The sequence below is a fragment of the Nocardioides sp. NPDC006303 genome (genome assembly GCF_040613175.1).
Classification (GTDB): Bacteria; Actinomycetota; Actinomycetes; order Propionibacteriales; family Nocardioidaceae; genus Nocardioides.
In genome coordinates, this window is the sequence record NZ_JBEXRR010000022.1 from 54,853 (window position 1) to 101,575 (window position 46,723).

Annotated in this window: 45 protein-coding genes and 2 pseudogenes (1 of these 47 cut by a window edge); 7 read left to right on the forward strand and 40 right to left on the reverse strand. The window is 70.2% G+C overall.

Annotated features, from left to right (window positions below):
* The 6 genes from ABZY89_RS17545 to rplS form a co-directional block, all read right to left on the reverse strand.
* Nucleotides 1–117 carry the 5' portion of a YifB family Mg chelatase-like AAA ATPase gene (locus ABZY89_RS17545; protein WP_355229215.1) on the reverse strand. Its footprint begins 1,467 nt before the window's first position, so only the first 117 of its 1,584 coding nucleotides appear in the window; the start codon lies at nt 115–117; its stop codon lies beyond the left edge, outside the window.
* The gene (locus tag ABZY89_RS17550; protein WP_160024477.1) at nt 117–482 is read right to left on the reverse strand and encodes a YraN family protein; all 366 of its coding nucleotides are present in this window, start codon (nt 480–482) and stop codon (nt 117–119) included. The genes ABZY89_RS17545 and ABZY89_RS17550 overlap by 1 nt, the downstream gene beginning before the upstream one ends.
* Nucleotides 483–621: 139 nt before the next feature.
* Nucleotides 622–930: a DUF2469 domain-containing protein gene (locus tag ABZY89_RS17555; protein WP_045550889.1), complete on the reverse strand. Its 309-nt coding sequence runs from the start codon at nt 928–930 to the stop codon at nt 622–624.
* A gap of 3 nt (nt 931–933) precedes the next feature.
* Nucleotides 934–1,626 (reverse strand): ribonuclease HII, encoded by a 693-nt coding sequence (locus ABZY89_RS17560; protein ID WP_355229217.1) that lies wholly within the window; start codon nt 1,624–1,626, stop codon nt 934–936.
* Nucleotides 1,623–2,525 carry a signal peptidase I gene (gene lepB / locus ABZY89_RS17565; protein ID WP_355229218.1) on the reverse strand — a complete coding sequence of 301 codons (903 nt, stop codon included), beginning with the start codon at nt 2,523–2,525 and terminating at the stop codon, nt 1,623–1,625. Before lepB ends, ABZY89_RS17560 begins: the two co-directional genes overlap by 4 nt.
* A 137-nt stretch (nt 2,526–2,662) precedes the next feature.
* Complete coding sequence (gene rplS / locus ABZY89_RS17570; RefSeq protein WP_355229220.1) at nt 2,663–3,013, reverse strand: 50S ribosomal protein L19; 351 nt, start codon at nt 3,011–3,013, stop codon at nt 2,663–2,665.
* Between the two features lie 249 nt (nt 3,014–3,262).
* Between rplS and ABZY89_RS17575 the strand changes: the two genes are divergently transcribed.
* Entirely contained in the window at nt 3,263–4,474 is a 1,212-nt protein-coding gene (locus ABZY89_RS17575; protein ID WP_355229222.1) for a Fic family protein, read from the forward strand.
* Nucleotides 4,475–4,533: 59 nt separating this feature from the next.
* Here the strand turns inward: ABZY89_RS17575 and ABZY89_RS17580 are convergent, their stop codons facing one another.
* From ABZY89_RS17580 to rpsP, 6 genes and pseudogenes are all read right to left on the reverse strand, one after another.
* Nucleotides 4,534–5,790: an ammonium transporter gene (locus ABZY89_RS17580; protein WP_355229224.1), complete on the reverse strand. Its 1,257-nt coding sequence runs from the start codon at nt 5,788–5,790 to the stop codon at nt 4,534–4,536.
* A 156-nt stretch (nt 5,791–5,946) separates the two neighbouring features.
* Nucleotides 5,947–6,333, reverse strand: coding sequence for a GNAT family N-acetyltransferase (locus ABZY89_RS17585; protein ID WP_355229285.1), 387 nt, complete (start codon nt 6,331–6,333; stop codon nt 5,947–5,949).
* A 102-nt stretch (nt 6,334–6,435) separates the two neighbouring features.
* Nucleotides 6,436–7,104: pseudogene (trmD, locus tag ABZY89_RS17590) on the reverse strand (tRNA (guanosine(37)-N1)-methyltransferase TrmD); the annotation flags it as partial.
* On the reverse strand, nt 7,101–7,661 hold the full coding sequence (gene rimM, locus ABZY89_RS17595; RefSeq protein WP_355229226.1) for a ribosome maturation factor RimM: 561 nt from the start codon (nt 7,659–7,661) through the stop codon (nt 7,101–7,103). The gene rimM and the pseudogene trmD, both read right to left, overlap by 4 nt.
* Nucleotides 7,662–7,838: 177 nt before the next feature.
* Entirely contained in the window at nt 7,839–8,081 is a 243-nt protein-coding gene (locus ABZY89_RS17600; protein ID WP_008363327.1) for an RNA-binding protein, read from the reverse strand.
* A gap of 5 nt (nt 8,082–8,086) precedes the next feature.
* Nucleotides 8,087–8,569, reverse strand: coding sequence for a 30S ribosomal protein S16 (rpsP, locus tag ABZY89_RS17605; protein WP_160024482.1), 483 nt, complete (start codon nt 8,567–8,569; stop codon nt 8,087–8,089).
* A 364-nt stretch (nt 8,570–8,933) separates the two neighbouring features.
* Here rpsP and ABZY89_RS17610 point away from each other — a divergent pair, with 364 nt between their 5' ends.
* A complete protein-coding gene (locus ABZY89_RS17610) occupies nt 8,934–9,569 on the forward strand; it encodes a hypothetical protein (RefSeq protein ID WP_355229229.1) in 636 nt (211 codons plus the stop codon).
* A complete protein-coding gene (locus ABZY89_RS17615) occupies nt 9,566–10,150 on the forward strand; it encodes a hypothetical protein (protein ID WP_355229231.1) in 585 nt (194 codons plus the stop codon). Before ABZY89_RS17610 ends, ABZY89_RS17615 begins: the two co-directional genes overlap by 4 nt.
* Here the strand turns inward: ABZY89_RS17615 and ABZY89_RS17620 are convergent.
* The 8 genes from ABZY89_RS17620 to ABZY89_RS17655 all read right to left on the reverse strand — a co-directional run bounded on the left by ABZY89_RS17620 (nt 10,144) and on the right by ABZY89_RS17655 (nt 20,143).
* Nucleotides 10,144–11,214 carry an amidohydrolase family protein gene (locus ABZY89_RS17620; RefSeq protein ID WP_355229233.1) on the reverse strand — a complete coding sequence of 357 codons (1,071 nt, stop codon included), beginning with the start codon at nt 11,212–11,214 and terminating at the stop codon, nt 10,144–10,146. The genes ABZY89_RS17615 and ABZY89_RS17620 overlap by 7 nt on opposite strands.
* Nucleotides 11,215–11,228: 14 nt before the next feature.
* On the reverse strand, nt 11,229–12,926 hold the full coding sequence (locus ABZY89_RS17625; RefSeq protein WP_355229235.1) for an FHA domain-containing protein: 1,698 nt from the start codon (nt 12,924–12,926) through the stop codon (nt 11,229–11,231).
* Nucleotides 12,927–13,004: 78 nt separating this feature from the next.
* Nucleotides 13,005–15,005: a glycoside hydrolase family 3 N-terminal domain-containing protein gene (locus ABZY89_RS17630; protein WP_355229237.1), complete on the reverse strand. Its 2,001-nt coding sequence runs from the start codon at nt 15,003–15,005 to the stop codon at nt 13,005–13,007.
* Nucleotides 15,006–15,135: 130 nt separating this feature from the next.
* A complete protein-coding gene (locus ABZY89_RS17635; protein ID WP_350719060.1) occupies nt 15,136–15,498 on the reverse strand; it encodes a hypothetical protein in 363 nt (120 codons plus the stop codon).
* Between the two features lie 13 nt (nt 15,499–15,511).
* Complete coding sequence (gene ffh / locus ABZY89_RS17640; protein ID WP_355229238.1) at nt 15,512–17,074, reverse strand: signal recognition particle protein; 1,563 nt, start codon at nt 17,072–17,074, stop codon at nt 15,512–15,514.
* Between the two features lie 109 nt (nt 17,075–17,183).
* Entirely contained in the window at nt 17,184–19,397 is a 2,214-nt protein-coding gene (locus tag ABZY89_RS17645; protein WP_355229239.1) for a [protein-PII] uridylyltransferase, read from the reverse strand.
* Nucleotides 19,398–19,415: 18 nt separating this feature from the next.
* The gene (locus ABZY89_RS17650; protein WP_008363338.1) at nt 19,416–19,754 is read right to left on the reverse strand and encodes a P-II family nitrogen regulator; all 339 of its coding nucleotides are present in this window, start codon (nt 19,752–19,754) and stop codon (nt 19,416–19,418) included.
* Nucleotides 19,755–19,804: 50 nt separating this feature from the next.
* Complete coding sequence (locus ABZY89_RS17655; RefSeq protein WP_141803747.1) at nt 19,805–20,143, reverse strand: P-II family nitrogen regulator; 339 nt, start codon at nt 20,141–20,143, stop codon at nt 19,805–19,807.
* A 196-nt stretch (nt 20,144–20,339) separates the two neighbouring features.
* Here ABZY89_RS17655 and ABZY89_RS17660 point away from each other — a divergent pair, with 196 nt between their 5' ends.
* Nucleotides 20,340–21,386: a class I SAM-dependent methyltransferase gene (locus tag ABZY89_RS17660; protein ID WP_355229241.1), complete on the forward strand. Its 1,047-nt coding sequence runs from the start codon at nt 20,340–20,342 to the stop codon at nt 21,384–21,386.
* Nucleotides 21,387–21,395: 9 nt separating this feature from the next.
* Here ABZY89_RS17660 and ABZY89_RS17665 read toward each other — a convergent pair whose 3' ends face one another.
* The 20 genes from ABZY89_RS17665 to ABZY89_RS17760 all read right to left on the reverse strand — a co-directional run bounded on the left by ABZY89_RS17665 (nt 21,396) and on the right by ABZY89_RS17760 (nt 44,355).
* Entirely contained in the window at nt 21,396–22,964 is a 1,569-nt protein-coding gene (locus ABZY89_RS17665; RefSeq protein ID WP_355229243.1) for a glycosyltransferase, read from the reverse strand.
* A gap of 202 nt (nt 22,965–23,166) precedes the next feature.
* Entirely contained in the window at nt 23,167–24,129 is a 963-nt protein-coding gene (locus ABZY89_RS17670; protein WP_355229244.1) for a sugar phosphate isomerase/epimerase, read from the reverse strand.
* Nucleotides 24,130–24,160: 31 nt separating this feature from the next.
* Entirely contained in the window at nt 24,161–25,168 is a 1,008-nt protein-coding gene (locus ABZY89_RS17675) for a sugar phosphate isomerase/epimerase family protein (protein ID WP_355229246.1), read from the reverse strand.
* Nucleotides 25,169–25,196: 28 nt separating this feature from the next.
* Nucleotides 25,197–26,570, reverse strand: coding sequence for a nucleotide pyrophosphatase/phosphodiesterase family protein (locus ABZY89_RS17680; protein ID WP_355229248.1), 1,374 nt, complete (start codon nt 26,568–26,570; stop codon nt 25,197–25,199).
* Complete coding sequence (eboE, locus tag ABZY89_RS17685; protein ID WP_355229250.1) at nt 26,567–27,751, reverse strand: metabolite traffic protein EboE; 1,185 nt, start codon at nt 27,749–27,751, stop codon at nt 26,567–26,569. Before eboE ends, ABZY89_RS17680 begins: the two co-directional genes overlap by 4 nt.
* A complete protein-coding gene (locus ABZY89_RS17690; protein WP_355229251.1) occupies nt 27,748–28,605 on the reverse strand; it encodes a TatD family hydrolase in 858 nt (285 codons plus the stop codon). The genes eboE and ABZY89_RS17690 overlap by 4 nt, the downstream gene beginning before the upstream one ends.
* Nucleotides 28,605–29,210, reverse strand: a complete 606-nt coding sequence (locus ABZY89_RS17695) for an EboA domain-containing protein (protein WP_355229253.1) — start codon at nt 29,208–29,210, stop codon at nt 28,605–28,607. Before ABZY89_RS17695 ends, ABZY89_RS17690 begins: the two co-directional genes overlap by 1 nt.
* Nucleotides 29,207–30,085 carry a sugar phosphate isomerase/epimerase family protein gene (locus ABZY89_RS17700; RefSeq protein ID WP_355229255.1) on the reverse strand — a complete coding sequence of 293 codons (879 nt, stop codon included), beginning with the start codon at nt 30,083–30,085 and terminating at the stop codon, nt 29,207–29,209. Before ABZY89_RS17700 ends, ABZY89_RS17695 begins: the two co-directional genes overlap by 4 nt.
* Nucleotides 30,082–30,930: an SCO3242 family prenyltransferase gene (locus ABZY89_RS17705; protein WP_355229257.1), complete on the reverse strand. Its 849-nt coding sequence runs from the start codon at nt 30,928–30,930 to the stop codon at nt 30,082–30,084. Before ABZY89_RS17705 ends, ABZY89_RS17700 begins: the two co-directional genes overlap by 4 nt.
* On the reverse strand, nt 30,927–32,078 hold the full coding sequence (locus ABZY89_RS17710) for an inositol-3-phosphate synthase (protein WP_355229259.1): 1,152 nt from the start codon (nt 32,076–32,078) through the stop codon (nt 30,927–30,929). The genes ABZY89_RS17705 and ABZY89_RS17710 overlap by 4 nt, the downstream gene beginning before the upstream one ends.
* Complete coding sequence (locus ABZY89_RS17715; protein ID WP_355229261.1) at nt 32,075–32,896, reverse strand: ThuA domain-containing protein; 822 nt, start codon at nt 32,894–32,896, stop codon at nt 32,075–32,077. The genes ABZY89_RS17710 and ABZY89_RS17715 overlap by 4 nt, the downstream gene beginning before the upstream one ends.
* 65 nt (nt 32,897–32,961) lie before the next feature.
* Nucleotides 32,962–34,137 (reverse strand): Gfo/Idh/MocA family oxidoreductase, encoded by a 1,176-nt coding sequence (locus ABZY89_RS17720; protein ID WP_355229262.1) that lies wholly within the window; start codon nt 34,135–34,137, stop codon nt 32,962–32,964.
* Between the two features lie 82 nt (nt 34,138–34,219).
* Complete coding sequence (locus ABZY89_RS17725; RefSeq protein ID WP_355229264.1) at nt 34,220–35,257, reverse strand: substrate-binding domain-containing protein; 1,038 nt, start codon at nt 35,255–35,257, stop codon at nt 34,220–34,222.
* An 80-nt stretch (nt 35,258–35,337) separates the two neighbouring features.
* Complete coding sequence (locus ABZY89_RS17730; protein WP_355229266.1) at nt 35,338–36,387, reverse strand: ABC transporter permease; 1,050 nt, start codon at nt 36,385–36,387, stop codon at nt 35,338–35,340.
* The gene (locus ABZY89_RS17735) at nt 36,384–37,943 is read right to left on the reverse strand and encodes a sugar ABC transporter ATP-binding protein (protein WP_355229268.1); all 1,560 of its coding nucleotides are present in this window, start codon (nt 37,941–37,943) and stop codon (nt 36,384–36,386) included. Before ABZY89_RS17735 ends, ABZY89_RS17730 begins: the two co-directional genes overlap by 4 nt.
* Nucleotides 37,940–39,202 carry an ROK family transcriptional regulator gene (locus tag ABZY89_RS17740; protein ID WP_355229270.1) on the reverse strand — a complete coding sequence of 421 codons (1,263 nt, stop codon included), beginning with the start codon at nt 39,200–39,202 and terminating at the stop codon, nt 37,940–37,942. The genes ABZY89_RS17735 and ABZY89_RS17740 overlap by 4 nt, the downstream gene beginning before the upstream one ends.
* A 227-nt stretch (nt 39,203–39,429) precedes the next feature.
* On the reverse strand, nt 39,430–41,562 hold the full coding sequence (locus ABZY89_RS17745) for a PQQ-dependent sugar dehydrogenase (RefSeq protein ID WP_355229271.1): 2,133 nt from the start codon (nt 41,560–41,562) through the stop codon (nt 39,430–39,432).
* A 156-nt stretch (nt 41,563–41,718) separates the two neighbouring features.
* Nucleotides 41,719–42,924, reverse strand: a complete 1,206-nt coding sequence (locus ABZY89_RS17750; protein WP_355229273.1) for an ROK family transcriptional regulator — start codon at nt 42,922–42,924, stop codon at nt 41,719–41,721.
* Between the two features lie 30 nt (nt 42,925–42,954).
* Nucleotides 42,955–44,082, reverse strand: a complete 1,128-nt coding sequence (gene ftsY, locus ABZY89_RS17755; protein WP_355229274.1) for a signal recognition particle-docking protein FtsY — start codon at nt 44,080–44,082, stop codon at nt 42,955–42,957.
* A gap of 18 nt (nt 44,083–44,100) precedes the next feature.
* Nucleotides 44,101–44,355 carry a hypothetical protein gene (locus tag ABZY89_RS17760; protein ID WP_355229276.1) on the reverse strand — a complete coding sequence of 85 codons (255 nt, stop codon included), beginning with the start codon at nt 44,353–44,355 and terminating at the stop codon, nt 44,101–44,103.
* Nucleotides 44,356–44,521: 166 nt separating this feature from the next.
* On the opposite strand from ABZY89_RS17760, the gene ABZY89_RS17765 reads away from it, so the two are divergent.
* The 3 genes and pseudogenes from ABZY89_RS17765 to pgk form a co-directional block, all read left to right on the forward strand.
* A complete protein-coding gene (locus ABZY89_RS17765; RefSeq protein WP_355229278.1) occupies nt 44,522–45,514 on the forward strand; it encodes a glycosyltransferase family 2 protein in 993 nt (330 codons plus the stop codon).
* Nucleotides 45,515–45,539: 25 nt separating this feature from the next.
* Nucleotides 45,540–46,583 (forward strand): methyltransferase domain-containing protein, encoded by a 1,044-nt coding sequence (locus ABZY89_RS17770; RefSeq protein ID WP_355229280.1) that lies wholly within the window; start codon nt 45,540–45,542, stop codon nt 46,581–46,583.
* Nucleotides 46,584–46,627: 44 nt separating this feature from the next.
* A pseudogene (gene pgk, locus ABZY89_RS17775) lies at nt 46,628–46,723 on the forward strand (phosphoglycerate kinase); the annotation flags it as partial.

Genomic DNA, 46,723 nt, shown 5'->3' on the forward strand with positions numbered 1-46,723 from the left:
GTCGGCACGGCCGACCAGCGTCACCCCGACCAGTCCGGGCGAGACGTCGGCCTGCACGTCGACCAGATGGCCGACCGCGCCACGAAGGGCGACGCCATGGGCTCGCGCGTATCCCATCACAGGCCCCTGACGTGCTCGACCAGCGCCGAGCCACGGGGCGCATGCATCACCGCGACGAGATCGATTCGGATCCCCGGAGCGCGCACGTCGTGCTGCTCCAGCCAGGCGATCGCCAACCGCTTCAGCCGGTCGAGCTTGGTCTTGTCGACCGCCTCGTGCGGCGTGCCGCACCCGTCATGGCTCCGGGTCTTCACCTCGCAGACGACGAGGGTGTCGCCCTCGCGCAGGACCAGGTCGATCTCCCCGTCAGCACATCTCCAGTTGCGGTCGAGCACGGTCATGCCCGCCTCGACCAGATGCCTCTCGGCGACCGATTCGCCGTAGTTTCCGAGCGCGATCCGCGCCGGCGCCGTTGAACTCATCATGGACCTCCTGCCCTTCGGCTTCGAGGTCCAGACTCATCGCGAGCACCGACAATCCGGGCTGGTTCCGGGGCGCCTGGGGATAACCCCGGATCGAGATCGCCCTGTGGACAGCAACTGGCCCGAGATCAGCCCGCCGTCAGTCCAGCGGCTGGTCGATGTCGGTCGGGTTGAGCGTCTCGACGTTGACGTCCTTGAAGGTGAGTACCTTGACCGCCTTCGCGAACCGCGCCGGCCGATACATGTCCCACACCCAGACGTCGTTCATCGACACCTCGAAGTAGACGTCCCCCGAGTCCGTACGCGCTCGCACGTCGACCTGGTTGCACAGATAGAAGCGGCGGTCGGTCTCGACGACGTACTTGAAGATTCCGACCACATCGCGATACTCGCGGTAGAGGGTCAGCTCCATCTCGGTCTCGTACTTCTCGAGATCCTCCGCGCTCATGTTCTAAGACTCTAGAGCCAACAAAGGCGAAGAGCCGGGAAGACTCCACGAACGGCGGTGATATGCCGACGGTCCCAGGCGCTCCAGCGCGGCGATGTGGGCGGGCGCGGAATAGCCCTTGTTGTCGGCCCACGCGTAGTCGGGATATTCGTCGTGGAGCGCGACCATCAGCGCGTCGCGTGAGGTCTTCGCCAGGATCGAGGCGGAGGCGACGGCGGCACACTTCATGTCGGCCTTGATCATCGTGGTCACCGGCGGCACCTCGACCTCCTCCACCATCTCGGAGACCTCACCGAAGAGCCCCTCCTGCACCGGCGGGGTCAGATAGTTGTGGTTGCCGTCGAGCAGCAGCGCGTCGGGACGTACGTCCAGGGCACTCAACGCTCGCTGACCGGCCAGCCGCATCGCGGCCATGATCCCGACCTCGTCGATCTCGGAGGCCAAGGCGTGCCCGACGGCGGAGTCGACGGCCCAGCGGCGCACCTTCGGCGCGAGCATCTCGCGAGCCTCGGGAGTGAGCAGCTTGGAGTCGCGTACGCCCTGGGGTGCTGTGCGGGTCGCCTCGGTGATCACCACGATCCCGATCGAGACCGGCCCGCAGAGCGCGCCGCGCCCCACCTCGTCGACCGCACCGAGATGCGTGACGCCGTCGCGCAGCATGGACCGCTCGACTCGCAGGGTAGGCGCACTGCTCACTGTGACGGCACGTCCTCGAAGCTCTCGGGGCGGTGGATCCACTTCGCCCGGTCCAGCGGCCAGCCCAGCGCGACGACCTTGCCGACCACGTTGTCCTCCGGCACCCAGGGCACCAGCGCGCAGTCGGTCTCGTTGGCCGTGCACATGTGCACGGTCGAGTCGGCCGAGTTGGCCCGGTTGTCGCCCATCACGAACAGCGAACCCTCGGGCACCGGACCGGCCTCCCAGTGGCGGTTGCCGGGCATCGGCCCGAAGCACTCGCCCTCCTTGTTGGGGCGGCCGCACTTGGTCTCGGAGGGCCGAGCGTACGGCTCGTCGATCGGGACGCCGTTGACGATCAGCCGACCCTGCTTGTCGCAGCACTCGATGACGTCACCGGGGACCCCGATGACACGCTTCACCAGGTGGCCACCCTCGGGATAGAGACCGATGACCGCGAGCGCCTTGCCGAAGAGATTGCTGGGGCCGGCCGAGTCATCGACACCGAGCCAGGAGCCCGGGTCGGAGAAGACCACGACATCGCCGCGCTGCGGCGTGCCGGCGAGCCAGTAGGACGGCTTCTCCACCAGCACCCGGTCGTCGGTCGCCACCGACGGGCCGCCCTGCAGGCCGGGCTCCATGGACTCCGAGGGGATGTAGAAGGCCTGCACGAAGAGAGCCTTCACGACGATCGCGACCAGCACGGCCAGCACGACCAGGACGATGCCCTCCTGCCAGGCCGAGAGGCGTGGCTTGTGCTCCTCCTCGCGGCGCGGGCCGTTGGCCGGGCCCGGCCGCTCAGAGGCCCAGCGTGGGGCCTGAGGCGAAGACGAGAACGACCGCGATCCCCCCATATCGGGCCCGTCCCAGCGGGCCTGGGGCCCGACGCCGACGGAAGGATCGCGGTCGTTCGAAGTCACGCGGTGAGTCTAGAGACTCCCTCCACAACGAGCCTCATCGACTCGCAATGCTCAGGAAACCCTCAGACCTCCGGCTCACGCCTCGGTCTGGGGCAGATCGGGCGTCGCTTCGCTCCGCCGATCAAGCCCCAGCCGGCTCACGCCTCGCGGCGCTCCTTGATCTTCGCCTTCTTGCCGCGCAGGTTGCGCAGGTAGTAGAGCTTCGCGCGACGGACGTCACCGCGGGTGACGACCTCGATCTGCTCGAAGATCGGGGAGTGCAGCGGGAAGGTGCGCTCGACACCCACGCCGAAGGAGACCTTGCGGACGGTGAAGGTGCGGCCGATGCCGGACCCGTGGACGCGGATCACGACGCCCTGGAAGACCTGGACGCGGGACCGGTTGCCCTCGACGACCTTGACGTGCACCTTGACGGTGTCACCGGCGCGGAACTGCGGCAGGTCGTCGCGCTTGGCGACGTTGCCGACCTCAGCAAGTACGTTGCTCATCATTTCTCCTCACGCTCGCCACAGGCCGATCGCGGTCATCCATGCCCTGGTCGGGGCGATCTTTGGCGGTGATCCAGCCACGCTGGCCGGCGGCGTACGGTTCCCCCTGTGGCAGGAGCCCGTCGCGACACCTCCGGGTGTCATCTTCGGAGCGTGCTTCGGCCGACTGGACCGGCCCACAAGTCTGCCACAGCGCCGTGGACCGCCGAGAATCGAGACGTACGTCGCGCCCCCTGCGAGGATTCCCCCGTGACCGACACCGACTGGCCACCGCACACCTACGTGACGCGCCCCTACAAGCAGCGGATCCCGCGCGGTCCGCGCGTGGACCGGCTGCTCCGTGAGGTCACGGTGGCGCTGCCGCCGCACATCGCCGACCTCGACCTCGCGCTGGAGCGGCCGGTGGCGGCGATGACGACCGCCAGTGCGGGCGCGCTCCGCCATCTCGACCTGGTCCACGGCCGGACGATGGACGGGCTCAACCACCTGCAGCTGCGCACCGAGGCGATCGACTCCTCCAAGATCGAGCACGTCGAGGCCAGCCTGGCCGACTACGGTCGGGCCCTGCTCGGCATCGGCGCCAACTCCTCGGCGACCTCGATGGCATCCGCGACCCAGGCGATGCAGCGGCTGATCAGCGAGGCCGACACGACCCGCAAGATCACCTCCGACGCGATCCTGCGCGCACACCGGGACCTGTTCGGACGCCATCCCGACGAGGCGGCCAACGCCGGCAGGTTCCGCGTCGTGCAGAACTGGGTCGGCGGCTCCGACTACGCACCCCGCGACACCCTCCACGTACCACCGCCACCGGAGACGGTCATCGACTACATCGAGGACCTGGTCGCCTTCGCCAACCGCGACGACCTCTCCCCCATCGCCCAGGCCGCGATCGTGCACGCGCAGTTCGAGTCGATCCACCCCTTCATCGACGGCAACGGCCGTATCGGGCGGGCCCTCATCCACGCCGTGCTCCGACGACGCCGCGCCTCGCGCCACCTGGCCGTCCCGATCGCCTCCGCGCTCGTCGCGCACCGCGACCGCTACTTCGCCGCCCTCAACGACTACCGGGCAGGCACCGCGTCCACGATCATCGCCATGCTCGCCGCCTCGACGACCATCGCGACCACGGAGTCGTGGAAGACGGCCGAGACGCTGGAGAGCATCCGGCGCAGCTGGGGCGAGGCGGCCGGTGACCCACGGCCCGGGTCGGCTGCGTACCGTCTTCTCGACCTGCTCACCGAGGAGCCCATCCTCAACGCCGAGCTGGTCACCAAGAGCCTCGGGATCGAGGACCCCACCGAGACGATCGACGGCCTGGAGCAGGCCGGCATCCTCAACCGCACCAAGCGCACCCGCCGCTCCCCCGTCTGGGTGGCGCCGGCGGTGCTGGCCGAGGTCGAGGACCTCAGCACCCGCATCCAGCACCAGGCCCGGCAGCTTCCCTACGGACCGCGCTGAGATACGCCGCGAGGCCCGCCCCGGCGAACCGGGACGGGCCTCGCGGTCGAAGCGATGACTCAGCCGAGCTCGGAGTAGCCCGGCTCGTGGAGAACGGTGTCGATACCAGCGACCTCGTCCTCCTCCTTGGCGCGGAAGCCGATGGTCTTCTCGATCGCGAAGCCGATGATGAAGGCCACCACGAACGAGAAGGCGATCACGGTGATCGAGGAGAGGAACTGTGCTCCGAGCAGCTTGAAGCTGCCACCGAAGACGAGGCTGCCACCGGTGAGCGACTCCATGCCGAAGATGCCGACCCACAGGCAGCCGATGAAACCGGCGACGAGGTGGATGCCGACGACGTCGAGCGTGTCGTCGAAGCCGAGCTTGAACTTGAGCTCGACGGCCAGGGCGCAGATGGCACCGGCGACGAGGCCGAGGACGAGGGCCCAGACCGGGCTCACGAACGCACAGGCGGGCGTGATGGCGACCAGGCCGGTGACGATGCCGGACGCGGCGCCGACGGCCGTGGGCTTGCCGTCCTTGAACTGCTCGACGACGATCCAGCCGATCAGGGCAGCGGCCGGGGCGATGATCGTGTTGATGAAGATCAGCGAGGTCTGACCCTCGTCGGCACCGAAGACACCGGTGTTGAAGCCGAACCAGCCGAACCACAGGATCGCAGCACCGATCAGCACGAGCGGTACGTTGTGAGCGACCGTCTCCTCCTTGGAGAAGCCGACCTTGCGTCGACCGAGCACGAGCGCCAGGGCGAGCGCCGCGGCGCCGGCCGACTGGTGGATCACGGTGCCGCCGGCCCAGTCGAGGGCACCGCCCAGGCCGTAGACGTTGTTGGCGAGCCAGCCGTAGAAGTTGCCCTCGCCGTCCACGCCCCAGATCCAGCGGAAGGTCGGGAACACCACGAAGGTGGCGAAGAAGACCGCGAAGATCATCCACGGCCAGAAGCGCGCACGGTCGGCGACCGCCCCCGAGACCAGGGCGACGGTGATGATGCAGAAGGCGACCAGGAACGCGTGCCCGCCGAACAGGTTGCCCGCGTCACCACTGCCCGCGGAGGTCACGAGGTCGGTCATACCGAAGTCCTCGAAGGGGTTACCGAACAGCTTGCTGCCACCGCTGGTGCCGTTGCCAGCGATGCCGGTGCCACCGTAGAGGACATAGAGGATCGTGACGACGGCGATCGAGCCGAAGCTCAGCATCATCATCGAGACGACGGACTTGGCCTTCACCAGACCGCCGTAGAAGAAGGCGAGGCCGGGGGTCATGAACATGACCAGGGCCGCGCACAGGAGTTGCCATGCAAGTTCGACAGACATTCAGTGCCTCATTGATTGAGTCTCGGGATGTGGCTGTGACGTCACGCGAGCCTCGTCGCTCGTCGTACGTATTGCCCGGCATCGTTGCGACGCAACGTTTCAGAGACAGATGCCTTGTGTTACAGAAAAGTAACAGAGTTCTGGGTTGCCGATCCGTTACCGCCGAGGTGCATGTGTCTTCGTCATGATGACGGCGCCTGGCGGAGCCTCGAGGTCGCGGCGCAACCGGAACCCCGCCTTCTTGTAGATCCTCTGGTTCCGCTCGCTCTTGGCTCCGGTGAAGAGCGAGTACCTCGCGGCGGTCGCCGGGGCCATGGCCTGGATGTGGTCCAGCAGCTGACGCCCGAGGCCCCGACCCTGCAGGTCTGGCGCGGTCATCAGCCGTCCGATCTCCCAGACGTCGCCGTCGAGCCGGGCACGGACCGAGCCGACCAGCCGCCCGGCGGAGCGGACGACGTAGACGTCGTGCGTCTCCAGCGCGTGCACGGTGTCTTCCAGCGACTCGTGCAGCGGCGGGATATCGACACCGGGGTTGTCGTGCATCTCCTGCACCCAGCAGGCGAGCTGCAGCGTGTGCAGCTCGGGGACATCCGCGCGTACGGCGGGCACGATCTCCCACTCCGTGGCTGCCTGGGATGCGTGGAGCAGGTCGGGGCGGCGTACGGAGGTCCGGGCCACCGCCTGGTCATGGCGCCACTGCGCGATGCGCTTGTGGTCGCCGCTGAGCAGCACCTTCGGGACCTCGAGGTCACGCCATGAGGCGGGCTTGGTGTAGACCGGGTACTCCAGCAGGCCGTCCTCGTGGGACTCCTCCACGAGCGACTCGGCGTTGCCCATGAACCCGGGGAGCAGACGTACGACGGCCTCGGTGATCGCCATGGCGGCCACCTCTCCCCCGTTGAGCACGTAGTCGCCCAGGGAGATCTCGCGGACCTCGGCGCGCGTCGCTGCATGGTCGAGCACGCGCTGGTCGATGCCCTCGTAGCGGCCGAGCAGGAAGACGAGCCTCTCCCGGGTCGACAGGTCGCGGGCCAGGGCCTGGGTGAACGGCTCACCGCTCGGCGTCGTCACGATCACGGTCGCCCCATCGATCGCCAGCTCGTCGAAGGCCTCGCCGAACGGCTCGGGCTTCATGACCATCCCGGCGCCACCGCCATAAGGCGTGTCGTCGACGGTGCGGTGGCGGTCGTGGGCCCAGTCGCGTACGTCGTGGACGTGCATCTCCAGCAGCCCCGACTCGATCGCCTTGCCCGGCAGGCTCAGCCGGAGCGGCGCGAGATAGTCGGGGAAGATGGTGAGGTAGTCGAGCCTCACGTGGCGTCGTCCTCGTCCTCGGCGAACGGCGTGACCAGGCCGGGGCGGTCGGCGATGACGACCTTCTTCTCGGCCAGATCGACGATCGGCACCAGGGCCTTCACGAACGGCACCAGCGCGTCGCGCCGGTCCGGCGTACGGATCGTCAGCAGGTCCTGGGCTCCCCCGTGGACCAGCGCCTTGACGGTGCCGAGCTCGCGGCCCTCCTCGTCGAAGGCGGTCAGGCCGACGAGCTGATGGTCGTAGTACTCGTCGGGGTCCTCGGGAGTCTCCTCGGCCGGGACGTCGGCAAAGAGCAGCGTCCCGCGAGCAGCCTCGGCCTCGTTGCGGTCGGTGATCTCCTCGAAGGCGACCTGGAGCACCTGCCCGTGCCAACGGGCGCCCTCCACGGTCAGCTGCTTGGCGGCGTACGCCGATCCCTTCGGCGGCTGCGCCCGCAGCACCGTGCCCTCGGCGAACCGCCGGTCGGGCTCGTCGGTCCGCACCTCGACCGTCACGAACCCCCGGATGCCATGCGGCTTGCCGATCCGTCCGACCAGCACCTCGATCAACTCCACAGGAGTGAGATTAGGGGCTGTGGGGTGCCGGGCAGGAATCACCGGTTAACCGGTGATTCCTGCACTTCTCAGGCGTTGCATTGCCAGAGAAGTGCAGGTTTACCCGGTTAACCGGGTAAACCAACGGGCGCCACCCCCGAAGGAGTGGCGCCCGTTGTGCGTTTGATGCAGCCGTGCTCAGCGACCGCCGTCGACATCGACGAAGTCGATCCGCGCGCCGCCCTTGCCGGCCAGCGCTGAGATGACCGTACGGAACGCGGTGGCGGTGCGGCCGCCGCGGCCGATCACCTTGCCGAGGTCGTCGGGGTGGACCCGGACCTCGAGGACGGAGCCGCGACGAAGCTGCTTGTCGCGCACGCTCACCTCGTCCGGGTTGTCGACGACTCCTCGGACGAGGTGCTCGAGAGCTTCGGCGAGCATGCTGCTCAGGCCTCGGCCTCGGCGGCCGGGGTCTCCTCGGCCTTGGGCTCCTCGGCCTTGGGCTCCTCAGCCTTCGGCTCCTCGGCCTTGGGCTCCTCAGCCTTCTTGGCGGACTTCTTCGTCACGGCCTCGGCGCCGGCGGAGGCGTGAGCCTCGGCGAGAGCCTTGTTGAAGAGCTCGAGCTTGTCGGGCTTCGGCGGGGCGACACGGAGGGTGCCCTCGGCGCCCGGGAGGCCCTTGAACTTCTGCCAGTCGCCGGTCACCTTGAGGATCGCCTCGAGAGCCGGGGTCGGCTGGGCGCCGACGCCGAGCCAGTACTGGGCGCGCTCGGAGTCGACCTGGATGAAGCTCGGCTCCTCCTTGGGACGGTAGAGACCGATCTCCTCGATGACAGCGCCGTCGCGCTTCTTGCGCGAGTCGACGATGACGATGCGGTACTGCGGAACCCGGATCTTGCCCAGGCGCTTCAAGCGGATCTTGACAGCCACTGTTGGTGGTATTCCTTTGGAATCGAATATGGGTGAAGAGGCCCGTGTCGGTGTGGGGACACCCGTCAGGCAACTTCGGCGGGCACTGTCGCGCTGGGTGAGAGGGTCCCTGCGCACAGGACACGTGCTCCAGTTTGCCAGACCTGCAGGTCGGGAAGAAATTCCCGTATGCAGCGAGCGGACGCCCACCCGATGGAGCATCTCATCAGTCAAGGCGATCACCGCACCCGCTCCCAGCCTGGCCGAGCACGACGTGCTCGCGATCGCTGCCCGGCGTACGCCACTGAGCAAGTGTTACCCCTGGTGAAGTACCTCCCGACGAAAACCTGATCCGTGACGTCGTCGGTCCTGGACAATCCGCTACGTGAGTCGACTGGATACCCCGACCCCGACGCCATCGAGGCCCCACAGGACACCGGAGCGGCCCTCCGTCGCGACCACGATCGGCGGCGTCGTCGGCGCAACGATGCTGGCGGGAGGGCTGGCGCTTCTCCTGATCTTCTTCGTCCCGTTGGTCACCGACGACCCGTACCGGGCGGAAGTGCCGATCGACGGCAATACCCACCACGTCGACGTCGTACCCGGTCTGGAGGCGCATCTCACCATGCCAAACGAACGAGAGATGCACGAGCGCTTCGTGTCGCTCGCGTCCTGTCAGGTCATCGACTCGTCCGCCGGCCCCATCGCCATCCCGGCGGAGCCGGCAGAGACGGGATGGGCCGAGGGCCGGGGCAACTACGGAGCCTTTCGGTTCAATACCGGGTCGGGCCGCCTCGATCTCACCTGCACGACGACATCCGCCGACGAGGAAACCGCTCGAATCGGACCGGCGATGCCCGGCGGCCGCCCGCAGTTCCGGCCGACCAATCTCCTTGCCATGGTCTGCGCGTTTCCGTTGGTGGCGGTGGGCTTCGCGCTGACGATCACGGCGGTCATACGCTGGCTCGCTCACCACAGCCGACAGCGCAGGCGGGTAATGTCTGGAGGCTCGGCGGAATGACCCAGCAGGACGCCCCGTTCTTCCCGTCCGCACGAGCAGATCTGCCACGACGTACGCCGCCTCGACTGATGCCGGTTCTGGCACTTGCCGCTATGGCCCTGGGGATCGGATTGACCGTCTTCGGCACGGTTCTCATCACCTCGAACTCGTCCGCGGGCGACGACATCTGGGCACAGGTTCCGGTCGACGGCGCCGAGCACCGGGCCGACGTACCGGCCGACTGGACGGCCATGATCTGGGCGCCGGACACGTCACAGGTGTCCTGCGAGATCACCGACGCGCACGGGGCGAAGGTCGGGTCGACGTCCGTGAGCGGGTTCGAGAACACGATGGACGGCGACTCCTACCGAGGTGTGTCCCGGTTCGTCACCACGACCGACGAGATGGTCTTCTCCTGCACCTCATCGGCCCAGGGGGCGGGGCCGGTGCTCGTCGGTCAACCGCCGTACGTCTGGGACACGCTGTATCGACTCGCAGGGTTCCTTCCCGGGATCGTCGTCTTCGCGTGCGGGATCGTCATCACCGGGTTCACCTTCGCAACCGGGGTTGCCTCGATCGCCGACCTCAGGCGACGTCAGTAGATCTTCCCCCGGAGTACGACGGCGGCCGGCCGGGCGAGGACGGTGAGGTCCTCGAGGGGGTTGGTGTCGTAGACGACGAAGTCGGCGGGGTCGCCCTCGGCGAGGCCGGGGTTGTGGCCGAGCCACTCCCGCGCGCGCCAGGAGGCGGCGCCGAGGACGACGTCGGCGGGGAGGCCCAGCCGGTGCATCGCGAGCACCTCCCGAGGGAGTACGCCGTGCAGCTGGTCCCCCGCACCGTCGGAGCCTGCGTAGAGAGCGACCCCTGCCTCGTACGCGCTCATGATCGTCTCGCGACGGCGGGCGTAGAGGTTCTCCATGGTGGCGGCGTACGTCGGGAACTTCGGTGCCGCCGCGGCGGCCAGGTCGGGGAAGATCTCCAGCTGGGCGACGGTGGGAACCAGCGCGGTGCCCTGCTCGGCCATGGCCTCGACGAGGTCCGGGGTCAGGCCCGTGCCGTGCTCGATGCAGTCGATCCCGGCCTCGATCAGGCCGGGCAGGACCTCGTGGCCGAAGCAGTGCGCCGTGACCCGCGCGTCGTTGTCGTGGGCCACCTTGATCGCCTCGGCGAACGACTCCGCCGGGAAGGACGGCTTCAGGTCTCCCTCGGCACGGTCGATCCAGTCGCCGACGAGCTTGACCCAGCCGTCACCGGAGCGCGCCTGCCGCTCGACGGCCTCGGCCAGGCCGTCTGGCTCGACCTCGTCGGCGTAGTTGCGCATGTAGCGCTTCGTACGTCCGATGTGGCGTCCTGCGCGGATCAGCCGGGGCAGGTCCTCGCGGGACTGGACCCAACGCGTGTCGGCCGCGGAGCCGGCATCTCGCAGGAGCAGCGCGCCGGCGTCGCGGTCGGCGATCGCCTGCGCCTCGGCGGTCTCCTGGTCGACGGCGCCGTCGGGCCCGAGCCCGATGTGGCAGTGGGCGTCGACGAGGCCGGGGACGATCCAGCCCGAGGCACCGGTCTCCGCCCCCGACGGCCGCTCGTAGGTGATGCGGCCGTCGAGGACGTAGAGGTCCCGCACCTCTCCATCGGGAAGAACCGGGCCGGAGAAGCGCAGAGCAGTCATGTGACGCAGGTTACCTAGTTGCCCGGCACCTTCACGCCGGCGGCCTCGAGGATCGGGAAGTGCTGAGCGAGGGGGATGACCTGGCCGGTGACGACGTTGCTCTCGTCCCACCCGATGGAGGTCGGTACGCCGACGAGCTCACCGTCGTCGTTGACCGCGGCACCACCGGAGTTGCCGCTGGAGATCCGGGCGGTGACGTCGAAGACGGCCCGCTCCTCGCCCTCGAAGGAGAGGATCGTCGCCACGTTGCCCTCGGCGACGGTCGGCGGCTGGAAGAGCACGCCCTCCTTGTCGGCGAAGCTCTCCTTCGGCAGCATCGGGAAGCCGATGGTGGCGATGAAGTCGCCGCGGTCGACGGCGTTGGAGTCGCCGAGCGAGATCGTCGGCAGGTCCAGCGAGGACGGGTTCACCGGGTTGCCCTCGCCGTCGGCGACGATCTGCACGACCGCGCTGTCGACCTCACCGTCGGACTGGATGACCTTGGCGATGTAGTCGGGCTCGCCGACCTTGTAGCCCTCAGCCGGGTCGGTCAGGTGGATGTTGACGACCTCGGGCGAGACCTCGCCCTTGGCGGCGTACTCCGGGATCTTCGCCGGGTCGGCGACATGGGCGTTGGTGAGGATCTTGCCGTCCTTGGTGACGATCGACCCGGATCCCATCGCGATGGTGTCCTCGGTCGGTGCGTACGTGATCCAGACGGCGGCCCGCTGCGCGCTGTTGAGCTCGTCCTTGGTCAGGCCGGTGTCCTGGGCGGCCGACTCGCCGCCGGGCACGACGAACATCGCGACCACCAGTCCAATGACCACGACCGCGGCCGCGGCGCCGATCCCGCCCCACAGCAGCAGCTTGTTGCGGCGCTTGGCGGCGGCACGGGCGACCTCGACCTCGGCGGCGTAGATCGGGATGACCTTGAGGATCTCGCCCGCGACGGGGTGGCCGAGGCGGATCTCGGTCTCCTCGTCGATCTCCTCCCTGACCAGCGGCTTCCCCTTGAGGAACGACCCGGTCTGCGAGCCGTTCTCGAAGGTCCAGCCGCCGGGAGTGGCCACCAGCCGGGCATGCTGGCGCGAGACGCCCTGGTCCTCCAGCACGACCGAGTTGTCGGCCGCACGACCGATGGTCACCGTGACCGGGTGGCGGAAGCGGTGCTCCTTGCCCTCGGCGACCAGCAGCAGGTCGGGTCCGGTCGGCGCGGTCGGCGGCTGACCGGGAGCGGCCGGCCGCGCCATCCCGGGCGCGATCGTCATCTCGGAGATGTCCTGGGTCGCCGAGGGCACCGGCGGCGCGGGCGGGACGTTGCCGGGCGGGGGCGGAGCCACCGGTGCCGCACCTGACGGCGGCGCCGCGGCGCCCGCCATCGCCGGCGGAGGCGGCGGAGCCGGCGCCTGGGCACGCGGGGCACCCGCCGCGACCGGCGCGTCGTCGAGGGTGACGGTGATCGTCGAGCCCGGTCCCGCCGGGCCGAGCTGGATCTCGGTCGCTCCGGTCAACGGCACCTCGGTGACGCGGCTGCCGGAGACGTACGTCCCTCCGGCGGAGCCGACATCGACCAGCTTCCACCCGGACGGGTCCGGGCGCAGCTCCGCATGAGCGCGGGAGACGGAGGATGACGAGAGCACCACGTCGGCATCGATCGAACGCCCTATTCGGACGATCTTGTCGGGCGGGAAGCTGAGCGCTCGTCCCGATACGTCTACGCGAAGCGTCTGCATGCACGAATCATGCACCGAAATGGCCCGATCCAAGCGTCGCGAATCGAAGATTCGCACAACTCGGACCGGGCCTTTTCGCTATCGGTGGGTCTTCAGACCGTGTCCGTACGCAAACAGCGGGTCATAGTCCGAATCGCCGATGTTGATCGGCTCCTGGTCGACAGAGCGGGGCCAGGTCACCGGGAGCTTCCCGGTGAACGGACGCTTGCCGAAGAGCACGTCGGCGACACCCTTGCCCTCGCTGCCCGGGAGCCAGGAGGCGACCAGGGCGTCGATCTGCCCGAGCAGCTCGGGCGGGATGATCATCGGACGCCCGGAGACGACGAGCACCGTGCAGGTCGCCGCGGCCGCGCAGACCGTCTCGATCGCCGCGGTGTCGGCATCGCTGAGGTGCATCGTCAGCGCAGGTCGCTGCACGCCGCCCTCGCCGGGGTCGTAGCCCCAGCGGGGGCCGCCGATGTCACCGAAGCCCTCGGCGTACGGGTGCTCGCCGACGACCACGACACCGTGTGAGCCGGCCGGGACCGGCGCGGAGGCGTCGGGCGAGTGGGTCACCTCGCCGCGGGCCGCGGACTCGATGCCGTCGAGGATCGTGTCGCCGGGGATCTGGTGGGTCGAGTTGCCCTGCCAGGTGATCGTCCAGCCGCCGGCCTGGTCGCCGATGCTGTCGGCCTTGCTGCCCGCGACGTAGACGTCGTCGCGGCCGGAGAGCGGCAACGTGTGCCTGTTCCGGAGCAGGACCTGCGACTTCGCCACCGCCTCACGCGCGACGCGACGGTGGGCGGCGCTGCCGATCTCGTCGATGTTGCGCCGGTCGGTGAACGGCTTCTCGAAGAGGCCGAGGTCGAACTTCGCGGTCAGGATCCGGGAGACCGCGTCGTCGATGCGGGCCATCGGGACGGCGCCGTCCTCGACGGCTGCGGTCAGCGTCTCGATGAACTGCGGATAGCCGACGGTGTCACCGGAGAACGGCTCCATGAACATGTCGACGCCGGCGTTGACCGAGATGGCCACCTGCTCCGCGTACGTCCCCGGGATCTGGTGGATCGCCCGCCAGTCGGAGATCACCAGGCCGTCGAAACCCTGCTTCTCCTTGAGCCAACCCGTGACGAGCTCCTCGTGGGCGTGCATCTTGAGCGGGTTGCCGAGACCGTCCTCGGTCCAGTCGACGCTGGAGAAGGACGGCATCACCGAGCCGACGTCGTGCTTCTTGATGGCGGTGACGTACGGCGAGAGCGCCAGCTTCTCGAACTCGGCGCGCGAGGCCTGGGTGATGCCCTGGTCGATCGTGTAGTCACCCTCGCCCGTGCCGAAGGTCGTGAACCCGTCGCCGGCGAAGTGCTTGGCCGTGGCCAGGACGCGGTCGGGATCGTCGAGCTCACCCTTGTCGCCCTGGAACCCCTCGATCATCTGCGCCATCTGGGCGGCGAGCTTCGGGTCCTCCCCGAAGGACTCGTACGTCCTCCCCCACCGGTCGTCGCGGGCGACGCAGATGCACGGGGCGAAGTTCCACTGCGGCCCGGAGGCGCGAGTCTCCTCCGCGGTGATGTGCCCGATCCGCTCGGCGAGCTTCGGGTCGCGGGTCGCGCCGAGGCCGATGTTGTGCGGGAACACGGTCGCGCCGTTGAGGTTCCCGTGACCGTGGACCGCGTCGACGCCGTAGAGCAGCGGGATCCCCAGCCGCGTCGAGAGCGCCTGCTCCTGGAAGGCGTCGACCGTGTCGGCCCAGGCCTCCGGGGTGTTCTCGGCAGGGGTCGAGCCGCCGCCGGAGAGTACGCTGCCGAGCCCGAGCTCGGCGATCTGGCCGGGGTTCGCGGCGACGTCCGCGCGCTCGGCCTGGGCCATCTGACCGACCTTCTCGGCCAGCGTCATCCGGGCCAGCAGATCGGCGACGCGGGTCTTGGTGGCGAGGCGTGGGTTCTTGTAGGGCAGCGCGTGGCCCGAGCGCGTGAGCGCATCGGTGGCGGACACGGTGGGTGACGCTGCGGTGGACGCTGGGGCTACGAGGAGCGTGGCGCAGAGCAGGCCGGCGAGAGCCGAGGCTCCGCCGATCGCGCCGCGCTGTCTGTGTGATCGCACGGGACAGGCCTCCTGAGAGTGATCTGTCGGCACCTCGGCGTTGGGGTGCCGCGGCTCGTGAGAGCGCTCCCAGCGTGACGGCGATCACAATCGCGGTCAATGGTTACGCGTGCGTAACCCGCCGATTTCCTCAGATCTGGTCAAGCAACCAGGACGGCCCCAGGGCCGTGGCGCCGCCGCAACGGGCCTGGAGAAGCCGGTCGGCGGTCACCAGCGTCACCCGGTCGCCCTTCTCCAGCGCCTCACGGACGACACCGACGATCGCGGCGTCGCCATCCTTGGGGGCGTGGACCGTGTGCACGTGGGCGTCCCTGCCCGGACGTACGCCGCCCTTGGCCTGTCCCTCCAGGACCAGGACGATCCGGTCCTGCGGGAGATCGGCGACCAGCAGCGCCTCGTGCAGCCGGCGCGCCGCGCCGGCACGGTCCTTCCACCAGCCGTCCGGGCGAGCGCCGACGACGTTGGCGCCGTCGACGACCAGGACCGTGCTCACCTGGAGGGGCCTCTTACTTGAGGAACTTGGAGAAGTCCGACGGCAGGTTGAGGTCGGCTGCGGCCTTCTCGTAGTCGATCTCCTCGCCACCCGGCATCCCGAACGGGTTGGCGGCAGCCGGCTTCTTCTCGGCGTCCGCCTTCGCCTGCTGGGCCGCCTTGGCGGGGTTGCCGGACTTGCGCGCGCCCTTGCCCTTCTTCTTCTGGGCCACCTGCTTGGCGCCGGCACGCTTGCCGAAGCTGGCACCGGGCGCGCCGGGCATCCCGGGCATGCCGCCACCGGAGGCGAGCTGCTTCATCATCTTCGACGCCTCGGTGAAGCGCTGGATGAGCTGGTTGACGTCGGAGACCTGGCGACCCGAGCCCTTCGCGATGCGGGCGCGGCGGGAGCCGTCGAGGATCTTCGGGTTGGCGCGCTCGGCCGGGGTCATCGACTGGATGATCGCCTGGATCCGGTCGATCTCGCGCTCGTCGAAGTTGTCGAGCTGCTCGCGGAACTGGCCCATGCCCGGCAGCATGCCCATCAGCTTCGACATCGAGCCGAGCTTGCGCAGCTGCTGCATCTGCTTGAGGAAGTCCTCGAGCGTGAACTCGCCGGTCGCAAGCTTGGCCGCGTCCTTCTCGGCCTGCCCCTGGTCGAAGGTCTTCTCGGCCTGCTCGATCAGGGTGAGCATGTCGCCCATGTCGAGGATGCGACCGGCCATCCGGTCGGGGTGGAACAGGTCGAAGTCGGTCATCTTCTCGCCGTTGGAGGCGAACATGACCGGCTTGCCGGTGATCTGGACGATGGAGAGCGCCGCACCACCGCGGGCGTCACCGTCGAGCTTGGTGAGGACCACGCCGTCGTAGCCGACGCCGTCGAGGAAGGCCTGCGCGGTGTTGACCGCGTCCTGACCGATCATCGCGTCGACGACGAAGAGGACCTCGTCGGGGTTGACCGCCGCCTTGATGTCGGCGGCCTGCTTCATCAGCTCCTCGTCGATGCCGAGGCGGCCGGCGGTGTCGACGATGACCACGTCGTGGAGCTTGCGCTTGGCCTCCTCGACGGCGTCACGAGCGACGTCGACGGGGTTACCGACGCCGTTGCCGGGCTGGGGCGCGTAGACCGGGACGCTGACGCGCTCACCGTTGACCTGGAGCTGGTTGACCGCATTGGGGCGCTGCAGGTCGGCCGCCACCAGCAGCGGGGCCTTGCCCTGCTCCTTCAGCCACAGCGCGAGCTTCGCGGCCAGGGTGGTCTTACCGGCACCCTGCAGACCCGCGAGCATGATCACCGTCGGGCCGGTCTTGGCGTAACGGAGCCGGCGGGTCTCGCCGCCGAGGATCGTGACCAGCTCGTCGTTGACGATCTTGACGATCTGCTGGGCGGGGTTCAGCGCCTGGCTGACCTCCTCGCCGCGTGCCCGCTCCTTGACCCGGGCGACGAACTCGCGCACCACCGGCAGCGCGACGTCGGCCTCGAGCAGCGCGATGCGGATCTCGCGAGCGGTGGCGTCGATGTCGGCATCGGTGAGGCGGCCCTTGCCCCGAATGTTCTTGAACGTCGTGGCGAGCCGGTCGGAGAGCGTGGCGAACAAAGCGGTCCTTCAGCAGAGTGGTTGTCCTGCCAAGACTAACGAACTGTTGTGTGTGGGGTGCTATTCGGCAGGCGCGATCGGGGGTCCGACGCTCACCGAGCTACCTCGGTCAGCACTCGAGCGCCGCGCGGACCGCATGGGCGGCCTCCGCCGCCCGATGCTCGGCGAGGACTCCGGCCGAGGCCTCCTGGAGGTAGAAGACGTCGACGGCCTGGGGACCGAGGGTGGAGATGTGGGCGGAACGGACCGCGATCTCCATCCGCGCCAGCGCGACGGCGACGGTGTAGACGACCCCAGGACGGTCGATGGTGCGCACCTCGAGGACGGTGGCCTTGCTGGATGCCTCGGGACGTACGACGACCGAGGGCTCGCTCCTTCGGGCGGCGGCGCTCGGCGCCAGCCGGGTCGCCGGGTCGAGGCGGCCCTCGGTGATGGCGGAGAAGCGCGTGCGGAGCACCGCTGCGTCGACATAGGAGTCGTCGAGGTCCCACACGCTGACCCCGAAACCGCCCTGCTGCCAGGCACGGCACGCTCTGACCGGCAGCCGTGCGACCGCGAAGGTCGCGGCCAGGTCGGCGAGCAGGCCGAGCCGGTCGGGCGCGATCACCCACACCCGGGCGCCGTCGGCGAGCGGCTCGGCACGGAAGGAGGTCGAGCCCGAACGTACGCTCTCGGGGATCTCCACCGCAGCCTGCGGCCGCTCCCCCGCGGCGACGCCGGTGTCGAGCACCCGCGCGGCCCGGCGGGCGAGGTCGAGGATCAGCCGGGCCCGCCAGGTGCTCCAGGCCTGGGCGCTGGTCGCCCGGGCGTCGGCCTCGGTGAGCGCGGTGAGCAGGGCGAGCGCCTCGGCATCGCCCATCGTGTCCACCACCAGGTCGACGGTCGCCGGGTCGTCGGGGTCACGGGTGGTCGCGGTCGTGGAGAGCAGCAGGTGCCAGCGCACCAGCTGCGAGATCAGGTCGACCTCGTCCTCCGGGAAGCCCATCCGGGAGGCGATCCGGCGGGCGATCGGCTCCCCCGCGACGCTGTGCTCGGTCAGCGATCCCTTGCCGATGTCGTGGAGCATCGCCGCGACGAGCAGCACATCGGGTCGGGCCACGCGCGGCAGCAGCGCGACCGCCTCGATGCAGGTCTCGATGGTGTGCCGGTCGACGGTGAAGCGGTGGATGATCGAGGCGTGCGGGAGCAGCCGGATCCGCTCCCACTCGGGCAGGATCCGGGAGACCGCGCCGGTCTCCTCCAGCGTCTCCCAGACCGCGAGCAGCCCGCGCCCGGCGCCCAGGAGCCGTACGAAGAGATGCCGCGCCTCCTCCGGCCACGGCTCGGCCAGCGCCGGGGTGTCCCGGGCCAGTCGCGCGGCGGTCGGCGGCGCCAGCGCGACCCCGTGCTCGGCGGCGAGCGCCGAGGCACGCAGCAGCATCAGCGGATCCCGCGACGGGCGGGCGCCCGGAACCAGCACCACCTCACCCGAGGCGAGCGCCAGACCGTTGCCCAGCGGCGCGAGCCGCGGGCGGCGCGGCGCTCCGGGCCGCGAGCGTTCGAGGACCCCGTCCACCCGTCGCCACGCCAGGCGGGAGAGATGGGCGAGGCGGCGGCCGATGGTGCGTACGTGGGCCTGTGCCGTGCGGGCGTCGGCCAGCTCGAGCCGCTCGGCGAGCTGGTCCCACATCTCCGGCACGACCCGGTCGGTGGCCCGGCCGCCGATCTCCTGCACGAGATCACGTACGTCGAGCAGGGCGCGGCGCGACTTCTCCAGGTCGACCGCGGGGACGTCGACCAGCCAGGTCGCCACGATCGCCTTGATCACCACCGCGTCCCGCAGCCCGCCGTACATCTCCTTCAGATCCGGCACCGAGGCGTGCGCGAGCTCGCCAGCACGCCGGTGTCGCTCCACGCTCATCGTCCGCAGTTCGGGCAGCAGGGCCCGGGCGTGCTTGCGCCAGTGCGCCAGCATCGTCGTACGCAGCCGCAGCACCAACCCGCGATCGCCGGCCAAGTGCCGGATGTCGAGCAGCCCCAGGGCGACCCGGAGGTCACCGGTCGAGGACGAGAGCATCTCGGAGAAGGACCGGACCGAGTGGTCGAGCTTGGGCGCGGTGTCCCAGAGCGGATACCAGACCTGCTCGGCCACCGACCCCGGCGAGACGGCGTCGTCGTGCACCAGGACCACGTCCCAGTCGGAGAAGGGCGCGAGCTCTCCGCGCCCGTATCCCCCGACCGCGACGAGGGCGACCCCGACCTCGGGGCCGCCCGCCGCGGCGTACGCCTTGGCGCACTGCTCGTCTGCCTCGGCTGTGCGCTCCGCCCGGCCCTCAGCGGTCACGCGCCAGCCTCATTCACGTCAGATCGCGGCGTCGTCGCGGTCGCCCGTGCGGACCCGCACGATGGTCTCCAGCGGGGAGACCCAGACCTTGCCGTCACCGATGCGCTCGGTCTTCGCCGAGGTCTCGATGGCGCTGACCACAGACTCGACCTCCTCGTCGGGCACGGCGATCTCGATGCGGATCTTCGGCACCAGGGCGACGTCGTACTCAGCGCCGCGGTAGACCTCGGTGTGACCCTTCTGCCGGCCGTAGCCGGAGACCTCGGAGACGGTCATGCCGGTGACACCGACAGCTTCGAGGGCGACGCGGACGTCTTCCCACTTGTGGGGTTTGATCACTGCGGTGACGAGCTTCATTTCTCTCCTCCGGTGGGATTCGATGGACCGGCACTCGGACTGAAGCCTAGTCAGAGCGCTTCGGCGTCGCGCGCACCGGTCCGAACACGGACGACGGACTCGATCGGGCTGAGCCAGACCTTCCCGTCGCCGATCCGTCCGGTCTGTGCGGTCTTCACGACGATGCCGACGACGTCCGCGGCATCCTCGTCCTCCACGACGATCTCGATGCGGATCTTCGGCACCAGGGCGATGTCGTACTCCGCACCGCGGTAGACCTCGGTGTGACCCTTCTGCCGGCCGTAGCCGGAGACCTCGGAGACGGTCATGCCGGTCACGCCGAAGGCCTCGAGGGCCTCGCGCACGTCCTCCCACTTATGGGGCTTGATCACTGCGGTCACGAGCTTCACGAGAGGGCGCCTCCAGAGGTCCTTGATCCTGTCATCTTCGCCGCCACCTTCACCCGGGGACGTTTCGACACCCCGAAGCGTCTGTTTCCACTGTGTAACAGACCATTTCCCCGTACGTCGCCGAAGCATCGAAACAGCCTGTAAATCACCCGTGCCGAAGCCGCGCGGCGCCACCAAAGGTCGCTACCCTCGTCGCATGTCGCACTACGCCGTCGAGATCGACCTCGATCACCCCAACACCAGCCATGTGCAGGTCATCGACCTGGCTGAGTCCGCCGCCTCGGCGGGCGATGGGAAGCGGGTCCTCGACGTCGGCTGCTGGACCGGTGAGATCGGCCGGATCCTCACCGAGCGCGGCTGCACCGTCACCGGCATCGAGATCGACCCCGAGGCGGCGAGCCTGGCCGAGAAGGTCCTCGAGCGGGTGATCGTCGCCGACCTGGATGTGACCCCGCTGACCGAGATCGTCGAGCCCGGCTCCTTCGACGTGGTGATCTTCGCCGACGTCCTCGAGCACCTCGTCGACCCGCGGGCTGCGCTCGAGCAGGCCCGTGACCTGCTCGCTCCCGGCGGCCAGGTGGTCATCTCGATCCCCAACGTCACCCACGGCTCGGTCCGCCTCGCTCTGCTCCAGGGCCGCTGGCAGACCACCGACACCGGTCTCCTGGACCGCACCCACATCAAGTTCTACTCACGCGAGGGGCTGCTGCAGCTCTTCACCGAGGCGGGCTACGCGGTCGAGGACCTGCGCGGCACCACGGCCGACCCGCTCAACGTCGAGGTCTCGGTCGACCCCGGCCTGCTCCCCGATGTAGCCGTGGAGTGGGTACGCCAGCAGCCCGACGCGCTGGTCTACCAGTTCCAACTGGCCGCCCGGCCGCTCGCCGACGGTGAGTCGGCGCCGGTCGCGCCCGAGCTCGTCCAGGCCGCTCCGGCCGACGAGGTCCGGCTCCGCGACGCCCACACCCGGAAGTTCGAGGAGGTCACCCGCTCCCGGCTGGCCACCCGCGACCACATCCTCGGCATCCAGGCCTCCGCCAACTCCGCCCAGGCCCGGGTCGGCACCCTGTCCAAGCAGCTACGGGATGCCCGCGAGGTCAACCGGCGCCGCCGCGAGCGCATCGAGCGGCTGCGCGGCAAGGTCGCCGGCCTCGAGGCCGACCTGACCTACGCCACCCGCCACCCGGTGCGGAACTTCGGCCGACGAGTCGTACGCCGCCTCCGCCGCGCAGCCCAGGGCTGACCTCCGGGGTCAGCGGACGCCGTTGGAGTACGCCTCGCGTACGTGCTCGTAGTTGCCCCAGCGGTTGTTGATGAAGTCCTTCTCCCAGTCGTGGACCGCGTTGTCGCGGCTGATCGACTCGAAGTGGAAGAGGGTGACGTCGTGGAGCCAGACCAGGCGCAGGCCCAGTGAGCGACGGACCTTGAGACACAGGTCGACGTCGTTGTAGTTGACCGGCAGCCGCTCGCTGAAGCCACCCGCGTCGAAGAAGACCTCGCGCCGCATCGCGACGCAGGCGCCGGTCAGCGCGGAGGTCTCCCGGTTGATGTGCAGCTCGCCGTGGTTGCCCCGCTCCTCGGGGCGCGCGCGGTAGTAGGCGTGGGTGATGGTGCCGCTGCCGTAGACCAGGCCGGCGTGCTGGATGCGGTAGTCCTCGAAGAGGAGCTTGGGACCGGTCATGCCGACGTCCGGCTCGCGCAGCGGCGCGATCAGGTTCTCGATGACGCCCTCGGAGTAGGCCTCCATGTCGTCGTTGAGGAAGATCAGGACGTCACCGGTCGCATGGGCGGCGCCGACGTTGCACTTGGCGCTGAAGCTGAACTTCTCGGTGAACTCGACGAGCTTGATGTCGGCGCCCTCGATCGCCCGCAGCGCCTCCAGCACCGGGGCCGGCGTCGGGGTGTCGTAGACGATCACGAACTCGACGTTGTGGTGCTTGGTGGAGGCGACCACGGAGCGTACGGTCTCGACGACCATTGCGCGCTTCTCGCCCCACACGATCGCGCTGGTGCCGATGGTCGGGATGATCACGCTGACCGGGGTGTCCAGGTCGGGCTCCCGCTCGACGCGGTAGAGCCCGGGTGAGACGCCGTGCGAGGCCGTGGCCCGGATCCCGAGCCGGTCGAGGTGGGCCTGGACGGCGCGTACGCCGGCGTCCCAGGCGTACGGCTTGGCCTGGTTGTCCGCGGCGGCAGAGCCCGGCACCTGGCGCCAGTGGTAGAGCGCGCCGGGGACGTGGACGATGCGCCGGGCGCGCTCGCTGACCCGCAGTACGAGGTCATGGTCCTGGGAGCCGTCGAAGCCCTCCTGGAAGCCGCCGACCTCCTCCACGACGGAGCGGCGGAAGACCGAGAAGTGGGTGCAGTAGTTGTGGTGGCGCAGCCGCTCCGGGGACCAGTCGGGCTTGTAGTAGGCGTCGCGGAGCTCGCCGGCGTCGCTCATCAGGTCCTGGTCGCTGTAGGCGTAGTCGAGGTCCTCGAACCGGTCGTAGGCGCGGACCATCTTCTCCAGCGCGTTCGGCTCGAGTACGTCGTCGTGGTCGAGCAGCGCGATCAGCTCGCCGGTCGCCTCGGCCAGCGACGAGTTCGAGGCGGCCACGATGCCACCATTCGCCGCACGCTCCACGATTCGTACCCGTGGCTCCGCCGCGGCCAGCTCCCGCAGCCGCGGCAGCACCCAGGGCGCGGGCGAGCAGTCGTCGCTGAGGACCCACTCCCAGTCGTCATGGGTCTGACCGAGAACCGACGCGATCGTGTCCTCGAAGGCATCGGCGGGCGGGTTGTAGACAGCGGTGATCAGCGATACCCGGGGCGATGGCATGGTCTTCAGCCTATGACCCTCACCGAGGGTTCGCGGAACCCGACACGGGGCACTCGCCCGTTTGGGGGACGGTCGTCATCCCGACTTCTCGGAGGGTTCACCGCGCGTCTGGAAGGAGACGGCAGCCGCCCCGCAGGGAGGGTCGGGGGCGGCTGCCGAGTCTTGTTTGACGTACTTCAGAGGCGTACTTCAGAGGCGTACGTCAGTAGCGCAGGGCGCGCAGGTAGGAGTAGCCCACCTCCGCGGTCTGGATCGGGGTGACGTCAGGGCTGTCGTTCTCCACGATGTAGTCCTCGACCTGGTGGGCGCGGAAGATCTTGGCGAAGTCGATGAACCCCGTGCCGAGGTCGACGTGGTCGCCGGTGGCCTCGTTGCGGTCCTTGACGTGGTACTGGCGGACCTGGAGCGGAGACCGGTCGACGACGTCGATCGCGAAGTCGATGGCCTCGTCGCTGGACATGCCGAGATTCACACCGCCGGTGACGGCCCAGTAGAGGTCCACCTCGAGGTGGACGTAGGCCGGGTCGAGCTCCCGCATGAACACGTCCCAGGGCGTGACCCCGCCACCGAGATCAGTGGTGAACTCGTGGGCGTGGTTGTGGTAGCCGTAGCGGAAGCCACGCCGCTTCGCGGCCGCCGCCTCGTTGTTCATCTGGTCCGCCCAGGCCTGCCAGTCCGAGAGTGAGCTGGAGGCCAGGTAGGGCACGTTGAGGTAGCGGACTCCCAGCGTCTCGGAGTTGTCGAACTTCGTCTCGAGCGCGGCGAAGCTGCTGCTCAGACCGTCGTGGCTGGAGTTGGAGCGGATCCCGAGCCCGTCGAGGACGCCTCGGATGTCCTCGGCGGTGCGCCCGTAGAGACCGGCCAGCTCGACGCGGTCGTAGCCGATCTGCGCCAGCTTCGCCAGCGTCGCGTCGACACCTGCTCCGGTCATGATCGACCGCAGCGTGTAGAGCTGGATGCTGATCTTGTCGGCCGGGACCCGGCGGCCGCCACCGTGGCCACGACCGGAACGTACGCCGTCGGCGGCTGCGGGTGCGGCCAGAGCACCGCTGACCCCGAGTGCGGCAGCACCCGCGGCGGCGCCGCGGATGAGGGAGCGCCGGCTGAGGCCGCGCTTTTCGAGTGAGCGCTGCAGCGCACCGTCACCGTCGAATCCAAAACACATCTCGTAACTCCTTCTTCTTGGGTGTTGCGGGTCAGTCGGCGGACGAGAACGCCGCGTCGAAGGCCGCCTCGGGGGCGTCGAAGGCGAGCCGGCGGACGAACTCGAGCGCCTCGGGGGCCCCGACGAGGCGGTCCATGCCGGCGTCCTCCCACTCGACCGAGATGGGGCCGTCGTAGCCGATGGAGTTGAGCATCCGGAAGCACTGCTCCCACGGCACGTCGCCGTGGCCGGTGGAGACGAAGTCCCAGCCACGGCGCGGGTCGGCCCAGGCGAGGTGGGAGCCGAGCCGGGCGTTGCGGCCGTTGCCGGTCTGCATCTTCGTGTCCTTGCAGTCCACGTGGTAGATCCGGTCGCGGAAGTCCCACAGGAACCCGACCGGGTCGACCTGCTGCCACACCATGTGGCTGGGGTCCCAGTTGAGCCCGAAGGCCTCGCGGTGGCCGATCGCCTCCAGCGTCGCGACGGTGGACCAGTAGTCGTAGGCGATCTCGGAGGGGTGGACCTCGTGGGCGAACCGCACCCCGCACTCGTCGAAGACGTCGAGGATCGGGTTCCACCGGTCGGCGAAGTCCTGGTAGCCGGCCTCGACCATCGCCTGAGAGACGGGCGGGAACATCGCGACGTACTTCCAGATCGAGGAGCCGGTGAAGCCGACGACCGTCTTGACCCCGAGATTCTTGGCCGCCCGGGCGGTCATCTTCATCTCCTCGGCGGCCCGCTGACGTACGCCCTCGGGGTCGCCGTCGCCCCAGATCTTGGCGGGCAGGATGTCTTTGTGGCGCTGGTCGATCGGGTCGTCGCAGACCGCCTGGCCCTTGAGGTGGTTGGAGATCGTGAAGACTTTGAGGTTGTGCTTCTCCAGCAGGTCCAGCTTCGCCTGGACGTACGTCTCGTCCTCGGCGGCCTGCCAGACGTCGAGGTGGTCGCCCCAGCAGGCGATCTCGAGGCCGTCGTAGCCCCACTCGGACGCGAGGCGGCAGACCTCCTCGAACGGCAGGTCGGCCCACTGGCCGGTGAAGAGCGTGATCGGTCGGGTCATGGTGTTTGTCCTTCCTCAGGGGAGCGGTTCAGGGGAGCAGGGATGCAAGCAGGTCGCGGACCTCGGTGGCCTCGAACCGGTCGCGCTTGACGGAGGCGTCGGAGCAGACGAGCACCGGGCCGCGCTCGGGGTCGTCCGGCAGCCGGCCGTGGCTGCCGGAGACGGGGGCGGGGTCGAGCGGCACCACGCTCATGGCGTAGCGCAGCCCGGCCGTCTTGCGGGCCAGCGTGGTGGCCGCACGCAGCTTGACCCAGCGGTCCTCGGGGTCGAGGAACAGCTCAGCGGGGTCGTAGCCGGGCTTCTTGTGGATCTCGACGCCGCGGGCGAAGTCGGGCGCGTTCGCCTCGTCGAGCCAGTAGTAAAAGGTGAACCAGGCGTCCGGCTCGGCCACCACGACGAGCTCGCCGGCGCGTTCGTGGTCGAGTCCGTACGCCGCCTGGCCGGCGCGGTCGAGGACCTCGGCCACACCGTCCAGACCCTGCAGCAGGTCGCGCACCCGCTCCAGGTCCTCGGGGTCCTTGATGTAGACGTGGGCGATCTGGTGGTCGGCGACCGCGAAGGCCCGCGAGGTCCACGGGTCGAGCAGCTCGCCGGTGGCGTTGTGGTGGACGTGCAGGAGGCCCTCGCGGCGCAGCAGCCGGTTGACGTCGACCGGGCGGGTGGCTCGGGTGATGCCGTACTCGCTCAGCAGCACGACGCGTACGCCTGCGGCCTCGGCGTCGTCGAGCAGCGGCGCCAGGGTGGCGTCGACGTCGCGGGCGGCCTGGGCCGCCTGTGGGCTGTCCGGGCCGAAGCGCTGCAGGTCGTAGTCGAGATGCGGGACGTAGACGAGGGTGAGGTCGTGGTCGGGCATGACCTTGCGGGCGGCCGCGACGATCCAGGCCGAGCTCTTGATCGAGGCCGTGGGACCCCAGTAGGTGAACAGCGGGAACGGCCCCAGCTCCGAGGTGAGGGTGTCGTGGAGCTCGGGCGGCCACGTCCAGCAGTCCGGCGACTTCTTGCCGTCGGCGTGGTAGGCCGGGCGCGGGGTGACGGTGGTGTCGACGTCGGCACCCATGGCGTACCACCAGCAGATGTTGGCGACCTTCGCGCCGGGTCGCCGGCGGCGTACGACGTCCCACAGCTTCTCGCCCTGGACCAGCGCGTTGTGCTGGCGCCACAGGAGCACCTCGCCGAGGTCGCGGAAGTACCAGCCGTTGCCGACGATGCCGTGGTCGCGCGGCAGCGCGCCGGTCAGGAAGGTCGACTGGACCGAGCAGGTGACCGCGGGCAGCACCGTGCCCAGCTCGGCGGTGAACCCCGACTCCCCCACCTGCCGCACCCGCGGCATGTGCTGGAGCAGCTCGGGGGTCATCCCGACCACGTCGATGACCAGCAGCTTCTCACCCAGGTTGTCGCTCATGCCGATGCCTCCTGCAGCTGTTCGAGACCGGACTCGAGGAGCCGGTCACGGGTCCAGGCCAGCTCGGCCGCGATGCCCGCGACCAGGCCGGCGTCCCCGTCCGGGCGGACCTGCTCGGGCAGGACGCCCCAGGTGTAGGTCTCGACCTCGAGGTGGTCGGTGTGCGCCACCGGGCCACCGAGGAGCGCGTCGAGCGTGCCCGCGAGGTGGTCGCGGGTGCTGCGCAGCGGCGGGGCCGGGTCGGCGTGGAGAGGTACGTGGAAGTGCACCCGCCAGGGATGCTCGGCCGGCAGCGGACGATGGCCGGCGAGCGCCTCGGGCAGGTCGTCGCGGCTGTCCACCCGCGCCCCGCGCGGCTCGCGGGTCTGGTGGAGGAAGCGGTCCTCGGAGTAGGAGGCCAGGGCCTCCCGGGTGGCCGGGTCGCTCGGGTCGTCGGCGTGCAGGGCCGCGGAGACCTGGACCTTGACCACCGGCAGTCCGGCCACACGCAGCCGGTCGAGCGCCTCGGTGGCGTCCTCGAACTGGGTGGCGAGATGGCAGGTGTCGACGCAGATGCCGAGGTGGTCGGGGGCCAGCCCGGCGAGCCGGGTGACCGCGTCCCGGGTCGTCTCCACGACGCAGCCGGGCTCCGGCTCGAACCCGACCCGCACCAGCCGGCCGTGCTCGGCCTCGATCCCGGCCAGGCCGTCGGCGAGCTCGCCGATCAGCTCGCGCGCCGCCCGGTCGCGGTCGGTGAACCACGGGGTGCGCCAGCCCAGCGGGAGGGTCGAGATGCTGCCGCGTACGGCATCGTCGGGCAGCAGCGCCGACAGCACCCGGGCGCAGTCGAGCGTGTAGTCGAGGCGGCGCCGGGTCGACCAGTCCGGGGAGTAGACGTCGCGCTTCACCACCGGGGCATGGAACCCGGCGTACGGGAAGGCGTTGAGGGTGACGACTTCGAGCCCGTGGCGGTCCAGGCCGGTGCGCAACCGGTCGAGAGTGGCCGGGTCGCCGGCCAGCTCGTGGGCGGTCGCGGCGGGCAGCCACAGACCGAGGCCGAGCCGCTGCACGCCGAGCCGGGCGCGCACCTCGCCGGCGTAGCGGCGGAGCTGGTCGAGGATGCCGTCGACGTCCTCGGCGGGGTGCACGTTGCTGCAGTAGCCGAGGTGGACGACCGTGCCGTCGCGGTGCCGGAACCTCATGCCCGCTCACCTCGCAGCAGCGAGTTGCCGGCGAAGGTCGCGCCCTGGTCGGCCGCAGGTACGTCGAGCAGCAGCCGTCCGCTCTGACCGAAGAACTCCACCGGGTTGCGCCACAGCACCCGGTCGACGTCGTCCTCGGTGAAGCCTGCCGCCAGCATCGCCTCGCCGGTCGCCCGGGTGCGCAGCGGGTCGCTCTTCCCCCAGTCGGCGGCGGAGTTGACCAGCACCCGGTCGAGACCGCGGCGCTGGAGGATCGCGACCATCCGGTCCGGGTCCATCTTGGTGTCGGGATAGATCGAGAAGCCCATCCAGGCGCCCGCCTCGTCGACGACGTCGACGGTCACCTCGTTGAGGTGGTCGACGACGACCATCCGGGGCTCCATCCCGGCCGCCTCGACGAGGTCGAGGGTGCGGCGGGTCCCGGCCAGCTTGTCGCGGTGGGGCGTGTGCACCATCGCGGGCAGCGCGAACTCGCGGGCCAGCTCCAGCTGGCGGCTGAACGCCTTCTCCTCGTCCTCGGTCATCGAGTCGAAGCCGATCTCACCGACCGCGACGACGCCGTCCTTGGCGAGGTAGCGCGGCAGCAGGTCGAGCACCGGAGTGCAGCGCGGGTCGTTGGCCTCCTTCGGGTTGAGCGCGATCGTGCAGTGGTGGGCGATGCCGAACTGCGAGGCCCGGAACCGCTCCCAGCCGACCAGCGCGTCGAAGTAGTCGACGAACGAGTCGACGCTGGTCCGCGGCTGGCCGAGCCAGAAGGCCGGCTCCACCAGGGCTCGGACGCCGGCGGCGTACATCGCCTCGTAGTCGTCGGTCGTGCGCGAGGTCATGTGGATGTGCGGGTCGAAGATGCGCATCAGGACTCCCGAGCGGTCTGGGTGGGGGCGGGAAGGAAGGAGAGGGCGTCGGCGGGCACCTCGCGGCCGGCCGCGCGCCGCTCGTCGGCGTAGTCGGCGACCATCCGGCGCAGCTCGTCGTCGGATCCGTCGGGTCTGTCGAGGCCGGCCACCAGGCGAAGAGGTACGCCGACGAAGAGGCACTTGAGGACGGCTTGGCGCCACGCGGCGGGATCGAGACGACCGGCGTACGTCCCCAGCGCGGCCGCCACCAGGCGCGGGTCGTTGGTGCGCAGCGCGTCGTGGAGCAGGTCGACGGCGCGGTCGCCGATCGCGTCCTCGAGCTGCCCGAGGCCGAGCAGGACCGCGCGCCGCTCGTCGGCGTCACCGAAGCGGTAGAGGTCGTGCACCTCGGCGCTCAACGCGTCGGCGTCACCAGTCAGACCACGGCCGAGCGCCACCAGCAGCCGCACGCGTACGTCGTCCTCGACCCGCTCAGCGCCCGGCTCCGGCGAGTTGCCCGGCGTGCGGCCGATCTCCCTGGCCGCGGCCGGGAAGCGGGTCCTGATCCGGGTGGGGTCGGCCTCGATCTCGGCGCACCACTCCGCGAGCAGCTTCTCGTTCATGCGCTCACCTCCTCGGATCGGGGCAGGTCGTCGAGGGTCTCGCGCAGGAACGCGAGGGAGCGCTCGGCGACGACCGGGGCGGCGTGGGACTGGCGGGGCAGCTCGAGCGCGGCGAGCCCGGTGTAGCCGATCTCGACGAGGGTGCCGAGCGCGGCGGCGAAGTCGACCTCGCCGGTGCCCAGCTCCAGGTGCTCGTGGACGCCCTCGACCATGTCGTCGACCTGCACGTTGGCCAGCAGCGGCCCGGCGAGGCGGATGGTCTCGGCCATCCCCCGCGGCTCGTTGCACACCACATGGCCGAGATCGAGGGTGACCCGCAGCAGCTCCGGGTCGTCGAGGCGCCGCCGCAGCTCGATCACGGAGTCGAGGGTGTCGACGAAGTGCCCGGGCTCGGGCTCGACGGCGCACACGACGCCGCGGCGGGTCGCGACGTCGAGGACCCGCCACACTCCGTCGCACAGGCGTCCCCAGGCCCGGTCCTCGTCCACGCCGTCCGGCAGGGTGCCCGACCAGAACGAGACCGCCTCGGCGCCGAGGTCGGCGGCCACCTCGACCGCCCGGTGCAGGTAGTCGACCCGGCGGCTCGCGTCCGGGCCCGGATGAAGCAGGGTCGGGTAGTGCTTACGGAGCGGATCGAGGATGTAGCGAGCGCCGGTCTCGATCACGACCGACAGGCCGAGCTCGTCCAGCCGGCGGCCGACCTGGGCCACCCGGCCCGCCAGGTTCGGCCGGAAGGGGTCCAGGTGAAGGTGGTCGAGGGTCAGCGCGACCCCGTCATAGCCCAGTGCGGCCAGGAGGCTCAGCGCGTCCTCGAGCCGGTGGCTGTGCATGCCGTTGGTGCCGTAGCCGAACCGCAACGTGCTCGTCGTGCTCATGTCGGTGACACCACCTTCGAGGCGGCCTTGACGACCGGCCCGGCGGCCAGCAGCGCGACCGCGGCCAAGGGCGAGCGGCGGGCGATGAGCGCCGCCTGGAGCGGGATCATCCCGCGGATCCCGGCGCCGGTGGCGCGCCGGACCGTACCTGCATCCGGCGAGGAGACGGCGGCGAGCTGGGCGGAGCCGACGCTGCGTGCGTACGTAGCGGCGAGGGCGACAGGAAGCGCAGCCCGCCCGTGGCCGGCCGCCGCGGCCGCGGTCAGGGCCGTGACGCCGCCGGCCAGACTCGCGGTGCGCGGCTGAGTGCCATGGACCTCGCCCCGGCTGAGCAGGGTGACCCCGGCGGTGTGGGCGGCGAGGAGACCGGCCGGCACCAGCCCGGCCCGCGTACGTCCGCTCGCACTCGCCCCGAGGAGCACGTCGAGGCCTCGGGCGGCGGCCATCGCGACCGGTCCGGCCGAGGTGTCCTTGAGGACGGTGTCATAGGCCCACACCGTCCCGGCCAGGGCGGCCGCCGTCACCGCCGCCGGACGCCCGCCGGCGAGCCCGGCCAGCCCGACACCCGCCGCGGTCAGCCCGACGGCCACGCCCAGCGCCTGCCGCGGGCTGACCCGGCCCGACGGGATCGGCCGCTCGGGGCGCTCGACGGCGTCGAGATCCCGGTCGGCCCAGTCGTTGAGCGCCATCCCGGCCCAGTACAGCGCCACCGAGGCGGCCGGCATCGCGACCGCGCGGGCCCGCAGCGGACCGGCCGCGGCGGCACCGGCCAGGGTGTCACCCGGCACGGTGAGGGCCGCCGGTAGCCGGACGAGCTCGGCGAAGGCTCGGGCGCGAGACGTCATCCGCCCACCCGAGCGCACCACGCGACCAGCTCTTCCCACTGCGTGCCGAGCCGATGCTCGGTGGAGCCGGCCGGGTCCTTGAAGAAGAACCCGAAGGGAAGCGGTCCGCTCTCCCCCACCTCGTGCGCGCGCAGGACGAGCCGGGCGAGGTCGAGCACCAGGGGCGCGGCCAGCGCGGAGTCGCAGCCGCTCCAGGTGAACTGCAGCGACATCCGTACCCCGAGGAACCCCTCGAAGGAGACGTGGTCGATGGCGGTCTTCCAGTCGCCGTGGTCGGGGACGTAGTCGATGTGCATCGGCCCCTCCACCGGGTGACCGAGCATCGCCTCCAGCCCCTGGGCCTTGGTGACGAGCTTGCTCTGCGCGTTGGCCGGGTCGGCGAGCGTGGCGCCGTCACCACCACCGAGCATGTTGTACGAGGCCCAGGCGTTCACCTGCAGCGCCCGCGTCGAGAACATCGGCGCCAGCGCCGACTTCAGCAACGTCTCCCCGGTCTTCCCGTCCGAGCCCGCCCACGGGAGCCCGGACCGCTCGGCGAGGGTGACGAGCACCGGCGGCCGCGGGCCCGGACTGGGCGTGAACGAGACCACCGGACAGCCGGCCCGGTAGGCAGCCAGGACGTAGACGGAGCTGGCCGGCAGCGGGGATTCCCCCGCGGCCAGCGCCGCGTCGAGGGCGTCGGGATCGGCGAGCGGTCCGCCGTCCACGACCTCGGCCGGCGGCTCGGTGCTCGCCACGTCGATCACGACAACCCGCTCGAGCCCGTGCTCCTCACGGAAGGCCACCAGATCGGCGGTCAGCCGCTCGACCGCGACACCCTGCGGCTCGGCGCCCGCCGGGTCATAGCCCGTACGCAGCCGCGTCTCGACCTCCTCCAGCTCACCGGCGATCGCCGGCAGGATCCCGGCGGGAACGACCCCGCCCGCGGCGAGCCGCTCGGCCCGCTTCAGCAACGGGTCCGCCCGCAGGTCGTGCCCACCGATCACCAGATCGTCCAGGGACGGCAGCCCGGCTGCGGCGATCTCCGGCTGCTCGGCGACCAGTCCGACCCGACCGGCGAGCCCGGCCCGGACGGCCAGCGCGCCGACGGTCGTGGTGACACCGACCGAGCCGCACGCACCGACCAGCCACAGTCCGACCCGGCTCATCGATCCGCCTCGCAACGGAACCGCTCGGCCCCGGCGACCATCTGGATGCCGCCGAGCACGTGGGAGAGGAACTCCGGCTCGGTGAACGACTCCGAGGTGTGGCCCATGCCGGTGTAGAAGGCCCGGCCGCCGTCGTAGCGGTGGCACCAGGCGATCGGGTGCGGGTCACCCATGGCGAACCGGCCCGGGTCGTAGCTGCGCTCGTCGAGGTCGGCGAGGACCCGGATCGAGTCGGCCGGACGGTCGCGGAAGCTGTACCACTCGTCCCAGCGCGTCCACCGCTTCGGCAGCTCGGCCGTCGCCGCGGTGTTGTGCGCATGCACCTTCACCGTCGCGGTCTGCTGGGCGGGGTGACCGGCGAAGTAGGCACCGACGAGGCCGCCGTACCAGGGCCAGTCGTACTCGGTGTCGGAGGCGGCGTGCACGCCCACATAGCCACCGCCGTCCTGGATGTAGCGCTCGAACGCGGCCTGCTGGCCGGCGTCGAGGACATCGCCGGTGGTGGAGAGCCACAGCACCGCCTCGTACGCCGCCAGGTCGGTGTCGTTGAACACCTCCGCGTCCTCGGTGGCGGTCACCGTGAAGCCGTTCTCGGCCCCCAGCCGCTCGATCGCCGCGATGCCGTCAGGGATGGAGCCGTGCCGGAACCCAGCGGTCTTGGAGAACACCAGGACGTCGTACGTCCCGGCCCCCTCGCTCACATCGGAGCGGTCCGCGCTCGCGGCCGGCGCCGCTGACAGGCCCGGGGCGAAGGCGGCCACCGCCACCAGCCCGACTCCCGCGATCAGCGTCCGGAACCTTCTCGATCCGTGCTTCATGTGCGTATCCCTTCTGTGCTCAACGGTCTGAACAGGCTGGAATCGGCCGAGCGGCCCCGAGTGGATCAGGCGGGTATCTCCTGCCAGGTCCTGGTGTCTGAGCTGGTCTCCACCGCGGCGAGCACGCGCTGCACCTGGAGTCCGTCGGCGAACGTCGGCGTCGGCTCGGTGCCCTCGCCGAGCGCCCGAACGAGGTCGACGACCTGGTGGGTGAAGCCGTGCTCGTAGCCGAGGCCGTGGCCCGGGGGCCACCAGCCGGCCACCCACGGGTGCTCGGGCTCGGTGACGACGATCCGGCGGAAGCCGCCCTCGGTGGCCGGCAGGGTCGCGTCGTGGAAGTGCAGGACGTTCATGTCCTCGAAGTCGAAGGCCAGGCTGCCCTTCGACCCGTTGATCTCGATCCGGATCGCGTTCTTGCGGCCGGTGGCGAAGCGGGTGGCCTCGAAGGAGCCGACCGCTCCCCCGGCGAACCGCGCCAGGAACAGCGCGGCGTCGTCGACGGTGACCGGCCCACGTTCGGCGCCGGCGGTGGCGGAGAGCCCGGACGAGGTCTCCGCCACCGGGCGCTCCTTGACGAACGTCTCCAGCATCCCGGAGACCTCCAGGATCCGGTCTCCGGTGATGTGCTGGGTCAGGTCGATGACGTGGGCGCCGATGTCGCCGAGCGCACCCGAGCCGGCCTTGGTCTTGTCGAGGCGCCAGCTCAGCGGGGTCTCGGGGTCGGCCAGCCAGTCCTGGAGATACTGCGCACGCACGTGGTGGAGCTCTCCGAGACGGCCGTCGGCGACCAGCTTCCGGGCCAGGGCGATAGCGGGCACCCGGCGGTAGGTGAACCCCACCATCGCCCGCACTCCACGCTCGGCGGCCACCGCGGCGGCCGCGGCCATCCGCTCGGCCTCGGCCACGCTGTTGGCCAGCGGCTTCTCGCAGAGCACGTGCTTGCCGGCCTCGAGCGCGGCGATCGCGATCTCCGCGTGGGTGTCGCCGGGCGTGCACACGTCGACCAGGTCGACGTCGTCGCGGGCGATCACGTCGCGCCAGTCGGTGACGCTCTCCTCCCAGCCGAACCGGGTGGCGGCCTCCGCCACGCGAGTCGCGTCACGGCCGCAGAGAACCTGCATCCGCGGGGTCAGGGGAAGGTCGAAGAAGCGGTGGGCACTGCGCCAGGCGTGGGAGTGGACGGCGCCCATGAAGGCATAGCCGATCATCCCCACCCCGAGCGTGGCGTTCTGCTCGGTCATCGGAACTCGATCCTGTGTTTCGGTGGTGTCGCTCCGCGCCCGAGCGCGGAGCGATCTTGCGGTCTGGCTGGGTCGGGCTCGATCAGGACTCGAAGGCCGTGGGCAGGAACTCGTCCACGTTCTCCTTGGTGACGACGGGCGCGTCCAGCTGGATGGTGCGCGGCACGGTCACCTCGACCAGGTCGGACATGGCCTTGTCCTGAGCCAGGAGCCGGGCGAGCTTGATGCCGTCAGCGGCCTGGGTGGAGGGGTAGATGACCGTCGCCTTGAGGACACCCTTGTCCGACTCGATCTCGCGCATCGCGTTGGCCGAGCCGGCGCCACCGACCATCGTGAACTCGTCGCGACCGGCGTTGTTGATCGCGGCGAGGACGCCGACGCCCTGGTCGTCGTCGTGGTTCCACAGGAAGTCGATCTTCGGCGCGGCCTGGAGCAGGTTGGAGGCCGCCTTCTCGCCGCCCTCGACGGTGAAGTCGGCGGCGACCCGGTTGTCGACGTCGAGGTCGCACTTGGCCAGCGCGTCCTTGAAGCCCTTGCTGCGGTCCTGGGTCAGGGGCAGCGAGTCGATGCCGGCGATCTCGGCGACGACGGCGTCCGTCTTGCCACCGGCCTGCTCGCAGACGTACTCACCGGCCGAGACACCCATGCCGTAGTTGTCGCCGAGCACGGTGACCCGGGCGGCGTTGGGGTCGTTGAACTCACGGTCGACGTTGATGACGGGGATGCCGGCCTCCATCGCCTTGAGAGCCACCGGCGTCATCGCGGCGCCGTCGAAGGGCAGCAGCACGATGGCGTCGACCTTGTCGTTGATGAAGGTCTCGACCTGGCTGATCTGCAGGTTGACGTCGTTCGTGCCCTCCGCCAGGCGCAGCTCGACGTCCTCGTAGGAGTCGCCGGCGGCCTTCGCCTGCTCGCTGATCGCGCCCATCCAGCCGTGGTCGGCGGCGGGGGCCGAGAAGCCGATGACGACCGTGTCGCCCTTCTCGTCGTTGGAGCCGGCCTCGGCGTTGGACGTACCACCGACGTTGTCGGACTTCTCGGGGGTGTTGCTGATGCACGCCGAGAGGGCGAGCACCGAGAGGCCGGCGACGACGATTCTTGCTGTGGACTTCAGTTTCATGGAAGTGCTCCTAGATCGTGCGAGGTGGAGAAGGGATTGGTCCGAGAGCCGTGGACGGCTGGCTGGATGGCGTAGGGCGGTCATGACCCTGGCTGTCGTGAGAACCGCTTCTGCAGCAGCACGGCGGCGATGATGATCAGCCCCTTGGTAAAGGCCTGAGCGGAGATCGAGAGGTTGTTGATCACGAACACGTTGGTGAGGGTCATGAAGATCAGCACCCCGAAGACGGTGCCGACGATGGTGCCGCGCCCGCCGGAGAGCAGGGTGCCGCCGATGACGACCGCGGCGATGGCGTCGAGCTCGTAGAGCTGGCCGTGGGTGGCACTTCCGGTCGTGGTGCGGCTGACCAGCATGATCGCGGCGATGCCGCAGCAGAGACCGACGAGGACGTAGAGGAGCACGGTGTGGCGGCGTACGTTGATGCCGGCCAGACGCGAGGCCTCCGGGTTGCCGCCGATGGCAAGGGTGCGCCGGCCGAAGGTGGTGCGGTTGAGCAGCACCCAGCCGATCACGGCCACGATGACGAAGATCCAGACCAGGACCGAGATCCCGAGCACGTCGCGGGAGAACGCGTCGGTGAAGCCCGGCACGCTGACGATCTGGGTCTTGCGTGCAGAGATGATCTCGGCCAGACCGCGGGCGCTGGCCATCATGGCCAGCGTCGCGATGAACGGCACAACTCCGCCGTACGCCACCAGCAGGCCGTTGATCAGACCGGCACCCGCGCCGACCAGGAGGGCCGTGGTGACGATGAAGATCCAGTGGTAGTCGTTGGCCATCGCCTGCGTGGACAGCGTCGTGCACCACACCGAGGAGAGCGCGACCAGCGCGCCCACCGAGAGGTCGATGCCACCGCCGGTGATGACGAAGGTCATCCCGATGCTGACCACGCCGATCACCGCGGCGAGGCGGAGGATCGTCATCACGTTGTCGACCGATGCGAACCGCTCGCCGCCGGTGACGACGCCGACCAGGGCGAGCAGCGCCAGTGCCAGGACCAGGCCGAGGTTGTGGCCCGCGCCGCTGCGCATCAGCTGCCCGATGCCGCCGGGCTCGGCCCGGCGGGCAGCCTCCTTCTCCACCCGGGCGGTGTCCGCTTGCGTCGCGGCGCCCGTCGGTGTGTCGCTCATGCGACCTCTCCTTCCATCACGAGGTCCAGGACCTTCGACTCGTCGATCTCGGTGGCGGGTCCCTCGTGGACGACGGAGCCCTCGCTGATGACGAGGACCCGGTCGGCTAGACCGAGCACCTCCTCCACCTCGCTGGACACCACGACCACGGCGACACCTTCGTCGGCCAGGCGGCGGACGAGGTTGTAGATCTCGGTGCGTGCCCCGACGTCGACGCCCCGGGTGGGCTCGTCGAGGAGCAGCACCTTGCAGTCGCGCAGCAGCCAACGGGCGAGCACGACCTTCTGCTGGTTGCCGCCCGACAGGTTGCGGACCGGCCGGTCCACCCCGGCCGGACGTACGTCGAGCGAGCGGCTGAGCTCCTCGGCGGCGCGGCGCTCGGCGCCGCTGTCGAGGAAGCTGCCCTTGGAGAACCGGTTCAGGGACGAGACGGTCACGTTGCGGTAGACCGCTTGGTCGAGCAGCAGCGCCTGGCTCTTGCGCTCCTCGGGAGCCAGGCCGATCCCGGCGGCCACCGCGGCCCGCACCGAGCCACGGCGCAGCTTGCGGCCGTTGACGTTGACCGTGCCCGCGCTGGAGCGGCGGGCGCCGTAGACGGTCTCGAGGATCTCCGAGCGGCCGGAGCCGACCAGGCCGGCCAGACCGACGATCTCGCCGGCGTGGACGCGGAGGTCGACGTCGTGGAAGCGGTCACCGGACAGGCCGGTGGCCTCGAGCACCGGCGTGCCGTCCCGACCGGGTGCGATCGCGGGGCGCTCGGGGAAGACGTACTCGATCTGGCGGCCGGTCATCAGCGTGATCAGCTCCCGGGTCGGGGTCTCCTCGACCGGGAGCCCGGTGGCCACGGTGCGGCCGTCCTTGAGGACCGTGATCCGGTCGCCGATCTGGCGGATCTCCTCGAGGCGGTGGGAGATGTAGATGATCGCGACACCCTCTGCGGTGAGGCCGCGCATCACCCGGAAGAGGTTGTCCACCTCCTCCTGGTCGAGGACCGCCGACGGCTCGTCGAGGATGAGCAGACGGGTGTCGTGGGAGAGCGCCCGCGCCATGCTGACGATCTGCTGCCCGGCCGGCGAGAGGTCGCCGACCAGCTTGTTCGGGTCGACCTCGCTGTGGCCGAGCCGGGCCAGGAGCGTACGCACCCGCTGGGTCGCCTCGCTGCGGCGGCTGAACCCGGCGGTGGCCAGCTCGTGACCGAGGAAGATGTTCTCGGTCACGGTGAGCCCAGGCACCAGGTCGAGCTCCTGGTAGATCGTCGAGATGCCGCGCTTCATGGCGGCGACCGGTGTGGTCAGCCGGACCGGCTCGCCCTCCCAGAGGATCTCCCCCTCGTCGGGCTGGTACGCCGCCGAGAGCACCTTGATGAGGGTCGACTTGCCGGCGCCGTTCTGTCCGAGCAGGCAGTGCACCTCCCCCGCGCGGACGTCGAGGTCGACGCCGCCGAGGGCGAGCACGCCGGGGAACCGCTTCACGATCCCGGTCATCTCGAGCAGTACGTCACCCCCGTCTGCGCTGGCGGCGGGGCCGTCCGGCGACGGCTTCGGGGTCTGGGTCATCGGGTTCCTCCGTGCAGTTCGGCGAGGGCAGTGGGGTCGGAGAGCACCGGCTCCAGGGAGACCAGTGCGCCGCCGCGTACCGCGGCGGTGGGGCCGAAGGCAGAGATCGCGACCTGGGTTCCACCGGCGCGTGGCGCGAGGACGTCGGCGGCGAGCCGCGCCTCGACGGCAGGGCGCAGCCACTCGCCGAGCACGGCGAAGTAACCGCTGAGCACGACGGTGCCGGGGTTGAGCGTGTTGACGAGGACTGCGGCGCCGGTGCCGAGCCAGGTCCCGACCTCGTCCAGCGCCGCCAGGGTGCGGCCGTCGGCGAGCCGGGCCCGCTCGACCAGGGTGGCGAGCCGCTCCTCCAGGGTCAGCACCGGGTCGCGGACCGGGTCGTCGGGGTCGGTGGCCGCCTCGAGCAGCGCCCGCAGACCGACCACGGTCTCCCAGCAGCCGGTGCGGCCGCAACCGCACAGCCGACCGCGAGGGTCGACCGGGAGGTGGCCGATCTCGCCGGCCCAGCCGTGCCGGCCCGGAGCCACTCGGCCGCCGCTGACGATCGCGCCGCCCAGGCCGACCTCGCCATAGAGCACCACCATGTCGGCGCGGTCGGCGTCGGTGAGGTCGAGCTCGGCGGTGGCGGCGAGGGTGGCCTCGTTGGCCACGCGCACCGGCGGCACCGGCGCGGCGTCGGCGGCCAGCCGGCGGCGTACGTCCTCGGCAGCGTCGATGTCGCGCCAGCCGAGGTTCGGGGCGAGGGTGACCCGCTGCGTCGCGGTGTCGACGAGGCCCGCGACGCCGACGGTGATGCCCGCGACGGTGGCGCCGGCGGTCCGTGCCTCGGCGAGGGCGTCGTCGACGAGGCCCGCGAGCTCGGCCAGCACATCCTCCGGCGGAAGTCTGCGGCCGTCGATGCCGCGGCGGAACTCGGCGATCACCGTCCCGGCGAGGTCGACGGCGACGACGGCGAGGTGGTCGACGTTGATCTCGGCACCGATCCCGCACACCGAGCCGCCGACGAGCCGGACCTGGACGCCGGGGCGGCCGGCGCCGCGGCGGTCGGCGTCCGCGCAGGTGACCAGCCCGAGCTCGGCGAGGTCCTCGATCAGTCCGGTCGCGACCGTGCGGGTCAGTCCGGTCTCCTCGGCCAGGCGCCCGCGCGAGCGCGGGCCGCGATCACGGAGGGACCGAAGGAGCAGACCCATCCGCGCGTTCCGGACGGCGGCCGGGTCGGCGGTGGCGGAGACCCGCACGGTGATGTCTGCGTCGCGCACGGTTGCCTCCTGTCCAGGGTGCGTCGCCCATCGCAGGCAGCCTGTGATGGCAGTCACAGAATTCGGTGACTGAGAGACAAACTAGTGACCTTTCTCACGTTGTACAACCCTTTCGTGGCGGTTTCTGCAAAGTTTCTGTCGAACTTTGGAAAGTGATTGGACAAAGTAGCCGAAAGGGGCACCCGGCCACGGCTGGCCGGATGCCCCTTTCAGGTTGATCGCGAGGGTCACTCGCTGGGTGCGATCACCACCTCGTCAGTGCCGGTGAGCGCCGGGATGTCGCCCTCGCCGGGGTCGGTGTACTCCGCCACGAAGACGGCGTTCAGGTCGTCCTGCCCGGGGTCGTGGCCACCGGGCACGGTTGTCACGATCGAGCCGCTGCAGCCGTTCGCGGTGGACTGCGGGTGCCCGTGCTCGTCGTGGCCCAGGACGTACGTCACCGAGACCCGGGCGCAGTCGACGGCCTGGTCATCGGTCACCTCGACCTGGAACTGGACGGTGTCACCGAAGTGGAACGCCTCGCCGGGCGCCGGGCTGGTCGTCAGGGTCACCACCGGGACGTCGTTGCCGACGACGACGTCGACGTCAGCCGAGGCGTGCTTGCCGCGGCCCGCCTTGCCCTTGTCCGTGACGGTCAGAGTCGCACGGTAGGCCCCCGGCTCCTCGTAGGTGTGGGTGGCGGTCTTCCCGGTGGCGTCGAACCTGCCGTCACCGTCGAAGTCCCACTGGTAGACGAGGCGGTCGCCGTCGGGGTCGGTCGTCCCGGCGCTGTCGAAGGCGACGGTCAGCGGCGGCTGACCCGCGGTCTTGTCGGCGCTGATGACCGGCTTCGGGCTGTGGTTGCCGGTGCGGGCGATGTAGTCGATCCGGGAGACCTGGGCCTCCTCGTTCTCGCTGAAGAACCCGTCGCCGTACTCGAGCATGTAGAGCGAGCCGTCCTTGCCGAACTCCAGGTCCATCACGTTGTCCGTGGCGAACGTGGAGAGCACGGACTCGATGCCGGTGAGCTCGCCGTCAGCGTCGAGCCGCATGCCCTTGATGTAGTCCCGGCCCCACTCCGCGAACAGCGGAACGCCGTCGTAGTACGCCGGCCAGGCACCGGAGAGCGGGTCCTTGGTCGCCGACTTCCGGAAGTCGTACGCCGGGCCGGCCATCGGGGCGATGCCGCCCTGGGCGCCGAGCTCGGGGAACTCCTCGGACTGGCTGTAGGTGTACCAGACGGTCGGCTGAGTGACCGGCGGGAGCTCGGTCAGACCGGTGTTGTGCCGAGAGTCGTTGACCGGGGCGTCACAGTCGAACGCCGGACCCGAGGTCCCGGTCGCGAAGTCGTAGTCGCGGTAGGGCAGCTCGGCGGTCGCACACAGCGGCCAGCCGTAGTTGGCCGGCTCCGTGACGACGGTCCACTTGCCCTGGCCCGCCGGCCCGCGGTCCGGGTTCGCGGCAGAGGCGTCGGGCGAGTAGTCGGCCACGAAGACGCGGTCGGTCTGCGGGTCGATCTCGATCCGGAACGGGTTGCGCAGACCCATCGCGTAGATCTCCGGACGGGTCTTGTCGGTGCCCGGCGCGAACAGGTTCCCGGCCGGGACGGTGTAGCCGCCGCCTGCCTTCGGCTTGATCCGGAGGAGCTTGCCGCGCAGGTCGTCGGTGTTGGCGGCCGTACGCCTCGCATCGAAGGCCGGGCTGCGGTTCTCGCGGTCGTCGAGCGGGGCGTACCCGTCGGACTGGAACGGGTCGGTGTCGTCGCCGGTGGCGAGGATCAGGTTGCCCGCGGAGTCGAAGACGATGTCGCCGCCGACGTGGCAGCAGCGCCCCCGGTCCACCGGTACGTCGATGATCTGCTGCTCGGTGGACAGGTCGATCTTGCCGCCGGCGAACTTGTAGCGCGAGAGCCGGATCGCACCCTTGAAGGGCTCGAAGTCGGCGGGCGTGCCGTACTCGGGGGCGTCACCCTCGTTGACGTCCGGCGTGGCCGGGTCGTCGACAGGGGTGTTCATCGGGGGCGAGTAGTAGACGTAGACCCACTTGTTGGTGCGGCCGTTGTATCCGGGGTCCAGAGCGATGCTCTGCAGACCCTCCTCGTCGTGCTGGTAGACGTTGAACTGGGCTGCGACGCTGTTGACGCCGGTGTCGGAGTCGTTGAGCCACACCTTCCCGGCGCGGGTGGTGTGGAGGACGTCCCCGTCGGGCAGGACCGCGAGGTCCATCGGCTCACCGGGGCGGTCGTTGAGGGTCACCTTCTCGAAGTCGGTGTCAGGCGGCGGGGCGGCCGTCGGGGCCGCGTCCGCGGACGTCGTGAGGGGGAGAACCAGGAGGCCGGAGACCACGGTGGTGGCGACGCTCCAGAGGGTGAATCTGCGCACGGTCCATCTCCTTCTCTCGCTGCATGGGAGGGGAGCGAGATCGTCCGCGAACGTATCGATGTGACGCCGGTCACGTCAAGTGACTTGCGTACTTTCGCAAGATGATTTCGAAAGATGGGACATTAGTCCGCCTCTGAGGTGGCCCGGGAGCCGGGTCTACGCCTCTCCGCTGCTGGGCGCGTACACCGAGGCGCTGATCAGGTGGGCGGCCCCGATGACGCCGCCCTCGTCACCCAGCTCGCTGAGCACGATCGGGAGGTTGCCGGTCGCCAGCGGCAGCGAGCGGCGGTAGGTCACGCTGCGGATCTCGGCGAGCAGGCCGTGGCCCAGCTTGCTGACCCGGCCGCCGATGACGATCAGGCCGGGGTTGAAGAACGAGACCAGGCTGGCCAGGACCTGGCCGATGCGGTGTCCGCTCTCCCGGATGAGCTGGACAGCCTGGGCGTCGCCACGGGCCACCGCGATGGCGATGTCCTCGGCGCTCAGCTCGCCCTTCTCCGCGAGCAGCTCGGCCAGCACCGGAGAGCGTCCGGAACGGGCCGCGGCGAGCGCCTCGCGAGCGAGCGCCGCCCCTCCGGAGAACGCCTCCAGGCAGCCGGTGTTGCCGCAGGCGCAGGTGGGCCCGAAGTCCTCGACGCGGATGTGGCCGATGTCGCCGGCGCAGCCGTCGACGCCGCGGTAGAGCTCCCCGTCCACGACGATCCCGCAGCCGATGCCGGTGCCGATCTTGACGTAGAGGAAGTCACGAGCGGTCCGGGCGACGCCGGCGTGCTGCTCCCCCGCCGCGAGGACGTTCACGTCGTTGTCGAGCACGACCGGGCAGCCCAACTCCCGGGCGACCGCGTCGCGCACCGGGTAGCCGTCCCAGCCCGGCATGATCGGCGGAGACACCGAGACGCCGCGGTGGAAGTCGACCGGCCCGGGTACGCCGATGCCCGCGCCCATCGGCTCGGTGACGTCGTGCTCGTCCAGGAGCGCGCGTACCTCGTCGAGCGCGGTCGCGAGCACCTTCTCCGGGCCGCTGCGGATGTCGCACGCCCGGGTGCGGGTGGCGATCACCGACAGCCGGCCGTCGGTGAGGCCCACCGACATGCTGGTGGCGCCGATCGAGATGCCGACGAACCGGATGTCCGGCGCGAGGTCGACCAGTGTCGAGCGCCGGCCGCCACGGGAGGCCGCCGGCCCGACCTCGTGAGCCATGCCCAGCTCGGTGAGCCGGCCGACCTCGGCCGCGATCGTGGTGCGGGAGACGTTCAGCCGGTCAGCAAGCTGAACCCGCGACAGCGGGCCCTCGTCACGGAGCTGGGCGAGCAGTCGTGCCTGCATGGAAGTCTCGGCCCGGCCGGCGAGTGAATGGCGCATACCGGCGATCCTGCCATGTGGCACAGGGAGTTAGCCCAGGAGCGCGTCGACGAAGGCCTCAGGGGTGAACGGGGCCAGGTCGTCGGGGCCCTCACCGAGGCCGACGAGCTTGACCGGGACACCGAGCTCGCGCTGCACGGCGACGACGATGCCACCCTTGGCGGAGCCGTCGAGCTTGGTGAGGACGATGCCGCTGACCGCGACGGCCTCGCTGAAGACGCGGGCCTGGATGAGGCCGTTCTGGCCGGTGGTGGCGTCGAGGACGAGCAGGACCTCGGTGACCGGGGTCTGCTTCTCGATGACGCGCTTGACCTTGCCGAGCTCATCCATCAGGCCGGCCTTGTTCTGCAGCCTGCCGGCGGTGTCGACGATGACGGTGTCGACGCCGGTGTCGAGGCCCTCCTTGACCGAGTCGAAGGCGACGCTGGCCGGGTCGGTGCCCTCCGGGCCGCGTACGACCTCGACGCCGACGCGCTCGCCCCAGGTGGTCAGCTGCTCGGCGGCGGCGGCACGGAAGGTGTCGGCGGCACCGAGGACGACCTTGCGGTCCTCGGAGACCAGGATCCGGGCGAGCTTGCCGGTGGTGGTGGTCTTGCCGGTGCCGTTGACGCCGACCATCAGCACCACACCGGGGGCGCCGTCGGAGCCGCTGACCTGGAGCCGGCGGTCCATGCCGGGGTCGACCAGCTTGATCAGCTCATCACGCAGCGCCGCCTTGACGTCGACCTTGCCGCCCTCGACGCGCAGCCGGGTGCGCAGCCCCTCGACCAGCTCTTGGGTCGGGGTGACGCCGATGTCGGCGGTGAGCAGGAGGTCCTCGATGGACTCCCAGGTGTCCTCGTCGAGCCGGTCGGACGAGAGCAGGTTGAGCAGGCCGCGGCCCAGCGCGTTGGAGCCGGCCAGGCGCTGGCGCAGCCGCACCAGGCGGGAGGCGGTGCTCTCCGGCTTCTCGATGACTGAGGGCTCCGCCGGCACCGTCTCCGGCTCGGCCTCCCCGACCGACGGCTCCTCCGGGCGGGTGATGACATCGGTCTCCGCCTCGGTCGGCAGCGAACGGGCCTTGCGGCGCCGGGTGCTGGCGACCAGGCCGACGATGCCGCCGCCGATGATCGCGACAGCGGCGACCGCGATGATGACGATGAGGGTGACCATGTCCATGGGCCTCATCCAATCAAACTAGGGGTTAGTTTCCGTAGTTCCTGGCTTGCGCTCACCGAGCAGCTCGGTGAGACGGTCCTCGCGGCGGGTCTGCAGGCGCGTGGCCGGACTGAGCGTGGGGGCCGTGTCGACGGCCCGCTCCATCGCCGCACCGAGCTTGGTGGCGTACGGCATCTTCTGTCCGCGGTGGGGGAAGACCGTGTAGACGATCACGAGTCCGGCCAGCGCGACGATGAGGAACATCGCCACGAAGATGACAAGGATGGTCGTCACTGGCTCGGCCAGCCCCCTTCTGGATACGCACGGACGGCGTCCACCCTCGCACACCTCGCCCCCGGAGCACACAACGGCACGCGCGGGCACGCGCCCGCGCCCGGGGCGTCCCGTCGTACGGCGCGGGATCTCGACAACGTCCACCGGGCCGGTAGTGTTTCACGGCATGAGGATCATCGGGACAATGATGGTCCGGGACGAGGTCGACATCGTCGCCGCGATGATCGAGCACCACCTGGACCAGGGTGTCGACACGTTGATCGTCACGGACAACGCGTCGGTCGACGGCACCACCGAGGTGCTCGAGCGCTACGCCGCCACGGGACGGGTCGAGCTCCACCACGACCCCGTCCACGAGAAGCAGCAGGGCAAGGTCGTCACCTCGATGGCCCGACGCGCCCGCACCCACTTCCGCGCCGACTGGGTCCTCAACCTCGACGCCGACGAGTTCCTGGTGCCCAAGGACAAGGGCCTGACCGTACGCCAGGCGCTCGAGGCCACTCCCCTGTCGCTGAACGCGTTCACCGTCGAGGTCGAGAACCTCGTCGGCCCGCCCGCCTGGACCGGCGGCGGCATCAACCGGCTCCAGTGGCGCGACCGGCGCTCCGACGAGCGTCTCGAGGCGGTCGGGCTCCACGCGCATCCGACGCCCAACGCGATCCACCGCGGCGAGTCGGACATCAAGGTCGTCCAGGGCAACCACTTCGTCTCGCTGATGAGCAACGGCCAGCCGCCGGACGAGGTCGCCCTCGAGGTGCTCCACCTCCCGTGGCGCTCCTGGGCCCAGCTCGAGCGCAAGGTGATCAACGCCGGCAAGGGCTACGAGGCCAACCCCGACCTGAAGCCGAGCCCGCGCCACCACGGGATGCGCGACTACCAGCGCTACCTGAGCGGCACCCTGCAGGACGCCTACCTCGCGCGCACGCCGACCCGGGCCGAGCTCGCCGCTGGCGCCTTCTCCGGGGACTACTCGTTCGACGACTGGCTGACCTACCACCTGCACATCGTGCTGGGCCGCTCGCTCGTCCCCGACCTCATGCGTGACGTGCTCGATCCCGAGAACGACAAGGCCGTGCCCGACGACGAGCACGCCCTCGGCGCCGAGCGCGGCCGGGCCGCACTGGCCGCCGAGCCCTACATCCCACCCCGCAACAGCTGAAACTCTCTTCTCAGGAGGACCTGTCTTGCCCACCTTCAGGGGCGCCGTACGCCGCGGCCTCGCCGCCGCAGGTCTGCAGACCGTCCGTGCCGCCGATGCCGAGGCTGCGCGCCTGCACGACCGGATCGACGAGCTCAAGCAGCGCAACCAGAAGCTGCGTACGAAGGTGGACGGGCTGCAGGGCGATCGAAACCGCACCACCGCGGTGCCGGCCATCCCGGGCCTGGACCGGCTGGAGTTGCGGCGCGAGCAGGTGCTCGCCGGGGTCAAGCCCGACGCCCTGATCCTGGAGATCGGCCCCGCGCACAACGCGATCCTGCCCAAGCGGGACGGCTATGACGTACGCATCGTCGACTATCTCGACCGCCAGGGTCTGGTTCAGCGCTATGCCGGTTTCTCCCAGTACGACCCCGATGACATCGAGGAGGTCGACTACGTCTTCCGGCCGGGAACTCCCTGGTCAGACGTGATCCCGGAGCGCTTCGACCTCGTCGTCGCCTCCCACGTCATCGAGCACACCACCTCGATGATCGACTTCATCAACGAGTGCGAGAAGCTGCTCAACCCCGAAGGCGTGCTCGCCCTGGTCATCCCCGACCACCGCTACTGCTTCGACCGCTTCCGTGAGCGCGCCTCGCTCTCGCGCGTCATCGACGCCTCGCTCTACCCGTCGTCGGTGCACACCATGGGCGCGGTCATCGAGGAGCGGCTCAACGCCGCCAAGCACGGCGGCATCACCGCCTGGGGCCCGCGCCACAAGGGCGACTACACCTTCGCCCACGCCCTGGAGGCCGTGAAGGCAAGTGGCGAGGAGGCCCAGCGCGGGGACCGCTACATCGACACCCACAACTGGGTCTGCACCCCCAACCACCTCCGCCTGCTGCTCCAGGACCTCGCCGACCTCGACTTCATCTCGATGCGGGAGACCTCCTTCCACGACACCGTCAAGCACGAGTTCTTCATCAACCTCTCCCCCACCGGCGAAGGCACCGGCCTCACCCGCGAAGAGCTAGTCGTCCTGGCCGACGACGAGCGCCGCGTCCTCGACCAGGCAGTCTTCGAGAAGTAGCCGAACCTGGGTGGAGCCGAGTCGGCGCAACTGCACGCCTTGGAGCGCCTGAGCGCCCCTACGTGGTCGTCCTCGGCGGCTCGAAGGTGTCCGACAAGCTCGGCGTGATCGACAACCTGCTCGGCAAGGCGGACAAGCTG

Bases quoted from the DNA above. Each gene is read 5' to 3' on its own strand.
- ABZY89_RS17675 (WP_355229246.1), bottom strand. From the start codon at position 25,168: ATGACCCGACCGATCACGCTCTTCACCGGCCAGTGGGCCGACCTGCCG.
- ABZY89_RS17615 (WP_355229231.1), top strand. From the start codon at position 9,566: ATGACCCAGCAGGACGCCCCGTTCTTCCCGTCCGCACGAGCAGATCTG.
- ABZY89_RS17750 (WP_355229273.1), bottom strand. From the start codon at position 42,924: ATGCGCCATTCACTCGCCGGCCGGGCCGAGACTTCCATGCAGGCACGA.
- ABZY89_RS17665 (WP_355229243.1), bottom strand. From the start codon at position 22,964: ATGCCATCGCCCCGGGTATCGCTGATCACCGCTGTCTACAACCCGCCC.
- ABZY89_RS17555 (WP_045550889.1), bottom strand. From the start codon at position 930: ATGAGCGCGGAGGATCTCGAGAAGTACGAGACCGAGATGGAGCTGACC.
- ABZY89_RS17710 (WP_355229259.1), bottom strand. From the start codon at position 32,078: ATGAGCCGGGTCGGACTGTGGCTGGTCGGTGCGTGCGGCTCGGTCGGT.
- ftsY (WP_355229274.1), bottom strand. From the start codon at position 44,082: ATGGACATGGTCACCCTCATCGTCATCATCGCGGTCGCCGCTGTCGCG.
- ABZY89_RS17725 (WP_355229264.1), bottom strand. From the start codon at position 35,257: ATGAAACTGAAGTCCACAGCAAGAATCGTCGTCGCCGGCCTCTCGGTG.
- ABZY89_RS17765 (WP_355229278.1), top strand. From the start codon at position 44,522: ATGAGGATCATCGGGACAATGATGGTCCGGGACGAGGTCGACATCGTC.
- ABZY89_RS17735 (WP_355229268.1), bottom strand. From the start codon at position 37,943: ATGACCCAGACCCCGAAGCCGTCGCCGGACGGCCCCGCCGCCAGCGCA.
- ABZY89_RS17690 (WP_355229251.1), bottom strand. From the start codon at position 28,605: ATGCGCATCTTCGACCCGCACATCCACATGACCTCGCGCACGACCGAC.
- ABZY89_RS17585 (WP_355229285.1), bottom strand. From the start codon at position 6,333: ATGCACGACAACCCCGGTGTCGATATCCCGCCGCTGCACGAGTCGCTG.
- rplS (WP_355229220.1), bottom strand. From the start codon at position 3,013: ATGAGCAACGTACTTGCTGAGGTCGGCAACGTCGCCAAGCGCGACGAC.
- ABZY89_RS17670 (WP_355229244.1), bottom strand. From the start codon at position 24,129: ATGTGTTTTGGATTCGACGGTGACGGTGCGCTGCAGCGCTCACTCGAA.
- ABZY89_RS17660 (WP_355229241.1), top strand. From the start codon at position 20,340: ATGTCGCACTACGCCGTCGAGATCGACCTCGATCACCCCAACACCAGC.
- ABZY89_RS17600 (WP_008363327.1), bottom strand. From the start codon at position 8,081: ATGCTCGCCGAAGCTCTCGAGCACCTCGTCCGAGGAGTCGTCGACAAC.
- ABZY89_RS17700 (WP_355229255.1), bottom strand. From the start codon at position 30,085: ATGAGCACGACGAGCACGTTGCGGTTCGGCTACGGCACCAACGGCATG.
- ABZY89_RS17580 (WP_355229224.1), bottom strand. From the start codon at position 5,790: ATGTCTGTCGAACTTGCATGGCAACTCCTGTGCGCGGCCCTGGTCATG.
- ABZY89_RS17720 (WP_355229262.1), bottom strand. From the start codon at position 34,137: ATGACCGAGCAGAACGCCACGCTCGGGGTGGGGATGATCGGCTATGCC.
- ABZY89_RS17695 (WP_355229253.1), bottom strand. From the start codon at position 29,210: ATGAACGAGAAGCTGCTCGCGGAGTGGTGCGCCGAGATCGAGGCCGAC.
- ABZY89_RS17620 (WP_355229233.1), bottom strand. From the start codon at position 11,214: ATGACTGCTCTGCGCTTCTCCGGCCCGGTTCTTCCCGATGGAGAGGTG.
- ABZY89_RS17650 (WP_008363338.1), bottom strand. From the start codon at position 19,754: ATGAAGCTCGTCACCGCAGTGATCAAACCCCACAAGTGGGAAGACGTC.
- ABZY89_RS17715 (WP_355229261.1), bottom strand. From the start codon at position 32,896: ATGAAGCACGGATCGAGAAGGTTCCGGACGCTGATCGCGGGAGTCGGG.
- eboE (WP_355229250.1), bottom strand. From the start codon at position 27,751: ATGAGGTTCCGGCACCGCGACGGCACGGTCGTCCACCTCGGCTACTGC.
- ABZY89_RS17680 (WP_355229248.1), bottom strand. From the start codon at position 26,570: ATGAGCGACAACCTGGGTGAGAAGCTGCTGGTCATCGACGTGGTCGGG.
- ABZY89_RS17730 (WP_355229266.1), bottom strand. From the start codon at position 36,387: ATGAGCGACACACCGACGGGCGCCGCGACGCAAGCGGACACCGCCCGG.
- ABZY89_RS17705 (WP_355229257.1), bottom strand. From the start codon at position 30,930: ATGACGTCTCGCGCCCGAGCCTTCGCCGAGCTCGTCCGGCTACCGGCG.
- ABZY89_RS17550 (WP_160024477.1), bottom strand. From the start codon at position 482: ATGAGTTCAACGGCGCCGGCGCGGATCGCGCTCGGAAACTACGGCGAA.
- ABZY89_RS17625 (WP_355229235.1), bottom strand. From the start codon at position 12,926: ATGCAGACGCTTCGCGTAGACGTATCGGGACGAGCGCTCAGCTTCCCG.